This is a genomic window from Acinetobacter sp. CAU_H_78 (genome assembly GCF_058599365.1).
Genome location: NZ_CM178652.1, coordinates 1,437,120 through 1,494,790 on the forward strand (window position 1 = coordinate 1,437,120; position 57,671 = coordinate 1,494,790).

Consider the following 57,671-nt stretch of genomic DNA (forward strand, 5'->3'; position numbering starts at 1 on the left):
GGCAGACCGTTTCCATATCAAAAAAGTACTGACCATCATGTTTCTTTGCGGGGCAGCTTCTTTAATCCTGCTCGGTTATAACAGTCCGCAATTCGTGCTTTATAGCTTGATTGCAGTGGCCGGTGCAGCAACCATTGGTTCTCAAATTCTCCTGTATACCTTCGTGGCACAATATTATCCATCGACTGTGCGTTCCACCGGCATGGGTTGGGCTTCCGGGATTGGACGTATCGGTGCGATCGTTGGACCGGTATTGACAGGTGCTTTACTCACCATGAATTTACCGCATCAAATGAACTTCTTTGCAATTGCGATTCCCGGTTTGATTGCTGCGCTGGCAATTTTCCTGGTGAACTTAAAAATGTCTGTAGAAGGTCAAGCCCTTGCTGCACCTGAGATTCGCACTGATTCTCTCGCTGAAAAAGCAAGTTAATGGATTAAATATCAATTAATAAAGAAAACACTTCTAATGATAGAGATCGCCATCGTAAGCGGTGGTGATCTGTTGCTAGAATCGAGACGCATAATAAAAAAGTGAGTTTAGGATGAACACGAAACAATTATTTAATAATCAAACAATCACATTAAAACGCACGGTTCTGATGAGCATGATGGCAATAAGTTTAGGGGGCCTTAGCTTGTCTGCCCAGGCACAAACTCCAGCTCAGTCCAATCAACAGGAAATTGAGCAGTTGCGTCAGGAGGTTCAAGCTTTACGTGCCTTGATTGAACAGCAGCAGACTCAGACAGCTGCTGTAACTGCACCTGTAGCGACAACGCCGGCACCTGTGAATACAGCAGTAGCGCCTGCGAGCAAATCTGTGATGAAAATTGCCAGTGGGGCCGAGTTTAATCTATACGGTAATATCCGTGCTGATGCCTCTTATCAGGCTGAGGGCGGTGCAGCGACACGTATGTATAACCAGATTAATGCGGTACCTCTTGAAGGCACAGGTGAACGCAGTGATGAATTTAAGTCCACGCTTTCAGCCACCCGTTTAGGGATGGATTTTAAAGCGCCTGTGGGTGCTGGGGATAAAGCCTTAAGTGGTAAAGTTGAGGTCGATTTCCTGGGTGGGGCTAGTTTTGATAACCTGCGTATCCGCCATGCCTATATCAGCTATGCTGACTGGTTAATTGGTCAAACCTGGTCAAACTTTGCGACCCCAGACTATATACCTGAGACGGTAGATGCACTGGTTTATGCCGGTGGTTCAATTAAACGGACGCCTCAGATTCGTCATACCAGTACTTTGAGTCCAGCGACCAATCTGGTGCTTGCAGTAGAAGATCCGAAAGATGCGACCATTACGGGAATCAAACAGCGTTTACCGGCTTTAACTGCACGCTTAAACCACAAATTTGCGGATAATCTTTCTGTCAGCGCACGTGCGATGGGGAATGAAAAACGTGTGAATGAAGATGAAAAAACTGCATGGGGTGTGGGCTTAGGTGCCAAATACGAGTTTGTTCCAGGCACCAGCCTTAAGGCAGATTATTATCATGTCAAAGGAGATAGCAGTTTTGTCTCTTACGCTAACCCAGGTGTCGTTACAGCTGCTAATGGAGATCTTCTACAGAGTGAATTTGACTCAATTACAGTCGGTCTAACGCAGCAGTTTAATGATAAATTGCGTGGCACAGTAGGCTATGGTTATATGAATTTCGACCAAGATAATGGCTATCTTGCTGCTCCTGGTCTGACTCTAACAGCAGTGAACAAAGACCTTTGGCAGGCTTGGGCCAATGTGTTCTATAACCCTACAAAACCGCTGAGTTTTGGCCTGGAATATGTTTATGGTGAACGTGAAGCATTGGGTGCTGCACCAAATGGCAGTACAAAAGGTGAAGATAACCGAGTGAATGCCGTTGCAATTTACAGTTTCTAAGCTCCAGCGATTTAACATAAGAAACCTAAAGCGTGGATGAATTAATCCACGCTTTTTGCATGATTCAGGATCACCTCTGCCAGTACATTGACAGCGTTTTCTATCTCAGAAGTCCAGTCAAATGAACAGTTCAGGCGAATATAATTCTGGCTGGTATGTTCCGGTTTAAACAGCAAAGCAGGAGCAATGGCAATATTGTACTGAATCAGCTGTTCATATAAAACCTGACCATCCAGCTGTTCCGGCAATTTGATCCAGAGAAAATAGCCACTAGAATAATAATAAATTTCACAGACTGAATCTAAACGCGCTTTGAGTTCCTGATAAAACTTTTGCTTATACTTTTCCAGCTGCTGTTTTAAATGGCGCAAATGCTTTTCATAATGATGATGGGACAGAAAATCGACCAGTGCATTTTGTAATAGCGGACTAACAGTCAAAGTACTCATGAGCTGTAAATGCTGGATTGCATCGGAAAATGGGCCAGCGAAAACCCAGCCGACCCGCGCACCCATGCCCAGAGTTTTAGAAAATGAAGAGCAGTGCAATACCCGTTGATGCTGATCAAAATATTTTACGGAAACCGGTTTATGAGCGCCGTAATTGAGTTCCTGATAGACATCATCTTCAATCAGATACACCTGATATTCATTCAACAGTTCCGCAATTCTTTGCTTGATCTCTGAATTTACCGTAAAGCCAATCGGATTATGTGCATTCAGCATCAGCCAGCAGACTTTGATCGGGTACTGTTTTAGGGCCTGTTCAAATGATTCCAGGTCAAAACCAAACTGCGGATGTTCAGGGATTGTGATCACCTGCAAGCCTAAACGTTCAGCCGCCTGCCAGGCACCATAAAAAATGGTTTGCTGGAGCAGGATAAAGTCGCCAGGTTGAGTCAAAGCCTGTAAAGACAGATTGAGGGCTTCCAAGGCACCAGAAGTAATGACAATGTCATCCGAAGAGCAGTTTATGCCTTGTAACTGATAGCGGTTGGCAATGAGTTGGCGTAATTCCTGATTACCCGGTGGCATATGATTTTGATGGCTATAACTGCTTTTTCTTTTGCTATGCTGCGCCAGAATCTGCATAAATCGGCTGTTATATAACAGTTCAGCATTTGGAAAAGCTGAACCAAAAGGCGCAATATTTGGAGTTTGCAGTGACTTTAAATAATTAAATACCACAGAGTTAATTTTAACTTTGGAGTTTAAGCCAATCTGTACCGCCGGCTCTTTGCTGCTATAGGTTTGTGGTCGCTCCGCAATATAGTAGCCAGATTTATCTTTGGCATAGACCAATCCTTGCGATTCGAGCACCTGATAGGCATTAAGCACCGTCATCAGGCTATAGCCGGACAATTCAGTCTGTTCCCGCAATGAAGGTAATTTGTCATGCGCCTTCCATGCGCCATTTTCAATCATCTGGCGAATATTCTGGGCCAGCTTTTCAGACTTGAACATAAGAAAATAAAATCTAAACTGTACTAATATAATCGGAATTATATTATGAATAAGTTATTAAAATATAACAAATCAAAAAAATAAGTGGCTAACTGTTATATTTTTTTAAATGAATATTGTATCTATACAGCTGATTTAGGTCTGCTGATAATAAAACTCATAACGCCAGACCAACCTATGGGTGATCATATGAATTAAGAAGACAACAAAGCACCAAAATATGCGGATAGCAGTATTTCTGATGCAGCATTCAAGAAGATGATTCTCTGGTTTGCACTTTATGCCAGTTTATTCTGCCTAGGCGTTATCTTTGTAGTAAATGCAGACAAAATTATGATGAGCGGCTTTTAAAATTCTCTCCTTGAACACTATCATCGCCCCAATCTAAATTGGGGCTTTTTTTATGGCACACATTACCAGTTTTATTTTCTACTTTTTCTGCATCCACTCTGTAACTTTGTCACAATTTGACACTCACAAAATCAGATTTCCTTGCTAGATTCAGACTGTTTGATGATAAAAATGAATACAGGCTTTTCGCCAGCGCATCATACAGAAATAACAACGATATAACAGATGGACAAATAACAAGGATAAAGGAGTGAAGCATGCTCGGAAATATGATGTTCCAGCCCTTACTGATCAGCAGCATGATTGAACATGCCGGCCGTTATCATGCCGATACCGAGATCATTTCTAAAAATACCGATACCAGCATTAAAAAGACCAATTGGGGAGAAATCCGGGAAAATTCGAAACGTTTTGCCAATGTATTACAGCAATTCGGTCTGACACTCGGCGATCGGGTTGCGACTATTGCCTGGAATAATCATCGACATCTAGAATCTTGGTATGCCATTTCGGGGAGCGGGCTGGTTTGCCATACCATTAACCCGCGTTTATTTCCGGAACAGCTGGTATTTATTATCAATGATGCTGCCGATCGGGTACTGCTGTTTGATAAAACCTTTGCACCTTTAATTAAAGCCGTCAAACCGTTATTAAAAACTGTAGAACAGTATATCTGTCTGGATGCTGAAGATTGCGCGATTCGTGAAGCCATTCCGGAAGTTCAGTTTTATGACGATTTGCTTGCCCAGCAATCTGCAGAATTTGACTGGCCTGAACTGGATGAAAATACAGCGAGTTCACTGTGTTATACCTCCGGTACGACTGGAAATCCGAAAGGGGTTTTATATAGCCATCGCTCAACAGTATTGCATAGTTATGCCATTATCATGCCGGATTCCCTGAATGTAGCAGCGCGTGACATCATGCTGCCAGTGGTACCAATGTTCCATGTCAATGCCTGGGGAACCCCATATGCCGCTGCCATGGTCGGTTGTACTTTAGTGCTGCCAGGGCCGGGCCTGGATGGAGCCAGTCTGGTCAATCTGATTGATACATATAAAGTGTCTGTAGCTTTAGGCGTTCCAACGATCTGGCAAGGGCTGATTGCGGCTGCCCAGCAAAGTGGTTCAAAACTGGAAAGCCTGAAACGGAATGTGGTCGGTGGTTCTGCCTGTCCACCGGCGATGCTGAAAACCTTTAAAGAGCAGTTTAATTGCGAAACCATTCATGCTTGGGGGATGACTGAAACCAGTCCCCTCGGGAGTGCCAATCAGCTAAAAACCAAACACCTCGATCTGGCGGATGAAGAAAAAATGCAGATTCGTCTGTCTCAAGGTCGTCCACCGTTTGGCGTTGATTTACGTTTAACCGATGAAGAAAAAGGGACCCAGGAAATCGCCCGAGATGGTGAAACCATAGGTAATCTGCAAATTAAAGGACATTGGATCATTGATCATTATTTTGGCAAGGAAGAATCTGCGCTCACAGCAGATGGCTGGTTTGATACCGGAGATATTGCCACCTTAAATGAAGATGGCTTTATGAAGCTGTGTGACCGTTCCAAAGATCTGATCAAGTCAGGTGGTGAGTGGATCTCTTCAGTCGATCTTGAAAATATGGCCATGGGACATCCTGAAATTGCCATGGCTGCCGTGATTGCGGCACAGCATCCTAAATGGGATGAGCGTCCCGTTCTGATTGCGATTAAAAAGCCAGAGAGTCATGTGAGTGAAGCTGAAATGCTGGATTACTATGCGGACAAAGTTGCTAAATGGCAGATCCCGGATCGCGTGATCTTTGTAGATTCAATTCCATTGAGTGGCACTGGAAAAATGTTGAAAAAAGACCTGCGTGAACTTTATGGCTCTATCTTGCTGGAACAGGCCGTAGGTTAAGCTATTTTTTTAAAAGGTAAATTTTTGCCTTTTTAACTCACCCAATATTTAAAACAGAAACTGATCTCTTATAAAGAGGTCAGTTTTTTTATATGTTTTTGCTAAAAATATACAGACCAAAAAAGCAATTTATTCAGTTCATACAGTTTTAACAGCACTTTCTGGCTAAGATTGTCTTACAAAAAGTCCAACTATGGTTTCTAAGCACATAATTTGACCTACATTGACATGGTGTGAGCTTCAGAATTCTTTATTCTGGACTACATAATAAATAGACAGTTGTACATTAATACTGTCTGCGGAATAGAGGGGATAAAAATGACAAGTATGACAACCTACAAGCCGCATTGGATTCGTGAAGATTTCATTGATTTTGTTGGTGAAAAAATCCATCCAACTTGGGCACTCAAAAAAGTCAAAGCATCGATCGTGAATATTCAGGCGGTCAGCCCGGACTTTTTCAAAATCCAGTTACGTCCAAATTATAACTTTAATCGCGGGTCATTTCAGGCCGGTCAAAATATCGCGGTGACTCTGCGTCTGGATGGAGTACGTCATCAACGTCATTATTCTATCGTGACCATTTTAAAAAATGGTGATGTGATTATTGCAGTCAAGCAGCAAGGTAAAGTGTCGCGTGCCTTAACTTTATTGCAACTGGGTGCAGTGGTCGAGCTGTCTCAGCCACAGGGCGAATTTACCTTATTAAACTCTCCTAAACCGATTCTGTTTCTGGCATCAGGCAGTGGCATTACTGCGATTTATTCCTTATTGCAAAAAGCAGTCGTGCAGTTTCAGCATCCGATTGATCTGATCTATTTCACCCGTGATGATGCATTTCATGCCGAGATCAAAACCCTGGCGTTGATGCATCCTCATCTGAAATATCATCATTTTAATACAGTCGAGCATAAGCAGCATCTGAGCCAGCAATTGCTAAACAAGCTGGTACCAGATTTTGAACAGCGTGAAATCTATGCCTGTGGTTCAGCGGGAATGATGAAAACTGCACTCAAAATTGCCGATAAACTGGCGGTGAAATCTAGCTTCCATTCTGAATATTTCCAGATTGCAATGGATGAAAAAGTGAAAGCACAGCCTGTACAGTTTTTAAGATCGCAGCAGGAATTCCAGGCAGAATCTAATCTGCTGGAAAGTGCAGAGCAGGCGGGTCTTCGTCCAGCGCATGGTTGCCGTATGGGCATTTGTAATACTTGCTCATGTACTAAAGTCAGCGGTTCGGTGAAAAACATGCTGACGGGTGAGATCGACCACGGCAGCAATACTCCAATCAAACTTTGTATTTCACAGGCCGTCAGTCCTGTGGTGATTAATTTATAAGCTATTTCAACCATTACTAAACGAATAAGAAGGTGCTCCCATGAATATGCAAATTGATTTTAAAAAACACAGTAAATCTCAATTTCTAAGCCCGGAACAGGTTGAAGAGTTCGGTGCCAAGGTTGATGCTATCCGCCGTGAAGTAATGGAAGATTTGGGCGAGAAAGACGCAGAATATATTTATAAAATCCGTAATTTTGTACGTTATAGCGAGATTGCTTCCCGTGGCATGTTGATGGTCGCAGGCTGGTTGCCGCCGGTCTGGTTAGCGGGCACAGGCTTATTGGGTATCTCGAAAATCGTGGAAAATATGGAACTTGGCCATAACGTGATGCACGGCCAGTTCGACTGGATGAATGATCCGAGCCTGAATGGTTCGACTTATGATTGGGATACTATTTCCACTGGGGATGACTGGAAATACACCCATAACTATATCCACCACACGTATACCAATATTGTCGGTATGGATCACGATGTCGGCTATGGTCTGATCCGTGTCAGTGAATCTCAGCCGTGGGAACTACGTTTTATCTGGAATATTCCTTTAACCATTCAGTTGATGGTGTTCTTTGAATGGTATGTGGGTGTACAGCGTTTGCATCTGGAAGATGTAATTGCCTATAAAACCAAAACCTGGAAACAGGTCTGGGAAGAAGCAGCACCTTTACGCAAAAAAATGCACCGTCAGGTTCTGAAAGATTATGTATTTTTCCCGATTATTGCCGGTCCAAATGCGATTCCAGTATTTACGGGGAATGCGGTTGCCAATGTGATTCGTAGCCTATGGGCGTCTGCGGTGATCTTCAATGGACATTTCACTGAAGATGCAGAAACCTTTGAAATGGACAATACCGACAATGAAACCCGTGCGGAATGGTATCTGCGTCAGATCCGTGGTTCGAGCAACTTCAGTGGCGCGAACTGGTTGCATATTCTGAGTGGTAATTTAAGCCATCAGATTGAGCATCATCTGTTCCCAGATATGCCAGCAAACCGTTATGCCGAAGTAGCACCAAAAATCAAAGCCTTATGTGCTGAGTACGGGGTTCACTATAACGAAGCTAGCTTTATGAAGCAGTTCTCGACTGTATGGGTCAGACTGGCGAAATGCTCACTGCCAAATGAATGGAATCAGCAAATTGCAGAAAAAACTCATGCAGTTAAATCGGTGTTTCGTTACTTTAAATCTAAGCTTGTAAATTAATTTTTAAGGTTTCTCTATTATCCAGTTTGGTACTCCTCAATAGATTTGGATGGTCTATTGAGGATTTTTTTATCTGTTAAAAAGTGGCAAGTTCACACGAATTTATGAATGAAATATGAAGATGATTTTCAAAAAATGACGAAGCTGGGACAGATTTACTACGGCTGAAACGCTTCGCCTACAAGCTAAGCGTTTACCTCAAGAAGGTTCTTTTTATAATGGCCGCGTTCTATTATTCAAGGTCTCAGTTTTGAAATATCTTAAATATTAGATATCTTTCATAAATCAAAAAACGATCTTCTTTTTGGTTAATATTTGCACTCCGGATTTCTTAGCATTCGTGCATAATCTGCGGATGAAATACATCGATTCAAACAAGCTTTCTGATCCTCAGTTCAAGCGATACACAGGCATCTCATGGTCAACTTTCTATTTGATGGTTGAGCAATTGCAGAAGCATGTCTCTGCCAAAGGCAGACCGCCCAAGTTAAGCCTGGAGGATCAGGTCCTGCTCTGTCTGAGCTATTGGCGGGAATACCGAACCTTATTTCACGTTGCGACGAGTTACGGGGTTTCAGAGCCCACAGCCTCAAGAATTGTCCGTCATGTTGAAGACTGCCTGATTCGGTCCAATCTGTTTAATTTACCCAAAGATTTACCCGAGGGCGAAGGCATCGACTGGAATGTTGTAATCGTGGATGCCACGGAAATTCCAATCCAAAGGCCTAAAAAAACAGAAGAAAAGCTATAGCGGCAAGAAAAAGACCCATACCTTTAAAGTACAGGCCATGATTCACTACAAAACTCAGCAAATTCTGAGTTTATGTACCAGTCGCGGTGCAGTGCATGATTTCGAGTTGTTCAAACGCAATTTAAACCAGATTCCTTTTGGGGCTTTTATCCTTGCAGATAAAGGCTATCAGGGGATTTATGTGTTGTATCCGAATAGCCTGTTGCCATTAAAAGCCAAAAGACACTGTAAATTGGATCCTGAATTGAAAATCTATAATCAAGAAATCAATAAAAGAAGAATTGGAATTGAGCATGTATTTGGCAGCCTGAAAACCTTCAAAATCCTTGCTGAGCGTTATCGAAATAGAGGTAAAAGGCTTGGTTTGAGATTCAATTTAATCGCTGGAATCTACAACTTGGAACTGAGCAAAAAATGATTTATGAAAGAGGTCTATTTTTCAGGCATCTCACTGTTATTGCTGTTAACCGCGTGTAATACCCCGGAAACTCCTGCACCAGATTATCAGGGGAACTGGAAAAATACACTGGAAAACCCAAAATTGGAAAATATCCTGGTGATTTCCAAAAATGGTGAAAACTATTTCATTACCAATACCATTAAAGACAAAGAAAGCGGCAAAACCGACAAGAAAAATCCGATGCCAGCTTCAGTCGCTGATAATGGTCTGCTTCAGATTAATTCAGGTACAGGTGTCGTTGATTTCGCGATCGACGAAAAAACTGGCAATCTGGTCGGTTCAGGCTCCGTCTATAAAAAAGCCAAATAATGCTCTAATCTAATCAATTCAGAGATAACACGAAAAATGCCATGATCAGGGATGATTCATGGCATTTTTTTAGTTTACCAATTTTATGAGACCAGCAAAATCTTCTACAAAATAATCTGCCTTGGCTTTGATCAGATCCATTTCATGCGCAGAATACTGGTCGTAAATTGCCACGACATCAATTCCCGCATTGTTGGCAGCTTCCACCCCAATTAAAGAATCTTCAATAATCAGGCAATCTTTGGCTTCAATTTCAAAATGCTGGAGCGCATTTAAATACACTTCTGGATGCGGTTTGATATTCTCGACATTTTCACGAGTCAAAATAATCGCAAAATCATCATCAAAACTGATTTTCTGATTAATCTTCTGGTTATTGTCCTGATAACGCTGCACATTGAACAAGCTGGTGGTAGTCGTAAGTGCCAATTGTATCCCTCGCTGCTTCAGGGCTTGAATCAGCAGCTCAGCTTGAGGTTTGAGTTCAATCACATGATCCAGAAAATGCCGTGAAATACCGTAACGGCGATTTTTAACCTCTTCCTTGCTTGGCTTGAAACCATAGAGGTCTTTTAAATAGCCACAATATTCCAGATAGGGATCGGGCATATGTCTAAAGGCTTTCAGTTGCAGGTCACGTTGTTGCTGAATCTGATCTAGACCAATTTCAATTCCAGATAATTCCAGAATCAGGGCAGCATCGACCTGGTTCCAGATTCCCACTGAGTCAATCAAGGTTCCATCCAGGTCAAAACACACCAGCTTTTTATCTTTAAACATGTCACACCCATTTTTCTTTCTCCGCCATTATCCCGTTTTTAGAAAGAGATAAAAAGTCCAGTTTGGGTGCACATCCAGTCTGTATTTATCAATAAATACCTAAAATGAACTTATTTTGAGCATTTTAAGTATTACTAATAATAAAAATCGTAATACTAAATTGGCACAGCATTTGCATTTATCTAAGCATCATAAAGTGATCTAGGGTTCCGGCAGTTTTTTAAAAAACTGCGGCTGAGACCGAGAGTTCACGGCTCGATTTGAGCTACACGGAGGGATAAAAGCCCGGGAGGTTGGAACAAAAACCTTAGAGAGGTCATGCAAATGGGCGCAATAGACAATAAGTACCATAACAATCAAACACTTTGGACTGAAATCCTGCCGGGAGGGCATCATTGGTCCGGGCGCATTCAAAAAGGCGCAGTACTGCAATTCAAGGCACTGGGTGCCAATGCCAACGTATCGCTGTTCTGTGTCAATGCTGAAGACAAACTAGAACGTTACAACATGCCAGACAGTCTGAAAGGCCAACATACCGCATACCTGACAGCAGGGAATGTACTGTATTCCGATCTGGGTCGTGTGATGGCATCCATCGTCAAAGATGAAGCTGGCTGGAACGATACTTTCTGCGGGCCATCCCGTCCTGAACAGATTGAAAAACAGTTTGGCATCCGTACCTTCCAGGATGCCCGCAATGACATGTACCAAAGCGGTTTAGATGGTCTGTTAATTGAATTATCTAAATTCTCACTCGGTCAGACTGACCTGAGTGCAACCGTCAATCTGTTCTCTAAAGTTACGCCAAATGATGCCGGCGCATTGTCTTATGTGCCTTCAGACAATACTGATCAAATCATTGAACTGCGTTTTGAAATGGATTGTCTGGTGTTCCTGTCTGCTGCACCACATGGACTAGATAACAGTGCGGAATATCAACCGGCTGATATTCAATTATCTTTGTTTAAAGCCAATAGCTTAGGCGAAACCGATATCTGTCGCGACTCCTGTCCACAGAACCAGCGTGCATTCCAGAACAACGCACGTTACTACGCACTTTCAAACGTTTAAGGCAGGAGAATAACCATGACAGCTCTACAACAATTCGAAAAAACCGTACTTAGCGAAATCTGTCCTGCCGGTGAAGCATGGATGTGCGAAGTCAAAAAAGGCCAGTATTTCCGTATCATCGATTTGGAAGGGAATCAGGCAGTCGATACCTTATTTATCTCGGCTAAAAATCCGGAAGAGCGTTATAGCGCAACCGATACGCTGGCGATTAACCAGCAGATTTATCTGGAAAAAGGCACTACTTTATACAGCAACTTTGGCCGCGCTATTGCCGTGATTAATGACGATAACTGTGGCCGACACGACACTTTAGGCGGAGCATGTTCTTGCGAAAGTAACACGGTCCGTTATGCACATGACAAATACCCAATGCACAGCTGCCGTAACAACTTTATGTATGCGCTGGCAAAACATCCGGTGGCAAAAAAACATGGCTTAAACGTGCGTCACATCGGTCCAAACATCAACTTCTTTATGAATGTGCCAGTAACGGCTGATGGTCACCTGAAATTTGATGATGGTATTTCTGCACCAGGCAAGTATGTGGAAATCAAGGCGGAAATGGACCTGATCGTACTGATCTCGAACTGTCCTCAGCTGAACAACCCATGTAATGCCTATAACCCGACACACATCCAGCTGGTTGTATGTGAAGGCGAGGAGGCTTAAGTCATGTTTGATAAAGTTCTGATTGCCAACCGTGGCGCAATTGCCTGCCGCGTGATCCGTACCCTGAAAAAACTCGGGATTCAGTCTGTAGCCGTTTATTCTGAAGCAGACCGTGATTCATTACATATCACACTGGCAGATGAAGCAGTATATATCGGTGAAGCTCCAGCCAGCCAAAGTTATTTAAACGTTGAAAAAATTCTGGAAGTCGCGAAACAGACCGGTGCACAAGCGATTCATCCGGGTTATGGCTTCCTGTCGGAAAATGCTGAATTCTGCGACCTCTGTGAAGCACAAGGTATTGCCTTTATTGGGCCAAACTCTGCGCAGATGCGTGCCTTTGGTCTTAAACACACTGCACGTGAACTTGCGATTCAAGCCAATGTACCATTGCTTCCAGGTAGCCAGTTACTGGCAGATGAAACTGAAGCACTGACAGAAGCAGCGCGTATCGGTTACCCAGTCATGCTGAAAAGTACTGCGGGTGGTGGCGGGATCGGCATGCGTCTGATCTGGAATGAAGCTGAACTGAAAGATGCTTACGCAACCGTATCGTACCTGGCGCAAGCCAACTTTAAGGATGCAGGTCTGTACCTGGAAAAATTTGTACAAAATGCCCGTCATATCGAAGTGCAGATTTTTGGTGATGGTCAAGGCAAGGTGATTGCACTGGGTGAACGCGATTGTTCGGTGCAACGCCGTAACCAGAAAGTCATTGAGGAAACGCCAGCACCGCATATTAGCGATGAACAACGTGCCTATATCCAGAATGTCGCAATTCAACTGATGGAGTCCGTAAACTACCGTTCTGCCGGTACGGTTGAATTCGTGATGGATACCGACACCCAGGAATTCTACTTCCTTGAAGTCAACACGCGTCTGCAAGTCGAACATGGCGTGACGGAGCAAGTCTTTGGTGTGGACCTGGTGGAATGGATGGTGACATTGGCCAGCGGTGACTGGACTGCACCAACCAAACAACTGGAATCCAAAGGTCATTCAATTCAGGTTCGTCTGTATGCTGAAGACCCGATCAAGAACTTCCAGCCAAGCGCCGGTCTGCTGACCTATGTCGAGTTTGATGAGAATGCTCGTAACGAAACCTGGGTGGAAACTGGTTCGAATGTATCGTCTTTCTATGATCCGATGATTGCCAAAATCATTGTCACCGCAAATGATCGTGACGCAGCCATTCAGGCCATGACCGATACACTGGAAAAAACTCAAGTGGCGGGTATCGAAACCAACCTGGAATATCTGCAAAACATCATCGACTGTGAGGTGTTTAAAGCAGGGACACAAACCACACGTTTCCTAAATAGCTTTGAGTGGAAAACCCAAAAAATCGAAGTGCTGCAAGCGGGCATTCAGACTGCGGTGCAGGATGTCACTGGTCGTTTGGGCTACTGGGATGTCGGTGTTCCGCCATCAGGTGCGATTGATCCATTGTCTTTAAATGTCGCAAACCAGCTTTTAGGTAATGTGCCAAATACCGCCGGTCTGGAATGTACCCTGCAAGGTCCGACGCTGAAATTCCACTGCGACAGCCAGATCGTACTGGCGGGCGGTGACATGCCATCAACATTGGATGGTGTGGCAGTACCGATGTGGCAAACCGTGAATGTACGTAAAGGTCAGATTCTAAAATGTGGCAAGATCGCAACCGGTTGCCGTACCTATATCGGCATCAAAGATGGACTGAATGTACCTGAATACTTGGGTTCACAAGCGACGTTTACCCTCGGTCAGTTTGGTGGTCATGCCGGCCGTAACTTACTGATCGGCGATATGCTGCCAATTACGTCATTCACAAGCGATGAAGTCAAAGTACTGGCACCTGAACAAGTTCCAACATTCAGTCATGAATGGGAAATTGCGGTGATGTATGGTCCACATGGTGCGCCAGACTTCTTTACCAAAAATGACATCGATACCTTCTTTGCCAATACTTTTGAGATTCACTTTAACTCTAGCCGTACCGGTATCCGCCTGGTTGGTCCTAAACCGGAATGGGCACGTGAAGATGGCGGTGAAGCAGGTCTGCATCCATCCAATATTCACGACAACGCGTATGCGATTGGTGCGATTGATTTCACTGGTGATATGCCAATCATTCTCGGTCCAGATGGTCCAAGCCTCGGTGGTTTTGTCTGTCCAGCGGTGGTGATCAACTCTGAACTGTGGAAATTGGGTCAGCTCAAAGCCGGTGACAAAGTCAAATTTGTCCCTGTTAGCTATCACCAAGCCAAACTGCTGAATGAAAAATATCATGCGCAGCTAGAAGCGCTGGATACTCAAGACGTTTCATTTAATGAATCCTTCTATCCAGAACTGGCTATGCTGAAAAATGCTGTACTGGATACCTTAAAAGGTGAAAATGGTGCGCCGGATGTGGTGTATCGCCCAGCAGGTAACAACTATCTGCTAGTGGAATATGGTGAGCTGGTACTGGATCTGAACCTGCGTTTCCGTATCCATGCCTTGATGCAATGGGTTCAAAAACAGAATATTCCGGGCATTATCGACCTGACGCCAGGCATCCGTTCGCTGCAAATCCATTTCGATTCAATCAAGCTGGATCAGCTCGACCTGTTGCGTCTGTTGCAAGTCGCTGAAACTGAACTGCCTGATGTGACTGAAATGGAAGTGCCATCACGTACCGTGTATTTGCCATTGGCATGGGAAGATTCTCAAACCCAACTGGCGACCGAACGTTATATGCAAACCGTACGTCCAGATGCACCATGGTGTCCAGACAATATCGAGTTTATCCGCCGTATTAATGGCCTGAAAGATAAACAGGCAGTAAAAGATGTAGTGTATAACGCCAGCTATTTGGTGATGGGCTTAGGCGATGTATATTTAGGTGCACCTGTGGCAACACCGCTTGATCCGCGTCAGCGTCTGGTAACTACTAAATATAACCCGGCGCGTACTTGGACCCCTGAAAATGCCGTGGGTATCGGCGGTGCTTATATGTGCGTGTACGGTATGGAAGGCCCTGGTGGTTATCAGTTCGTGGGTCGAACCACACAAATGTGGTCGCGTTACCGTAAAAATGCCGACTTCGAGCAAGGCAAACCATGGTTACTGCGCTTCTTTGACCAGATCAAGTTCTATGAAGTGTCTGAAGAAGAACTGATGCAAATGCGTGAGGACTTTAAGGCAGGTCGTCTGAAACTGCGTATTGAAGAAGGTGTGTTGAACCTGAAAGAGTACAACCAGTTCCTGACTGATAATGCCGATACCATTAGCGAGTTTAAGGCAACGCAACAAGCCAACTTTGAAGCGGAACGCCGTCGCTGGCATGAAGCTGGACTAGCAGAATACGTTTCTGAAAGTCTGGATGCCGTAGATGATGGTGAAACGGTGGCTATTCCGGAAGGTGGCTGTGCGGTGGAATCGCATATGCCAGGTTCGATCTGGAAAATTGAATGTCAGTCGGGCGATATTGTAGAAGAAGGTGCAACCTTAGCCGTGATTGAAGCGATGAAGATTGAGATTCCGATTATTGCCCCTGAACGTATGCGTGTAGATACGATTACGATTGAGAAAGGGCAAACGGTAAAAACAGGGCAGGTATTGTTTACGTTGGTGCCAGTGGCTTAAAGAATCCTCCCTAACCCTCCTTTGAAAAAGGAGGGAATTTCCCCTCTTTATTAAAGAGGGGTTAGGGGAAATTAAAATTTATTTGTTACACTTTTCAACATGCTTAAAAATTCTTTCACATAATTCTTTAGCTTTTAGTGTAAGTTCCCAGTCAGGGTGCTCATCAAAATCCTTAATGATTTCTCGGCAAAAGTCTGTTTTGTATTTAATTGTTCCCACACCTTCACCGTCTGCAAAAACCGTTCTTGATTCTGATGTTCTAGTGTTTCGAATTTGATTATCTAATAATTTTCCGATTCCCCATTCTGAACTATCGAAATAATTTGGATCAGAAATAATATTTAAATTCTTGATAGTAAATCCTAATTTTGTCGATTTATGCTTTCTATCAAAACTAGATTTCGCAACACGAATAATGGAATCCTTTGGTAAGGTATTTTCAATTTCCTTACAACTGAATTTAAAAAAGTTTTCTTTAGTCAATTCCTCGATTAAATTCTTTACTCGGTCAGCTTTATCTTGTATATCGCCATCAGCAATTAAAAGCATATCACTAGCAACAGCTTTCGCACTTAAGCCTTTATCATCAAGCTGATTTGCGTATTCATCACTAAAAGACCAATGTGTTAGGTTGCTACCTGCATATTCCACAAATGTGTAGTGATAATTAGGCATAAAGCGACGATATTTTTTATAAAGTACTTCATTATTTTTTTCTAAGTATGCTAAATATTTTTCCATATATTTAGTGATATAAAGCCGATCTGTAATGCCCTCAACCCAAATCGTACAATTGGCAAGATATACAGAAGAAGGACGTACGCCTAAAGAAGCCAATAAGTCACGATCACGGTCACAACGGTAAATTTTAAAATCAAATTTTGTTGGATCTTTTTTACTTGGTTGTTTTATAAATTTTTGAATAATGACTTGATCAGATTCGTCAGCCATATCTAATAAGTGATTAGAATGAGTGGTAAAGAAATAGTAATGTTTAGTCTCATTCAAATAAAAATTCATAAGTTGACGAACCATGCCTGCATGCATATGGAGTTCAGGTTCTTCTACAAAAAAAGCATAAGTCTCACGTCTATGAATAAAAGCTTCATAAGTAAGAATAATAGCTTGTTGTAGACCATCACCCAGCTCTGAAACAGGAAATTGCTTATCATTGCCAATTTTAATATTTACAACATCTTGATCATGCTTAGGAATAAGTGAAATAGCTTGGTTATCGAAAAAATATTGACTCAATTTTTCTTCATAGCTCTTTATCAGTTCCCTTTGTTCTGGTTCACCCAATAGGTGAATTTTTAACTCATGATAAAGACATTCACCAGTAATTATATTTTTGGAATTAAATTTCGTAGTATCTTGAAAATAGTCCTTTTGAGCACGTTCAATGTATGGCTGTTTATTTTCTTGATTAGTTACAGGACGCATCCCTCTAAGGATAGGGATATAAAACTTTTTCCTAAAACCATATATTTCATCAAAACTATCAATTAGATTTTGAATTATTTTTATATGACTACTCAATAACTCAGGATCAGCTGTATAACAGTATTCTCGAATCTTCTTGAAATTTGCATAAAAAATACTTTTGTAGTTTTTTCTTGGAAATAAAGGTGTTTGTATAATTTGATTAATACTGCTTAATAGTTGTCCATGAAAATGGCTACCATGTGTGTTACCAATATTAATTCTTGAAGGGTGTAACAAATTAACGGTATCTCGAAGGCTCTTTAATTCTTTTGAACAAGTAATAAAGTTAAGATCCTCGAAAGGTAAATTGGTAGAAAAAAGGTTACGTAAAAATCTACTTTTGCCTGCATTATTTTTACCTATGAAGAAGTTTAGTCTTTTAATTTCAATTATGTGATTATCTAAAGATTCATTATCACAACTATAATTTTGTAGGTTTTCAGCCCAATAGTATAATTTTTCAGTCATGAATTTCTTCTTAGCGATCTAAACTATACTTATGATTTTATAGAAAAATTATTCTATTTAGAATATAAAAATTATTGCTTTAAAGGTAAAGAAACTGCCTTTCGGCAGCTTATTAGGAAAGTTGGTTTTTATCAGCATCAAAGCTTCACCAACTCCACTCGACGATTTTTCGCCTTACCATCTTCACTCGTATTATCTGCAACAGGCTGAGTATCCCCAAAACCTTTAGCGGTTAAACGGCTGCTTTCAATACCTGCTTGGGTCAGGGTTGCAACCACACTTTGCGCACGCTGATCAGACAGCTTTAAGTTATGAGCTGCATCACCGGTATTGTCGGTATGACCATAAATACCCAGTTTTAAATCCGGGTTATCTTTTAATAAAGCAACAATCTGTTCAATTTGCGCTTGAGAGTCCGGTAAAATCTCAGCTTTATTCGTTGCGAAGTTAATCTGTACGCTCACTTTATTGTCTTGATCCAGACTTTGTTTTAGTGCACTCGAAGTCAGTGCTTTGGCAGTGACATTTAAAGGCTTGGATTCAGCCACCATCAGCGAAATATAATTGCCAGATTGGGTTAGCTGGAACCATGCGGTCTTATCTTCCTGACGAACTACATAAGTCTTGGTCGGGTAGTTAAAAATATCACCCAGGCCAGCATAGTATTGCACCTGAAAATCTTTCGGAATTTTCTCGATGATATCTTTGGGAATCTGGCTATTGGTAACTTCTACGCCGCCCAAATCCTTGATCACACTCTCCAGATTACGCTGAATTTCTAAAAAATTGCCTTCTTTATATTCCGGTTTCGAGGTAATGCCTGAACTGAATAATTTGCCTTCAACCCATTCCAGTTGCTGTCCTGTCCAGAATGGAACGCGCTCAAAATTGCGCTGCTCAGTATTTTGATAGATATAACCGTCTGGCAGGGAAATATAAGGAAAGTCACCGAGTGTCGCTGTGCTGAGTGGAATTTTACTGATGTCAAAAGCTTGTGCCGGTGCCGTTTCGGCAGCTTGCGTGGTATCTTCCTGCTGGATTTCGGTTTTGGAGCTTTCTGCTTGCTCGGTTTTGCTACATGCCGCAAAAATAAAAGGCGTACAAAGAATGGCAGTACGAAGGAGAGTGGAAGTCTTCATTAAATTTCCTTATTGTTCGGGCATTTTTATGGAATTTATTGTATAGAAATTCACCTGTAGTGCAAATTTTAATCGAAACCTAAATCTGAGCGGCTTTAGTATTCATAATTAAAGCCAGAGAAGAGTAATTGGTGAAGATTCCATTATCAAAAACTGTACCATAAAACCCCATTTTGATATCGTTTTGGTGCAAGTTTGATCACTCTTGGCGCATAAATATTTTAGACACATTTTGTAGCATTTATTAAGTTTCCACTAACTGTTTTAAATCAATTTTTTAATAATAAAAAACTCTTTATATTTGGCATATTTTCTGCTTTTATTTATATACCGAATTAAAAGAGGAGAGCATATTACTTGAAGAACCAGACGCAATTCTCGATCAATCCATCATGTCTAAAAATAATTACAGTACATGATTAATTTAACGGCCTCTTGGTGAATTAATTCACTCATTTTGATTCCAAATAAGCCCCATAACCGTTGATGGGGCTTTTTTTGAGCTGCATTTCTGCCTTTTCTCCTCGTAATTAGCAAATTTCCCTACCTAAAACTGGCACGTTTTCTGCATTTCCCTAAGTAATACGAAATTTACATTCAGTAATACCGAGGAGATGCGCATGAATAATCAAAGCAAAAAAGCCAAGCTGCATCCATTTGCCCAATTTTTAATTGAACTTCTCAGCGTTCGCGCCGGGCTTTATGTCAAACAGGATTCACTCAAGGAAAGCAGACGTGTCTAAACCGAAATTGGCACGAATCAGTATCACCGTGCCGGAAACCACATTACAGGCCATGGATCAGAAAATTGTCGAGCAGCACTATGAAAGCCGCTCGCAGGCCATTGTCGACATGATTAACCGCCACCTGATTGATGAGCTGGTTTCTCGTGATGAAGTCATGGTCGGCACGTTGACCTTGGTCTATGACGTCAGCCTGAAACCGTTACGTTCCCAGCTGGTCGATTTGCAACAGCAATATCTGGAACAGGTAATCAGCTCGCTGCATATCCAGCTGGATGATCAGAAAGTCCTGCAAGTGATGCTGATGCAGGGTGTAAGCAGTGATTTAAAAGAAATTAGTGAGCAATTTATTGCATTAAAAGGTGTGCTGAAAGGGCACCTGGAACTGATGGATGCCGTGATGCCTCCCATTCCCCAAAATACCAATAAAGGAGTATTGTCATGAATACTTTATGGACAATTCAAGACTGGCAGAACGCCTACCAACAGCAGCAGATTCAGTTACAGGATCTGATCGATTATGTAGCATCATTTCAGAATGATGATCATGCCTGGATTTCAATTGCATCTGCAGAACAATTACAAGCACAAATTGATGCCTTAACAGGAAAATCACCAGCCGAATTGCCACTCTACGGCATTCCATTCGCAGTCAAAGACAATATTGATGTTGCCGGTTTTTATACCACTGCAGCCTGCAAAGAAGCTTCTTATCTGGCAACCAGTGATGCCATGGTGGTGGCTAAATTAAAAGCTGCCGGTGCTGTTGTCGTAGGTAAAACTAACCTAGACCAGTTTGCGACTGGCCTGGTCGGTGTACGTTCACCCTACGGCGCAGTGAAAAACAGCTTTAATCCGGAATATATCAGCGGCGGTTCAAGTTCGGGTTCATCAGTCGCGGTGGCGAATGGTCAAGTGCCATTTAGCTTGGGTACAGATACCGCCGGTTCAGGTCGTGTACCGGCAGGACATAACAATATTGTCGGATTGAAACCCACCAAAGGCTGGTTTTCCACTATGGGTTTGGTGCCAGCATGCCGCACCATTGATGTGATTTCAATTTTTGCCCTGACTGTCGATGATGCGTGGCAAGTTGCTCAAATCATGCAAGGCTATGATGCGACAGATGAATATTCACGCCAGCATCCAGCCAATGTGCCAACCCAATTTTCCAAAGGCAAAATCGCGATTCCGGCAACACTGGAATTTTATGGCGATGCCGAAACTGAAAAAGCCTTTGAATTGGCAATTGCTCGTGTAAAACAGCTTGGTTATGCAATTGAAGTGATTGATTTCAGCATCTTCAACCAGCTGGCTTCAGCACTGTATAACAAGGCATGGGTAGCAGAACGGACCAGCGCTGTTGAAAAACTGGTTTCCCGTGATGTAACGCATCCAGTGATTCACCAGATTATCAGTCAGGCAGACAACTTTAATGCTGTCGATATGATGCAGGCGGAATATGAACGAGCGCAATTGGCACGTCAGATCAATCTAGCCCTAGCTGACTTTGATGCCTTGATGGTGCCAACAGCACCAACCATCTACAAGATTGCTGATGTGGAAGCGGATCCATTAATCAAAAACAGCCACATGGGCGCTTATACCAACTTCGTGAATTTTGCGGATTTATCGGCTTTGGCACTGCCTAATGCAATTCGTGCTGATGGTTTGCCAAGCGGGGTAACTTTTATCGCTCCAGCTTGGATGGATCAGGCACTGGCGAACTTTGGTCAGAGCTGGCAGCAGGCAACAGCTTTAACTCTGGGCACTTCGCAAAAAACTTATGAACAAACAAGCCAGATTCAGTCACAGTATGCAGTAAAACTAGCAGTCGTCGGTGCGCATCTGACTGGTATGCCGTTGAACTTCCAGCTCACCACACGTGGCGGCACGCTAGTTCAAAAAACCAAAACCGCAGCCAGCTACAAACTGTTTGCACTGAAAAATACCACTCCACCAAAACCGGGCCTGCAGTACCACAGTAAAGGTCAAGAAATCGAAGTGGAAGTCTGGGATATTCCGTTTGCCAACTTTGGTCAGATCGTAGCAGAAGTTCCAGCACCGCTGGGCATTGGCAATGTACAGCTGGCAGATGGCAGTTGGGTCAAAGGTTTTATCTGCGAAGGCTATGCGCTTGAAGATGCAACTGACATCAGTCATTTTGGTGGCTGGCGAGACTTTATTAAATCAAAACAACTTTCAAATACACGTTTTAAATGTAATTGCATAGGGGAAATCGCACAATGATCAAGAAAGTAACTTTAGCAGCATCTGTTTGCTGCGCAATTTTTATGAGCGGTTGTGACAATACGGCGAAAGTTCCAGAATCATCTGGTCAGGCCAAAGGCAGTGTAAATACTCAGCCGATTCGTATCGGCTATAGCGACTGGCCAGGTTGGGTAGCTTGGCAAGTGGCGATTGAAAAAGGCTGGTTAAAAGAAGCAGGCGTGAATGTCGATTTAAAATGGTTTGACTATTCAGCTTCATTGTCTGCCTTTGCCGCAAATCAGCTGGATGCAGTCATGGTAACCAATGGTGATAATCTGGTGACTGGCTCTGGTGGTACTAAAGGCGTGATGATTCTGGCGACGGATTATTCAGCTGGAAATGACGTGATCATTGCCAAGAATGGAATTAACTCGATTCAGGATCTACGCGGTAAAACTGTTGCCACTGAAAAAGGTCTGGTCGATCACTTGCTGCTATCGACTGCTCTGGATGATGCAAAGGTTAAACTGAATGAAGTGAAACTGGTTAACACCATGACCAATGAACTGCCACAGGTCTTTGCAACAGCGGATATTGATGCGATTGCAGTATGGCAGCCAGTCGCGAATCAGGCCTTATCTGCGGTTGCCGGGTCAAAAATTATTTTCAGCTCTAAAGATAAAGCTGGTCTGATTTATGACACTTTAACTGTGAATCCTGCGCATTTGGAAGCCAATAAAGAGCAATGGAAAAAGGTCATTCAAGTTTGGGATAAAACAGTTAAATATATCAATGACCCGGCAACTCGTGCAGATGCTGTAGAAATCATGTCGAAACGTGTCGGTGTGGATGCCAAAGCCTATATGCAGTTTGTAGATGGCACACACTTGCTGGATCTGGAAGCCAACAAGAAAGTCTTTACCAAAGGTGATGGTTTCGATTCAATCTATGGTTCAAGCTATCACGTCAACAAGTTCAACGTCACCAACGGCATTTATAGCACTGAAATGAATGTGGATAGTGTGATTGTTCCAACGCTGGTACAAGAGCTGAAATAAGTCGTAATGCAGACAATAAAAATCCCCAGGTTCGGGGATTTTTTATTATTAGATGAGTAGATATCTTTTATAAATCGAAAAATGATCGTTAATATTCATATTCAATGGATATTGAAAGTTCCTTCTCCCTCTGGGATGAGAAGCATAGCTTCGCAAGAGGATGAGGGTATTTATTAGAAAGAACCTCTCCCTGAGGAGCATGCTCCGCAAGTCTCCTACAAGGAGAGGGAATCTACTTCTTAGTAATTAAAAATGACTGATGAAAAAACGCTAATATTAAAAAATCAAAGTTCAACACTTTTGGAAAAGATATTAATAAAAATAATCCCCACGATCATGAAAGACAGGCCAATCAGTGCCGGAATATCCAGATGCTGCTTGAACACCAGCAGTCCGACAGTAGAAATCAGGATAATGCCTGCACCAGACCAGATCGCATAAGCAATGCCCATTGGAATGGTTTTCATGGTCAGTGACAAGAAAAATAAGGCAACTGCATATCCTAAAATAGTGGCCAGCGAAGGCCAAAGTACACTAAAGCCATTGGATGCTTTCAATGCAGAAGTCGCGATCACTTCTGCAAGAATAGCAATCGACAGATATAAAAAAGCCATATTTCTCCTTATAACACTCGTTCTGCATGATGGAGCAGGTGATTCTGTTCTGCGCTCATCCACTGTGCTGCTTCTGCAGTCGTGGTAGTCGTGTGCTGAAACTCATATTCAGGTTGGTAGATATCAATCTCAAAAATCAGATCAATTGCGCGGCCCTCAACTTCTACATGCTGGACCAGATGGGTTACATCCAGAATTTCAAAATTGTCCAGGTCAAAGGCATTGCCTGTTTCACCGGTACGGGTGCTGTAGGTTTTACTGAAACCTTGAGTGCCAATAGAGACTTCAAAGCTTTGTAATAGATCAAATGAAGTAGTATCGGCTGACTGGATAGCGAGTTCTGCAACCTGAGTTTGTACTTCTGGCAAGCGGGTGAGAGCATAAGCAATATGATCATCACAGATAATCAAACCGCCATCCATTTGCAGCTTTGCGCCTGATTGGACATCTAATGCAGATTCTAGGCGTAGACCTAAGAACAGACCTTTCTTCACTTGCTGACGCCAGTCTTCGACATAGACATTGCTCGGTGAAAATTCCAGAATACAGTTGCCGATCGCGTGCAGTTTTGCAGGTTCAGGCCACTGCACATGGTTCTGGTAATTGGCGTAGTCTTCTACTTCCCAGGACAAGAGCTGCGTTGCATCATCCCATACTGTATTACCAATCCAGCCCTGACGTTCTGTCACTGGTGTGTCATTCTGACTTTTCAGGCGTAGATCTATAGTAAAGCTGCGTGACTGGAACCAGTACACAATGGTGTTTTGATCGGTCAGGCCATTAAAGAAACTGATGCTTTTCCTGCGAAATGCCCCATATAAAAAGCTCGGAACTACTTCAGGTTGAGTAGTTGTTGGCGTTAATTTTTTTATGGCTTCTAACAGGTTCATGATGCTGCCTCCGATTTTTCATTTAAACCAAAGGAAGACAGCGGAACGGCATTTTTTAGGACCAGCTCACCATTGGCAATTCGCTGTTTTAGATACTGGAACGTTTGTGCGGTCTGGTTAAACAGGTGTTCACCGCCAATTAAAGGTTTATATTTGGAATCATTGGTTTGTACTACCGGTTCAATCACCGTGTCATAGTTGCAGGCACAGAACAGCGGGAAGGAGTAACGTTCTTCGGATACTTTTTTTACGCGGTGTTTGGTTGCCAGGTATTTGCCATTGGACAGGATTTCCATCATGTCCCCAATGTTCATCACCAGCGTATTTTCGATGAGTGGAATATCAATCCATTCACCAGCTTTGTTCAGCACCTGCAAACCAGGCGCGGTAGGCAGCAGCAGGGTAAAGCATTCATAGTCGGTATGTGCGCCGATGCCTTCGGCATCTTTGATATCCGGATTGTACGGATAATGAATCAGGCGCAATTGACTTGGCGCATCATTAATTTTATCGGCAAAGAAATCTTCTTTGACACCGAGAGCCAGGGCAAAAGCAGAAAAAATCTGTTCGCTGATGGTGTGCAAGTGGCCGTAATATTGGCTGATAATGGTTTTAAAATCTGGATATGCAGGCCATAAGGTTGGGCCTAGCAATGGGTAGTCTGTTCTAGAACCCTGATAATCATAATTCACATCATAGGCTTCTTTGAGGTCATAACTGTTGCCCGCGAACTGTTCTTCACCAATTGGCACATAACCGCTATGGTTACTGGATTTGCCAATATAGTGCTGCATTTTTGTGTCCAGGTCCTGCTCGAAATAGGATTTGGCCAGTTCAACCAGTGACTTGGCATAATCAAAATTAAACTGATCCCCTTTAAGATAAAGGAATCCGACATCTTTACAGGCCTGGTCTAAAGCTGCCGCAACTTCAAGACGATCGGCCAGATGTGGACTTTGCATTTTAGAAATATCGACGAGTGGGAGTACGTATTGGTCTTGCATTGCAATCACCTTATTGTTGGTCGTCCAACACAGCGATTAAAACCTTTGGGTCGTCCCAAAGGCTCTTTTTTAAAATGGATTATTTGCTCGTGCTGACTTTGGTCAAGCGTGGAATCTCTGGAAGATCGGCCAGTGCAGGATCCAGTTCATCTTCTTGAGCGTGTACCAGATGATTGACGTGCTCGCGAAGCTGTTTAAATTTCGGAGTCAGCATCAGATCTGGATGGCGTGGACGTGGTAAATCCACTTCAATAATTTCCTTGATTTCACCTGGATTGGCTTTCAGCGCCACAATCCGGTCTGCCAGCAAGATGGCTTCATCCATATCGTGGGTCACGAAAATGATGGTGATGTCGATGTTTTGCCACAGATCCATCAGATGACGCTGCATTTTTTGGCGTGTATGCGGATCCAGTGCACCAAAAGGTTCATCCATCAGCAATACTTTAGGTTCATTGACCAAGGCGCGGGCAATCGCCACACGTTGTTTCATTCCGCCTGAAAGTTGATGCGGATACTGATCCTGATATTTTTCCAGACCAATGATATTGATCCATTCACGTGCCTGCGCTTCAGCAGAAGCATTACTTTGGCCTTTCATTTTCGGGCCAAACATAATGTTTTCTTTCACAGTCTTCCATGGGAACAGGGTATAGCCCTGAAACACCATGCCGCGTTCTGGGCTTGGGCCAGTAATCGGCTTGCCATCCACCAGAATTTCACCGCTGGTATAAGGATCAAGTCCAGCAACAACGCGGCTAAAGGTGGATTTACCGCAACCCGATGGACCAATCACACAGATAAACTCACGTTTATGAATTTTCAGGTCAATGCCATTTAAAATGGTGCGTTCAGTTTTGCCATGCTTGAAGGATTGAGTGAGCTGTTTGGCTTCCAGGATGACCGGACGGCTATAAATCTTGTCAAAGTATTCGCGGGTATTAAATTCAGAGTTTTGCATCAGTTGGCTCCCGGTTTCCATTTAAATAAGCGTTGTCCCAATTTCATTAAAATCACGTCACAGAGCAAGCCAATTACTCCAATGATCAGGATTGCTGCAAAGACATTGTCAAAATTCTGATAACGGGCCTGCTGGGTAATAAACCAGGTAATACCAGACGTACTACCGATCAGTTCAGCTACGATCAGATATGTCCACGCCCAGCCCAGTAATACGCGCAGATTACGATAAATTTCAGGAAGGGCCGCTGGAATGACCACATGAAACAGGCTTTTTAATTTATTAGTACCCAGGGTGAAACCGGCTTCAATCAGACTGCGATCCACCAGTCGTGTGGTATTGGCAATAATCAGGATTTGCTGGAACAAGGTACCAATCACAATGATGGCTACTTTTGGTGCATCATTGATGCCTAAAATAGCCACCGCAAGGGCACCAAAGGCTGGGGCTGGCAGATAACGGAAAAACTCAACAAATGGCTCCGTGAGTTGGGAAATTTTGTTAGAGAAGCCACATAAAATACCGAGTGGAATACCGATCAGGGAAGAAATAAAGAAGGCAGTAAACACTAGCTTGATACTGTGCCACAGGCTTTCATGAAACCACGGTGCATTGGCTTGAGCAGGTTCTGTGGTAAATGCAGTAACCAATGCGATCGCCACTTCATGCGGGGCAGGCAGATAGATCGGATTGACCAGAATACCTTGGGGCGGTGCCAAACCTTGATCTACTGCGGATTGCGCAGCAGAGAAAAAGATATCCTTATCAATACGACTACCGGCCTGTAAATAGCTAACGCTGCCTGAATCGGCAATCTGGACTTGTGGATGCCAGATAAATGGCAAATAACTGACTGCACACCAAATCAAAATCGGTATTAAAAAAGAGCCAAAGCCAAACAGTATTTTATTTCTTTGACTGAGTTCACGTGCAACGTAACTCATAGTGTTGCCCCTCAATATTACAATTTTTATAAAACGTAATACTGATCAAGCAAAATGGATGCCATGATAAGCAGAAATATTCAAAATGATAAAATAAGCTGATATTTCAAAAGAGAAATTTAAACTGATAGGCAGGATCAACAACTTACCCAAGTTAACAGTTTGATTACATCTAGAAACATAAATAATCTTATTTTAGTCTTTATTGATCAATTTATAGTCAGAACTATTTCATATCTTTACATTAGTTTATTTAATCTCTTATTTTCCTTAAGGTATTGTCCACTTCTTAACTCATTGAATTATAAAAGGGGAGCAATGCTAGAATTTAAAAATCAAATCGTACACGGCGCAATTTTCGATATGGATGGAACCATGTTTGATACTGAACGTTTGCGCTTTCAAACCTTGCAACAAGCTTCACGTGAGCTGATCGGCGTCGAATTTTCTGAAAACTATTTAATGCAGTGTTTGGGCTTAAGTGCCCGTAGTGCCGAACAGCTGGCCAAAGAACGTTATGGACAAGATGTTCCTTATGCCGAGATCCGCCAGCGTGCTGATGTACTGGAACTAGAACATGTACGCAATTATGGTGTTCCAATTAAAAAAGGTTTATTACAGGTGTTGGAACGCCTACGCAAGGCAGGCCTAAAAATGGCTGTGGCGACTTCGAGTCGACGCGCGATCGCAGAAGAATATCTGATCAATGCCAATGTCTATAAATTTTTTGATGTGCTGGTGTGTGGCGATGAGATTAAACAGGGGAAACCTCATCCAGAAATTTTTATCAGCGCAGCCGAAAAAATCAATTTAAGTCCGGCTCAATGCCTGATGTTTGAAGATTCTGAAAATGGCCTGCGATCTGCTTATGATGCAGGTGGTATGACGGTACTTTTCAAAGACATTAAAACGCCGAATGAATCGATGCTGGCACAAGCCCAGTATTATTATGAAACGATGGAAGATTTTCTGACAGACCTGAACCAGTTTGTTCCGGTGCTAGAGATGCCAGAACTTGAGACTGCATTTCCGCAAACGCTGAATCAGTTAACGGTCGGGATTCACGGTTTCGGTGCGATTGGCGGTGGTTATCTGGCTCAGGTGTTATCACACTGGGATGGCTATACGCGTCCACGCAAAATTATTGCCTCAACGCGTAACCCACTCTATCAGTCTGCCGTAAATGCATTTGGCACCTATTGCATTCGTTATGGTCAGAACTCTTTTGACCAGCGTATTGAGAATATGAGTGTGATTGATGCGCATGATCTGGAGCAAATGCAGAACATGTATATTGAATCCAGTCTGGTCGCAGTCTGTGTCCCTGAGGAAGCGCTGGTTTCTGAAGCAGAGGTGATTGCACAGGGTTTATATGCGCGATACCTGGCTTATGAGCAACAGGAGCAGCCGCTGACGCTGTTAATTATCCTGAATAAAATCGGAGCCAAACAGCTGGTGATGCAGCAGATTCTGAGCCGTCTGCAACAGATTACGGATGAACAGACAGCGCAGCACATTATAGATCAGCATTATTTCTGTGACACAGTGGTAAACCGTATGGTATCCAAACTGTCCGACCAGAAACTGTATCGTCAGCTGCGCATTAAATACAACATGTTCAAGCAGTATCAGCTGGATGAAGACCTGTCCGTAGTGGATCTGGATGATTCTACAGCCCTGAATGCAGAGCAGGAACATCAGGCGGGCTTATATATTGAAGACCTGCGCCGTAATTTCCAGCCAAGTCATATTCTGCAGTCGATGGACCTGATTCTATTTAATGCCGAAACGGATATGCCAATCTATGTAGAAAATAACAGTCCATTATTGGCTAAAATGCGCCAAATGATTCTGGTAGATGATATTGCCAATATCCAGCTGATTAAAAACCGCTTATGGAATGGTGTGCATGCGATGATGGCCTGGTATGCCAGCCTGCGCGGTCATCAGACCATTGGCGTGGCCATGTCAGATCATGCGGTCAGAAAATTCATGCAGCAGGCTTTAGCGCAGGTGAAGCATAGTCTCTGCTACCAGATTCCTAAGCATGCTTCAGATCTGGAACGTCTGGCGCAAAGTTTCACTGAATCCTGTGCCTATGCTTATCAGGATCCATGTGCACGTGTAGGGCGAGAACCTCTAAGAAAGCTGGAACACAATGAACGGGTTATGGGTTCATTATCGACCTTGCTTAAATATAGCTTGCCATTTGATGTGGTTTTAAAAGGCGCAGTGTTGGGTTATATCTATGCTCTGGAACAGGGTGAATGCGAGCAGCAGGAACTGTTGATGCATTTACAGATCCAGTTAAGACATATGGCATTAGAACCGCAGCTATATGAGACCTTGTATGATGAAATGTCACAATTCATCAATCAGATGATTGCTGGAAAATTATCCTTACAAAAATTCATGCAATTGGATTTACAGCAAGCGTTCAGCTAAATATCAACAGTAAATAAAAAACCCAGAAATTTCTGGGTCTTTTTATGGAAGTTTATAAATTTATAATTTATACAGTCGTGGATTCTTGCTGATAAATACAGGATTGGGCAATCTGTCGCTGATCATCTGCGGACAGATCAATATTTTCCCATTTTTCCATCTGCTCTAATAACCAGATAAAATCGGTGAATTGAGGCTCAACATTTTCATCTGCAAGGTTACGGATAATATTCTGAATCTTATGGAAGTCATATACGTGTCGGGAAGCTGAACATTCAAACTGGATAATCTGATAATCTATCAGCATGTCCCAAACTTCAGAAAGATTGGTAGCATGCTTTAAATCCATCTGGGCTTTTTTTACAGCAGCGACTAAGGCCTCAACAGTCAGTGGATGCAACTCGCCCCATTCCTGAGTTATTGCCAACACTTTGTCTGCCACTTTAGGAATGACATTCTGACTAGCTGCAACAATCAGGCTATAACCTTCAAGCTTGGCCTGAATATTCCATGGCTCACCCACACAAAAACCATCAAAAATCTGTGCTGCAATTCCTTTAACCATCAAAGGGGGTGGTGAGGTCTTGAGCAATATATTTTTGGCATATTGCGCATCAGTTAAAGCCAGCCATTCTCTTAAACAGTAATGATGAATGGAGTATTTATAAACATGTGCCAGGCCTACTTTGTGTTGCTGCTTTAAGGCACTGACCAGCTTTTGTGACGTGATCCGTTCATTATCTTCAGGCTGAATGCCGAGTTCATAGCAGAGATCCTGTCTTAAACTGATAAATGCCTGATTGATACTGAGTACTAATGGAGTCTGCAAAGCGACTTGTAACTGGTCTGCGCCCAAAGCAGCCGCGGGAAGCATGGCAGATAGGCAATGGGCAGCATCCAGAAAGCCATAGGCCAGACGGTCGCGTAAGCTGGACCAGGATGCTTCACGGATCAGATTTACCTTTAAACCCTGTTCAGTAAAATAACCTTGTCGCTCCGCCCAAAGAATGGCAACACAATCAAGCAGTGGAATATAGCCAATATTGAGTTCTGTTTTTTCTAATGTTGTCATTGAATGCTCCTTATTGGCCGGATAACAGTTTTTGTGCATCAAGTAAGCGCCTTGCCATATCGCCAATGGTAATCCGGTGACTCATGGCATTTTTGCGCAACAGGGCAAATGCTTCTTCTTCGCTCAGTCCATGCAGCTGGATCAGCAGGACTTTGGCTTTATCAATATCCCTGCGATCACTTAATTTTTCCTGAGTTTCCTTTAGGTCATGTAACAACTTTTTATGTTTCCGGAATTGTTCAATCGATATTTCCAGAATATTTTCCAGTTTGGTTGGATCGATCCCGTCCACAATATATGCCGTGACTCCGGCATCGATGGCATTTCTGATGGTGTCCTTGTTGGAATTTTGGGTAAACAGAACCGTTGGTAATTCATACTGACTCACGCAGCTTTCGATAATATCGCGATGAGGATGATCCATATTTAACAGAATGACATCGGCATGCAGGCTTTTGATATCAACAATGTTGAGGTCATTCAGAATGACACAGGCCACCACATGAAAATCATGTGCAAGCAAAGAAGCCTGAATAAATTCAGCGCGTTCTGGATCATCATCAATCAGGGCAATTCGTAATTTAGACATGCAAGATTTTTAGCTAGTACATCGGGGAATATTCCATAAGGACTTATGCAAAAAACATACCATGCAATTTGGTGCAAAAAATCAGGAGATCAGGTTAAAAGTGTCATAAAAATAGTGCAGAGGAACTTAAAAGGCCGAATTAACCTGACTAAAATGAGGCGTTCTTGAAATAAGCGCACTAAAAGAAGGAGTTTTAAGGCGAATAAGAATATAAAATTCATCGCTTAGATCAATTTTAATTTCATCAAGATGATCGGGAAAAATAAAAAATCAAATATAGATAAAAATATTGGAATAATAATTGCTTATTTTTAATCCACTATAAAATAAAAAGGTGGAATAGACATGAAATTACAACTTATACCATCCCTGCTAGTAATAAGCAGTCTTTTGATGGCGGGTAATGTGATGGCAGAAGATGGTGGTTTACGTTTTACCGAGAAAACTCTGGCCAAAGTGGCAGAAATGAAAACCAAGAAAAAATTAGCCGAAACCCAGCAAGCTGCACCATTACAAGCGCAAGTAATCGAAAATACCTCTAAATAACAATAGCCAAAATACATGAAGAAACTCTCCAGCAGGAGGGTTTCTTTTTTGGCTGAAATTTATAAGCCGTAGTTCGAAAAGTAAGAGTTTTATTTTCTGGCTATTACTTAGATCTTGGTTTGGAAACCTGTCTACTAAACTGATCTTTATGAATCAGAATATTGTTTATATCCTTAAAATTTTTAATTTAAATCACTTTTTGCCAACTCGAATGAGATGGTTACAAGAAAAAAATATATATCTATAAATTACAAATACTTAATAAATTAGATGTCAGAACTTGTTTGAATTTATCTGCGATATTGCAAAGTACTGACAGATTATTTGTATAGAATAAATTAAAAATATTGCCGCACCAGTCAGATATTTTGGCAGAAAATATCTGCTTAATTTTGCATGCTTCATTTATGCTACAGCTTAAATTTTTAAGCCAAGTCCTAAAGCAGATCAGGATCACTTATACAGGATTGTATAAATTCGCCATGAATATGATAAAAATTCCTCTCAAGAAAAATCCGCTTAGCCTAATGATACTATCGGCATTTTCAGGCCATCTTTATGCTGAAACTACGCTAGTGCAGGATAGTGTTCAGCAACTGGACACTATTGTGGTGACCACAGAGCAAAATACAAATTCCCAGCAAGGGACTGAGGCGGAACTTGCCAGCGTTTCGGGAGGAACCAATTTTATTTCAGATCAGCAGCTCGAACATCAGCGTTTGGGAACCACTGCTGACGTCTTCCGTCTCCAGCCCGGTATTTATGCCCAGTCACCGGGCAATGAAGGAGCCAAAATTTCTATCCGTGGTTCTGGCATTAACCGTACTTCTGGTGCACACGCATCCGGAACTTATGTCATGATCGATGATATTCCCTTTACCGGGCCAGGTGGTACAGCTTATGAACTGCTTGAACCGTGGTGGATTGATCATGTTGGGGTGTACCGTGGTGCCAATGGTTTAAAACAGGGCGGATTGTCCTTAGGTGGAACAGTTAACTATAAAAGTAAGACTGGTGCAGAGCAGAATGGCTCTGAATTAAAATACGAAGCGGGTAGCCATGGCTATCAGAAATACCAGTTTAGTACTGGCCGACAACTCGACAAGTTAGATTATTATCTGGCAGTGACGGGTTCGCAGTTTGATGGGATTCAGGATCATGCCGAAAGTGATGGTAAAGGTCTGGCTTTTAATCTGGGTTATCAGATCAGTCCAGATATTGAGACCCGCTTTTATGCCCGTTACCGTGAAAGCAAACATTTAACGCCGGGGCGCATTACCCAGGAACAGCTCAAGAATAATCCTGGAGCAGCCAATGATTTTAATCTGGCTGTAGATGCCAAGCGGATTCAGCCGGGCAGTACCTGGCTGGCAAATACTACCACCTGGAACTTGCAGGATGATTCCAAACTGACCGGTAGTCTGGCTTATCATCATTATCCATTGGATCTACGTGAAAGTAGTTATCGTACCAATGTCGATTATGAAGATATTAGTGCAAGAATCCAGTATGAGAAACCTTATCAGTTATTCGGTCTTGAACATCAAGGAAAAGTTGCTTTTCGAAGTACCACGCACCGTCCGAATAGTGGTGTAACCGAAACAATTCGACGCGATACTACAATTGATGGCACGCTTTATCCGGCAGATACCGTAACACGCCATTATACTTATCGTGGTTCAGACAATGTGCTGCAATTTGATCAGGAAACTCAGTTGAATGATCAGTTTAAGCTTGATCTAGGATTGGCAGCAGCCTATACCCACCGTGAGAGTGAAGTGACTTATCCTGTGGCTAGTCCTGAAGTTAGCCGCTATGAATGGAATTTCGCCCCGCGTATTGGCCTGACTTATCAGCCAAGTGAGATGCTGCAATGGTTTGCCAATTTAAGTCGTAGTATTGAACCGGCACATCCATGGGCAATGGCATGGTCTTCACCTTATTATTTTGATAGTGGTGTCGCTTCAGGGCGGGTACGTGAACCTATTTATCTGGACACGCAAACTGCAAATACTTTAGAACTGGGTGGCAGGGGCCAATCAGCTTGGGGTGATTGGGCACTGAGCTATTATTATTCCAAGGTTAAAAACGAGTTATTAACCTCAGAGTTGATCAAAACCTATGAGGATGGATCGGAACGACCTTCTGAACCAATTGCCGTTGAATCCAATGCAACTCCCACCCTTCATCAAGGTGTAGAACTCAGTCTGGATACATCATTGTATGCATCACAGGAGGGTGAACTTCGCCTACGACAGGCTTATACCTTGAGTGATTTCCAGCATAAGAATGATCCTTTATTTGGCAAAAACCAGTTGCCGGGAATTCCAAAACATCTTTATCAGGCACAGCTCAGTTATGCATTAAATAACGGTCTTTATGTGGGGCTAAATACTGAATATGCATCGAAGATGGCACATGACTATGCTAATAGCCGCTTCAGTGATGATTATCAGATTTGGGGTATTGATCTGGGATATGCGCCAGAAGATCAGTCATGGAGTGCCTGGGTTAACTTCAAGAACATCACCGATGAGAAATATGCAGCAGTGGTGATTCCAGGTCTTAATGATAATGGGAAAGATGAAGCACGATCTTCACCAGGTGAAGGTTTCTCGACCTATGCAGGTGTGTCGTTTAAATTTTAAAATCATCACTTCATAAAAAAGCGGGCATTTTTGCCCGCTTTTTTTATCCTGTCAGCTTGTATAAAACTAACCTTCCAGAATTCCACTGACACCTGTCACAATCATATCAATGGCAATAGTACCGATTAGTAACGCTGCGACACGACCAACGATATCGACATAAAGGTCAATGTAGTTGGAATATTTATGCTGTAAATGATCATGCAGGTATTTCATCAGAATTAGCAAGCTACAGGTCAGAAACAGGGTAAAGAAAATCACCAGAATGGTTTGCATTAAACTGAGCTGAATCCCGGTAATCACGGAAGCCGAAATGGTGCCGGGACCGATCATAAACGGCATGGCAATCGTACCCGCCAGATGACTGGGCGCTCCACGCATCACACCAATCGTATCAGCACCTTCAAAGACATAACGATAGCCAATCACCAGAAAAATAATACCGCCAAAAATCTGGAAGGACTCAAACCGTACATGCAAGACTTCATTAAAGAAGGCTTCACCGGTTTTTGCAAAAATGATGAACACAATAAAGCTGATCAGACTGCCCTGAATCAATGCCATGTTGAATACTTTTGCGTCGGAATTACGGATAATTCCGAGCATATAAATACTCATCAGAAAAGGGTTGAGCAGGGAGAAAAACAGGGCAAATGTATTCAAACTTTCTGACATCATTCAGTCCTTCCGTAGTTGAGATATCCTAGATTTCACGGTCCGGGAACAGCGGACGTTTACCTGGGCTGATCCGGTTAATATGCAGATACATCATATGGCGTTCATATTTATCCAGGATGTCATTGATCACCTGTTCCTTACTATAACCGACCAGATCGTTGCCCTGAGAGCCTTCAAACAGATAACTTTCCAGACGATAGTAATAACGTTTGGTTCGTTTACCCCGTGAACTGAAATTTGGCGTGTCATAGCGTACCGGCCATATTTCATAGACAAAGTTTTCTTCTTCATCCAGCTGAATGGTGAGATCCAGATGATACAGTTCAGGTTCTTCCTCAAGCGGTTTTTCCTGAATATTGACTTGAATGCCTTTGTCAATTAACTCGGTTGCAACGGCCTCAATGGCTGGTTTGCAAACATTATCCAGCATGGTTCGGGTCTGGGATAGGCTTGGATGCAGCATGACCCGGCTCAGACGCTTCTTCCAGTTCAGGATATCCACATTACCGACCACAGGCGCAGCATTCAGACTGGTACTGGCCTGCCGAAAATCCTCCAGACGCAAGGACTTATACAGTCCGGCCATCACAAAGAAAATCACGAAACTAAAAGGCAGACCCATAATAATCGTGGTGTTCTGTAATGCTGTCACGCCATTCGCCATGAGCATTGCCAAAGTTAGCAAACCGATAGCAATGGCCCAGAACACACTGAGCCAGCGCGGTGAATCATGCTCAATATTAGTGAATTTAGTGGTGAAGTTCCCCAATACCAATGCCCCTGAATCCGCTGAAGTCACATAGAACAGCAAACCTGTAATGGTGGCGACACCTGCGAGAAATGTGAAACCTGGATACTGTGCTAGCAGGTCATAAAAACCATGCGCTGGATTTTCTAAAACAGTTGTCGCAAGCTGAGTATTACCATCAAAAATCACGCTGTATAAAGCACTGTTACCGAAAATAGACAACCAGGTCAGGGTAAATAACAGAGGAATAACTAAAGTCCCGGTGACAAATTCACGAATAGTACGACCACGGGAAATACGTGCCAGGAACAGACCGACAAAAGGCGACCAGGCAATCCACCATGCCCAGAAGAACAGCGTCCAGCTATTCATCCATTCTTTAGGCTGCTCAAAAGGAAAACTGCTTAAAGAGAGTTTCGGGAACTGGCTGAGATAATCACCAAAATTCTGAATTAGAGCCGCTAATAAAAACTCTGTATTTCCCATAAAGAGAATAAAGAGCAGCAACCCGATTGATACATAGATATTAATTTCAGACAGAACCCGAATACCTTTATTGACACCCGCAGTCACGGAAATAATAGTAATAATGACTGCAACACCAATTAATGCAGTTTGAATCCAGATATTTTCCGGCAAGCCGAACAGGACATGCAGACCGTAGTTCAGCTGAACCACACCAATACCGCAGGTTGTGGCAATACCAAAAATCGTACCGAGTACTGCAGCGGTATCTACCGTATGGCCAATTGGGCCATTAATTCTTTTTCCAAAAATAGGATAAAGCGCAGAGCGAATTGTCAGTGGTAAATTATAGCGATAACTGAAATATCCCAACGCAACCCCAATCAGCGCGTACATGCTCCAGCCGGTCAGACCATAGTGAAACAGGGTCCAGACCATAGACTGACGCGCGGCTTCAAAGGTTTCAGCTTCACCGACTGGAGGACTCATATAATGAGACAAGGGTTCAGCGACCGAGAAGAACATCAAATCAATCCCGATCCCGGCTGAGAACAACATGGCCGACCAGCTCAGCAGGCTGAATTCGGGTTTAGAATGTTTGGGACCAAGCTTGATTTCGCCATAACGTGAGCAGGCGATAAAGACAATAAAAACCAGATACAGCGTTGCCGCCAGCAGGTAATACCAGCTAAAGGTACGACTAACCCAGTTTAAAATATTAATAATGACTAGATTGGCTTGTTCATTAAATAAAATCGTGATGATAGAAAACAGCAGAATAAGCGTCGCCGAACAATAAAAGACTACCTTATTCAGACTATCTTGCACCTCTTCGTTTTTCTTTTGCATAAATCTCTGACCATCGTTTTTGTTGCCGGATGATCTACAGTGCAGTGTGATTTAAAAGCAAAAGCTGGCCCTAAAGCTTCCTTGTTTTCGTGAATTACAAACTTTTGCAAATCCAAAACAAACTGCGCTGTACATCAAGGGTGAGCTGGCACTATAATTTTTATTAATTGAACGTTCAATTAAAAAAGCGTTTATGAATTGTTACATCATTCAGCTATTTGCTTTAGCAGAATGATTTTTTATTGCTACATCCGTTATTCAGGTTAGTCCTATGCCAAAAGTTGGTATGCAACCGATCCGTCGTCAGCAACTGATCGATGCCACCTTAGCTGCAGTGAATGAGCTAGGTTTTGCAGAAGCTTCAATTAGTCAGATTGCTCAGAGGGCAGGTGTCTCAACCGGCATCATAAGTCATTATTTTCAAGGTAAAAATGGGTTAATTGAAGCCACAATGCGTTACTTATTGCAGCAATTAGGTAAATCTGTTGCTGAAATCAAGTCACAGGTGAATGACGCCCCTGAACAACGCTTACTGGCGATTGTGCGTGGCAATTTTACTGCTCCACAAACGGATAAAGCGGCCATGAAGGTGTGGTTGGCTTTTTGGGCCAGCAGTTTGCATCAGCCTGATTTACATCGTTTACAGCAAATAAACCATTACCGCTTACATTCCAATCTTAAATATGAATTCATGAAAAAGCTGAGTAAGGATCAAGCTGAGAAGGCAGCACAAGGTCTGGCTGCACTCATTGATGGATTCTGGCTAAGAGGTGCTTTAGTAAGTGGCGAAATTGATCCAGAACTGCCGATTGAACTGTGTAGTGAATATATCCGGCAACAACTCAAATAACCAATCTGCGAGGGAATTCCATTGACAACATTCAAACTGCAACGTCCTTATATCCATGGACAATATGTCGATGCAACGTCCAATAGCACGTTTCAAACTATTAACCCTGCAACAGGCGAAGTCCTGGCTGAAGTGCAGGTCTGTTCAAAAAATGATATCGATCGTGCGGTTGAATCTGCACAGCAAGGGCAAAAAGTCTGGGCAGAAATGACCGCGATTCAACGTTCGCGCATCTTAAATAAGGCCGTGGCCATTTTAAGAGAACGTAATGATGAGCTGGCAAAATTAGAAAGCTTGGACAGCGGTAAAGCCTTTAGTGAAACATCGACTGTTGATATTACGACAGGTGCAGATGTACTCGAATATTATGCGGGGATTCTACCGGTTCTTGAAGGCCAGCAAATCCCGCTGAGAAGTAGCTCCTTTGTTTATACCCGTCGTGAACCTTTGGGTGTCGTCGCTGGAATTGGCGCATGGAATTATCCAATTCAGATCGCATTGTGGAAATCTGCACCGGCACTCGCTGCAGGCAATGCCATGATTTTCAAAGCCAGTGAAGTTACGCCTTTAACTGCGCTGAAACTGGCAGAAATTTATACTGAAGCTGGTGTACCGCATGGTGTCTTTAATGTGGTTACCGGCAGTGGTGAAATTGGTGGTTATCTGACTTCGCATCCTGATATTGCCAAAGTATCGTTCACTGGTGGCGTTTCAACCGGCAAAAAAGTTATGGCACAAGCTGCAAATTCTAGCCTGAAAGAAGTCACTATGGAGCTGGGCGGAAAATCTCCACTCATTATCTGTGAAGATGCCGATCTGGATCTGGCGGCTGATATTGCCATGATGGCCAACTTCTATAGTTCCGGTCAGGTGTGTACCAACGGTACTCGCGTATTTGTGCCTTTGGCATTGAAAGCAGAATTTGAAGAAAAAATTTTGCAGCGTGTTGAACATATCCGTATGGGTGATCCACTTGATCCTGAAACCAATTTCGGTCCGGTTTCCAGCTTTGAGCATATGGAAAAAGTGCTGGGCTATATCGAAAAAGGCAAGATAGAAGGGGCACGCCTATTATGTGGCGGCGGCCGTGCTAAGGATGAACAGTTTGTCCAAGGAGCTTATGTCCTGCCAACCGTATTTACCGACTGCCGTGATGACATGACCATTGTACGTGAAGAAATCTTCGGTCCAGTCATGAGCATCCTGAGTTATGACACCGAGCAAGAAGCCATTCGTCGTGCCAATGATACCGATTATGGTCTGGCCGCCGGTGTCGTCACACCAGACTTAGCCCGTGCACACCGAATTATTCATCAGGTAGAAGCGGGTATCTGCTGGATCAATACCTGGGGTGAATCACCTGCAGAAATGCCGGTCGGTGGTTATAAGCACTCCGGTGTCGGACGTGAAAATGGGCTTGTGACCTTGCAGCATTACACCCAGACCAAATCGGTTCAGGTCGAACTCAGTCCTTTCCAATCTGTATTTAGCGCATAAGGGGGATTTGATGAATTACGACTATATTATTATCGGTGCGGGCTCTGCGGGTAATGTTCTGGCAGCGCGTTTAACTGAAGATCCAGATACTAAGGTGCTATTACTTGAGGCAGGTGGCCCGGACTATCGTCTGGATTTTAGAACCCAGATGCCGGCTGCTTTAGCTTATCCTTTACAAGGACGCCGTTATAACTGGGCCTACCTGACTGATCCAGAACCCCACATGAACAATCGCCGTATGGAATGTGGTCGTGGTAAAGGTCTGGGCGGATCTTCACTGATTAATGGCATGTGCTATATCCGTGGTAATGCTATGGATCTGGAACAGTGGGCCAGCCTTAAAGGTCTGGAACACTGGAACTATGCGCAGTGTCTACCCTATTACAAAAAAGCTGAAACCCGCGATATTGGCGGCAATGACTATCATGGCGATTCAGGCCCGGTTTCAGTCGCAACGCCTAAGAATGGTAATAATGAGCTGTTTCATGCCATGGTGGAAGCTGGGGTTCAAGCCGGTTATCCACGTACCGATGACTTGAATGGCTACCAACAGGAAGGCTTCGGCCCGATGGATCGTACTGTGACACCACAAGGCCGTCGTTCCAGTACGGCACGTGGTTATCTGGATATGGCCAAAGGCCGGGATAATCTCACCATTATTACCCATGCCATGACCAACCGAATTCTGTTTAATCGCAATCAGGCGATTGGCGTAGAATATTTTGAAGGTCAAAATACCTTACAGCCGATTCAGGTCTTTGCGGATCGTGAAGTTCTACTATGTGCAGGTGCAATTGCATCTCCACAAATCCTGCAACGTTCTGGTGTGGGTTCGGCTGAACTGTTAAAAAGTCTGGATATTCCTGTAGTTCAGGATTTACCGGGAGTGGGTGAAAACCTGCAAGACCATCTGGAAATGTACTTGCAATATCAGTGCAAAAAACCGGTGAGCTTATATCCGGCTTTGAAATGGTATAACCAGCCGATGATTGGGGCAGAATGGTTATTTTTGGGTAAGGGCATTGGCGCGAGCAATCAGTTTGAAGCAGGTGGTTTTATCCGCTCTTCAGATGAATTTGAATGGCCGAATATTCAGTATCACTTTTTACCGATTGCGATTAACTACAATGGCACCAATGCCATTCATGAGCATGGTTTTCAAGCTCATGTTGGTTCAATGCGTTCGCCGTCGCGTGGCCGTGTCCGTCTGAAATCCAAAGACCCGTTTGAGCATCCAAGTATTCTGTTTAACTATATGAGTACGGAACAGGACTGGCGCGAGTTCCGCGATGCGATTCGGATCACTCGGGAAATTATGCAGCAGCCGGCACTTGATCCTTATCGCGGTGAAGAAATCAGTCCGGGCAAAAATCTGCAAACTGATGCAGAAATTGATGAATTTGTTCGTAATCATGCAGAAACAGCGTATCATCCGTCCTGTAGCTGTAAAATGGGTGAGGATGATATGGCAGTTGTCGATGGTTATGGGCGTGTGCATGAGATGCAAGGCCTGCGTGTTATCGATGCTTCAATTATGCCGCTTATTATTACAGGCAACCTCAATGCAACCACGATCATGATGGCTGAAAAGCTTGCAGATCATATCCGTGGCAAGCAGGCATTACCTGCTTCTACAGCGCCTTTCTACCGGGCCCCACGCGCTTAAGTCATGGCTATATTCCTGTTGCTTGTTGCATCAAGGAATATAGCGAAATTTATTTTTACCCAAAGCTGGATAAGGCTGTAATTGATTTCGGTGTTATCCATTCTTTGCTTAATATAATTTATATTTTATGAGAATTTTCAAACAAACAGTCCTTTTCGGCTGTGCTGCTGTTTCTAGTGTTTATTGTTTTGCAGACGATGCAGAAGCAAAAAAAATTGAAACCAGTGGAAACATCAGTGTAGTTTCTAAATACATCTCCCGTGGTCTGACCAATGCGCCAGAAAATGATGACGTTGCCTTACAGGCAGCGCTGAATCTGGCTTATGGTAATTTTTATGTCGGTTACTGGGGCTCAACCTTAGGTTATTCCTATCCGGAACTGGAAGGCAAGAAGTCACATCGTCGCGATAAAGTCGAACATGATTTTATCGTGGGCTATACCTATAACAGTGAAAACTACGACTGGAATTTCTGGGATGCAACCTATTATTATCCGGGTGGCAGCCATACGACTTCAAATGAATTAGGTTTGAATGTAAGTTGTGCACTGAATGACAAGACCAGTGTTACAGCAGGTGTATCGACCTATTTATATGATGTCGCCTATGCCAATCAAGGTGATACTTTTTATACCCTGGATTTAACCCATCAGATTAATAACAAGCTTGGTGCGCATGTCGGTGCAGCAGGTGGTTATTTTAATGATGAAGGTAAATATGAAGGTAATGAGCTAGGTAATACCACAAAACAGCATGCTTTCCGTTATGCAACTGCTGGATTAAGTTATGAAGTTGCGCCGAAATTGACCTTGTCTGGTGATTATATCTTCGGTGGTTACGACCGTTTTGGTGATAAACAGCGCGATCTCGCTGTGTTTGGTATTGGCTATGACTTTTAAGTTGGATCTTGATCTGATTTAAAAGACGCATTTCGCAGTCCATAAAATCCAGTCGGGAACAGCAAGTATCAATAAAAACAGCCTGTTCCCGGCTTAAAGCCAGATTTCCTGAATATTTAATTAACAGATATTTTGATAAATCTGCAGGAAATTCGAGCAAACATTATCAATTTCATAAAATGATTCTATAATAGCGCCCATTCTTACTCGAGCTAATCCTCAAACTAACTAGTTGAAGGTTTAACCCGGGTTATTTTTATTTTTGAGTCAAATTCTCCTCCGTGATTCGGCTTGTATATTCAGATTTAGCATCTTATCTGTCCGTGACGGCACATAAGAATATTTAGGTATCCACATGGAAATTAAGGTCAATTATCTCGATAATCTTCGTCAAGAAGCCAAGTTCGATGACTTCACGGTAATCGCCGATCAGCCAATTCGCTATAAAGGCGACGGTTCTGCGCCAGGTCCATTTGATTATTTTCTGGCTTCGTCTGCGTTGTGTGCAGCTTATTTTGTTAAAGTCTACTGTGCAGCGCGTGACATTCCGACCGACAATATCCGTCTATCTCAAAACAATATCGTCGATCCTGAAAACCGTTACAAACAGATTTTTAAAATTCAGGTTGAGTTACCAGCTGATATCTCTGAAAAAGACCGTCAGGGGATTTTGCGTTCGATTGACCGCTGTACTGTTAAAAAAGTGATTCAGACCGGTCCCGAATTTGTCATAGAAGAAGTTGAAAGTATTGATGCCGATGCGCAGGCATTATTAATGCCTAATCTGGCTTCAGACAGCCTGACCTGTATTCCGGGTAAAGACCTGCCACTTGAAGAAACCATTGCCAATATGTCTGCGATTCTGGCAGGCCTCGGCATGAAGATTGAAATTGCGTCTTGGCGTAATATCGTACCGAATGTCTGGTCACTGCATATTCGTGATGCTCAGTCACCAATGTGCTTTACCAATGGTAAAGGTTCAACCAAAGAAAGTGCGCTGGCGTCTGCACTGGGTGAATTCATTGAACGTCTGAACTGTAACTTCTTCTATAATGACCAGTTCTGGGGTGAAGATATTGCCAATGCAGAATTTGTGCATTATCCGGATGAAAAATGGTTCCAGCCAGGTCCAAATGGTGAATTGCCAGAAGAAGTTTTAGACGAACATACCCGTGAAATTTATGATCCTGAAGATGAATTACTAGGCACTCATCTTTATGATACTAACTCAGGTAATAAAGCACGCGGTATCTGTTCATTGCCATTTGTACGTCAGTCTGATGGTGAAACTGTATATTTCCCATCGAATCTGATTGAAAACCTGTATCTCAGTAATGGTATGAGCGCGGGCAATACCTTGGCTGAAGCTCAAGTACAATGTCTGTCTGAAATTTTCGAACGTGCGGTTAAGCGTGAAATTCTGGAAGGTGAACTGGCACTGCCGGATGTACCTGAACACGTACTGGCAAAATATCCGAAAATTGTTGAAGGCATTAAAGGCTTAGAAGAGCAAGGCTTTCCAGTACTGGTCAAAGATGCTTCTTTAGGTGGCCAATTCCCGGTGATGTGCGTGACCTTGATGAACCCGCGTACAGGTGGTGTCTTTGCCTCATTCGGTGCACATCCTAACTTTGAAGTCGCTTTAGAGCGTAGTCTGACTGAATTGTTGCAAGGTCGTAGTTTTGAAGGTCTGAATGATCTGCCCAAACCAACCTTCAGTTCAAATGCAGTCACTGAACCGAATAACTTCGTTGAGCACTTTATTGACTCAAGTGGTGTCGTGTCTTGGCGTTTCTTTAGTGCAAAATCTGATTATGATTTTGTCGAGTGGGATTTCACCAATAATGGTCAAAACTCAAATGCCGATGAAGCGCAGGAATTGTTTACCATTCTGGAAGAGATGGGCCACGAAGTTTATATGGCGGTCTATCAGCATTTAGGTGCAACCGCTTGTCGTATTCTGGTGCCGGGTTATTCTGAAATTTATCTGGTTGAAGATCTGGTTTGGGACAATACTAACAAGGCGCTGTTATATCGTGAAGATATTCTGAACCTGCATCGTCTGGATGATGAACAGCTGGAAGCACTGGTTGAACGTCTGGAAGAAGCAGATGAGGATGATTATACCGAGATCCGTACCCTGATCGGGATTGAGTTTGATGAAAATACCGAATGGGGTCAGTTAACTATTCTGGAACTAAAACTGCTGATCTATCTGGCTTTACAGCAATTTGAAGAAGCTAAGGATTTGGTCGAACAGTTCCTGCAATATAATACTAATACCGTTGAACGAGGCCTGTTCTATCAGTGCATGAATGTAGTGCTTGAAGTCATTCTGGATGATGAAATGGAACTGGAAGACTATGAACACAACTTCCGCCGTATGTTTGGCGATGCCCGTATGGATGCAGTCCTCGGTTCAGTAGAAGGTACAGTACGTTTCTACGGTTTAACTGAAACTAATATGCAGCTTGAAGGTCTGGATCGTCATCTACGTTTAATTGATAGCTATAAGAAACTGCATGCAGCGCGTGCCAAGTTTGTAGCACAATAAGCTGAGAAGATCATCAGCCAAATTTGTTGATCTTTAAATCTTATAAAAAATAGCTCATCTTAGAATGGGCTATTTTTTATATTGCTCTAACATCTTACGAGTAGTCTCAAAAAGAAAAAAATAAAGGGCGATCATTGCCGCCCATTTAAATCTTAAATAACAGCTTAAATATTATTTAAAGTCAGGGAAATATTATTGACCATATGAATCAGGCGAGGACCGATTTCATTTTCCAGTTTTTCCTGATTGAGTAAATAAGTTGGGGCACCACAGTTAAAGGTCAAAATACCATGTTTAGGATGAATCAATGGCACTGCAACAGAGTTCACATCTTTGGCCCAGTCACCCAGAGATAGGCAATAGCCATAATCCTGATAATCACGGATAGCACGTTCTAAATTACGCTTAATGGTTGGCCATTGATCTTCATTTCTTTTCTTGATCGCATCAAACAGATACTCACGTTCTTTAACTTCCATCGCAGCCAGACAGGCACGGCCCATCGCACTACTATGAATAGGCAAGGTAGAGCCAACTGGACGACGCATGGTTAAAGTAGACTCTGTGTGAACGACTTCCAGATAAATCATGCTCAGACGATCACGTGTTGCCATGGCGACAGGGGCTTGGGCATAACGTGACATTTCTTCCATAAATGGATATGCCTGGGTACGGGCAGAAATATTGCTGAGCGCCGCATAACCCAAAGCCAATACGCCAACATCCAATAGGTATTTTGTCGTATTAGGTAGCTGTTTTAGATAACCTAAAGAAACCAGCGTGCTGGTGATCCGGGCAACAGTCGGTTTTGGCAGATTAGTCAGCTGTGCAATTTCCTGGTTACCCAGTAATTGATTCGTTGCAGAAAAACATCTCAGGATTTCTAAACCACGTGCAATAGACGCGATAAATTGTGGGTTATTTTCTCTATGAATATGTGAAATCGGATCTAAACGGATCTCATCAAAATTAGGTATTTCGCCAGTTTTATTTTTTGTCATGGTCAGAGCAATTAAAGGTAAATTAATAAATATGATAGCAATTAAATTTCACGATACAAAATAAAACACTTCTATTAATGATAAAAATAAATAAAAAAGTGCTCACTTTATCTGTATTTAGGTCAATTAACGCTATTTAGCTAAAAACAATGCAGAATTTATAGGTTTTTGAGACCTGTAATGATTTTTAAGTATCTTTAGAAAATTTAAAGTTCGCCAGATAAAATTTTAGGAAAATGGACCCAATCAAAACGAGAATCATCAGCACGATTTAATTGAAACATTCTTATTTCGATGCGCTTTTATAGAAGGAATTATGATCTGATTCAAATCATCTAACTCTTTTCTAAATCTATTAACAATCTAAAAATTTCGCATTGTGAAATAAAATTCTAACTATAATTTTTAAGTAAAGCCAGAAAAATTTGCTTTTTTGCTTAAAAAATAAAATTTTTAATAATTTTTCTTGCTCAAAATGAATTTTTATGATTATTTATTTCGTATTACGAAACTAAAATTAAAGGGTAAAGGAATTTACCCAGATGAACTAAATAACATGGAGATTCCTATGATTCGCGATCCGGAAATGCTTGAGCAACTTCTTTCGACTATTCGTAACTTTGTCAAAAATGAACTAGTCCCTTTAGAACATGAAGTTGAAGAAAGTAACGCGATTCCTGAGCGTATTGTCGAGCAGATGAAAGAATTGGGTCTGTTTGGCTTAACCATTCCAGAGGAGTACGGCGGTTTAGGTATCACCATGGAAGAGGAAATTCTGGTCGCAATGGAATTAGGCCGTACATCGGCTGCATTCCGTTCTTTGATCGGGACCAATAACGGGATCGGTTCAAGCGGGATCGTGATTGATGGTACAGAAGAGCAAAAACAGAAATACCTGCCACGTTATGCGACTGGTGAAATCATTGGTTCATTCTGTTTAACTGAGCCGGATTCAGGTTCAGATGCTGCATCTTTAAAAACCAGCGCGGTCAAGGATGGCGATTACTATATTCTAAACGGTACCAAACGTTTTATTACTAATGCGCCGCGTGCAACGACATTTACGGTGATGGCGCGTACCAATCCTGATATCAAAGGTGCAAGCGGCATTTCTGCATTCCTGGTAGAGGCGAATACTCCGGGTCTAAGTCTGGGCAAAATTGACAAAAAAATGGGCCAACACGGTTCATACACTTGTGATGTGATTTTTGATAACTGTAAAGTTCATAAAGATCAGCTGATCGGTGGTGTTGAAGGCATTGGCTTCAAAACTGCAATGCGTGTCCTAGATAAAGGCCGTCTGCACATTGCTGGCTATAGTGTAGGTATGGCAGAGCGTATGCTGGAAGACGCTTTAAATTATGCAGTGGAACGTAAGCAGTTCGGTCAACCGATTGCCAATTTCCAGCTCATCCAAGGCATGCTGGCGGACTCTAAAGCTGAGATTTATGCAGCGAAATGTATGGTTCTAGATGCTGCTCGTCTGCGTGACGAAGGTAAGAATGTGACCACAGAATCTTCATGCGCGAAAATGTTTGCGACTGAAATGTGTGGCCGTGTAGCGGATCGCTGTCTGCAAATCCATGGTGGCGCAGGCTATATCAGTGAATATTCAATTGAACGTTTCTACCGTGATGTGCGTTTGTTCCGTCTGTATGAAGGTACGACCCAAATCCAGCAAATCATCATCGCACGTGAAATGATTAAACAAGCGACCGCGTAAGCAGCAGATTTTAGAATATTGGACATATTAAAATGAGCACAAAAATTAGATTTGACTGGCAAGATCCATTTTTACTGGAGCATCAGCTGACTGAAGAAGAACGCATGATTATGGAGTCAGCACGTGCCTACTGTCAGGGACAGCTACAGCCACGTGTACTGGAACAGTTCCGTCATGAAAAAACCGACCCAACGATTTTCCGTGAAATGGGTGAACTCGGTCTGTTGGGTCCAACCATCCCAGAACAGTACGGTGGCGCAGGTTTAAATTATGTCAGCTATGGCCTGATTGCCCGTGAAGTGGAACGTGTGGATTCGGGTTACCGCTCAATGGCCAGCGTACAAAGTTCACTGGTCATGGTGCCAATCAATGAGTTTGGTTCTGAAGAACAGAAACAGAAATATTTGCCAAAGCTGGCGACTGGTGAATACATTGGCTGTTTCGGCCTGACAGAGCCGGACCATGGTTCTGATCCGGGCAGCATGATCACGCGTGCCAAGAAAGTCGATGGTGGTTACCGTCTGACTGGTGCCAAAATGTGGATTACCAACAGTCCGATTGCAGATGTCTTTGTGGTTTGGGCGAAAGAAGTGTCTCCTGAAGGCAATGTCGGTGATATTCGTGGCTTTATTCTGGAAAAAGGCTGGGAAGGTCTGTCTGCACCAGCAATTCACGGTAAGGTGGGCTTACGTGCTTCGATCACCGGTGAAATCGTGATGGATAACGTATTTGTTCCGGAAGAAAATGCATTTCCGGAAATTCGCGGCTTACGTGGTCCATTTACCTGTTTGAACAGTGCCCGTTACGGTATTGCCTGGGGCGCGATGGGCGCAGCTGAATTCTGCTGGCATACAGCACATCAATACACCATGGACCGTAAACAGTTTGGTCGTCCATTGGCTGCGAATCAGCTGATCCAGAAAAAACTGGCAGACATGCAAACTGAAATTGCGTTGGGTCTGCAAGTGGCATTACGTTTTGGTCGCATGAAAGACGAAGGCATTGCTTCAGTGGAAGGTACTTCGCTGATCAAGCGTAATAACTGTGGTAAAGCATTGGATATTGCCCGTGTTGCGCGTGACATGATGGGTGGTAACGGAATCTCTGATGAATTCGGTGTGGCTCGTCATCTGGTGAACCTGGAAGTGGTCAACACTTATGAAGGTACCCATGATGTACATGCCCTAATTCTAGGCCGGGCTCAAACAGGCATTGCCGCATTCTGCAATTAAATATGGATGAACTTCTAGCCAGCATTGCTGGCTAGTTTGTTTTGGCTGACTTTAACTCAAGCCATCCAATCTGGCTCTAGGAGAGTTTTTTAAAAAATCTAGCCAAGAGTAGCGTTAAAGACGAATCAAATATTCTATGTTTCATTTAAACCATTAGGTGAAACATAAACATTTTTAAAGGCACAGGAGTGCTAAAAAAAGCATAAAGGACATTATGAATACGATCAGTTCGCAACAACACCTTCTACCAGAAGAAAATGCACCTCAGAAAAAGATCTGGATTCTGGCCTTTATCTTTTCATTTCTGGCATTACTGGTAGATGGTGCAGATATCGCATTACTGGCTTATAGCCTGACCAGCCTTAAACAGGAATTTTCACTCAGCAGCATTCAGGCCGGTGCATTAGGTAGCTGGACCTTGGCGGGTATGGCCATTGGTGGTTTCTTTGGTGGTTGGGCCTGTGACCGTTTCGGACGGGTACGCGTCATTGTCGTTGCGATCGTCCTGTTTTCTTCACTGACATTCTGGTTAGGCTTTACCCAAAGCTATGATGAATTTAAATGGTTAAGATTTTGTTCATCAATCGGTTTGGGGGCTTTATATATTGCCTGTAACACCTTGATGGCTGAATATGTTCCAACAAAATATCGTTCTACTATCCTTGCGGCTCTAATGACAGGCTGGACACTAGGCTCAGTTGTTGCCACGGTATTGGCAGGGTGGTTGTTGCCTGAATTTGGCTGGCGTTATCTTTACTACATCGCCATTATTCCAATCGTTTTGGCATTTGCGATGTTTTTTCTGGTCCCTGAACCTCAGGCATGGATAAAAGCACGTCAAGAACGACTGGCAGCTAAAGCCAGTGGCTTGGTACAGGAAAAACCAAAAAACACCTTCAAAATGATCTTTGCTGATGCTTTAAGTCGTCGCATGTTCATCCTCTGGTCTTTCAGTACCGCATTCTTACAGTTTGGTTATTACGGCGTAAGTAACTGGTTACCGGCTTATCTGGAATCTGACCTGGGCATCAAGTTCAAAGAGATGACCATGTATATGATTGGAACTTTCCTGATCATGATCTGTACCAAGATTATTGCTGGCTATATTGCCGATAAGATTGGTCGTCGTGCTGTATTCGCCTTTGGCACCATGGGAACCGCCATCTTTATTCCCGTGATTGTCTTTGGTAATACACCGGACAATATCTTGTGGCTGATGCTGTTTTTCGGATTCCTGTACGGTATTCCATATGGTATTAACGCCACTTATATGACCGAAAGTTTCTCCACCAAAGTTCGCGGTACTGCGGTAGGTGGTGCTTATAACGTTGGACGTCTGGGTGCAGTCCTGGCACCGTTGACCATTGGCTATTTTGCACAGGGTGGCTCAATTGGTACCGGATTGCTGATTATGGGCGTGGCTTATTTCATCTGTGGTCTGATCCCGGCAATCTTTATTAAAGACCGTTTATACGACCCGCAAAAAGCAGATTAATTAAATAGATCCAATATTTTAAAAGACAGGAAGATGCTAGGAAGCAATTGAATGAATAAAATCACACAGGATATCGAAACCATACTCAAGCAGATTCCAGATGGTGCGCATATTATGACCAGCGGCTTTGGTCTGGCAGGTCAGCCAGTCGAACTGATTGAAGCTCTGATTGATATCGGTCCTAAAGATCTGACCATCATCAATAATAATGCTGCGTCAGGTGATCGTGGTTTAACCAACCTATTATTGTCTGGACTGGTAAAGAAAATGATCTGTTCATTTCCTCGTGCCAACAATTCCAAGGTGTTTGAAGAGCTGTATAAAGCTGGAAAGGTTGAGTTAGAGCTGGTTCCACAAGGCAACTTGGCTTGCCGTATTCAGGCGGCAGGTGCAGGCTTAGGTGCTATTTTTACCCCAACAGGTTTCGGTACCAAGATTGCTGAAGGTAAAGAGACCCGCCATATCAATGGCAAGGACTATGTACTGGAATATCCGATTCATGCTGACTATGCCTTGATTTATGGCAATCAGGCCGATCAATGGGGTAATTTAACCTACCGTAAAGCAGCGCGAAATTTTGGTCCTCTAATGGCAAAAGCAGCCAAAACCACCATTGCTCAAGTACATGAAATTGTAGAGTTAGGCGAGCTTGATCCAGAGATTATCGTGACGCCGGGTATTTTTGTGCAGCATGTGGTGAAGGTAGGAGATATCAAATAATGACAATTCAAAAACGTACACGTGAACAGATTGTAGAAAAAGTTGCACAGGATATTCCGACCGGCTCTTATGTGAACTTAGGTATTGGTTTGCCGACACGCGTGGCCGGTTATTTAAAGTCTGAACAGGATATTATCCTGCATTCTGAAAATGGTGTTTTGGGTTTTACCGCTTTAACTGATCCTGAACAGGCTGATGATGATCTGATTAATGCCGGCAAAGAACTGGTCAGCATGCTCGATGGCGGCAGTTTTATGAACTCTGCGGATTCCTTTGACATTATGCGCGGCGGGCATTTGGATTTCTGTATTATGGGGGCTTTTCAGGTTGCGGTGAATGGTGATCTGGCCAACTGGCATACCGGTGCACTAGATGCCGTCCCAGCGGTGGGTGGGGCGATGGATCTGGCGGTTGGTGCACGCTGTGTTTATGTCTGTATGGAACACGTCACTAAAAATGGCGAACCACGAATTGTGGAAGAGCTGACTTATCCAATTACTGGTAAAAACTGCGTTGACCGCATTTACACCGATTTGTGCATTATTGAATTAAAAGACAATCAGGCCTTGGTGCTAGAGATAGTCGAAGGCTTAAGTTTTGAAGAGCTACAGCAAAAAACCGGTTGTACCTTAATTGATGCACAAATAAAACTATAATATTCATTTAAAATAATATAAGTAAAATGAGAAGCAACGGGAAGTTGCTTCTATTACTATAGGAAAGAATATGTATCAAAACACACAATTGTATATTGCTGGTCAATGGCGTGACAGTATTCAACAACAAACGCTTGCAGTTATTAATCCGGCCAATGAAAAAGTAATTGGCCAAGTAGCCAAAGCGTCCCTTGATGATATTGAAGATGCAGTTCAGGCTGCTCAGTCCGGTTTTGAAATCTGGAAAAACACCCCAGCACAACAACGCGCTAAAATCATGCAAAAGGCTGCCTTTTTATTAAGAGATCGGGCAGCCCACATTGCAGAGTCGATGAGCTTGGAGCAGGGCAAGCCGCTAAAACAGGCCAAAATGGAAGTTTTGTCTGCTGCAGACATCATCGAATGGTTTTCAGGTGAAGCCATTCGTAGTTATGGGCAAGTTATTCCGTCAAGACAAACCAATGTACATAGCTATACGATTAAAACACCGGTTGGTATTGTGGCTGCCTTCACGCCTTGGAACTTTCCTATTAATCAGGTCGTGCGTAAATTATCTGCTGCAGTAGCAGCCGGCTGTGCCATTATTGTGAAAGGACCTGAAGAGACACCGGCTTCACCAGCTCAGCTTGTCCAGACCTTTCATGATGCAGGTATACCTGCTGGTGTGATTAATTTAATTTATGGTGAACCTGCTGAAATTTCCGAATATCTGATCCCTCATCCTGCGATTCAAAAAATCTCATTTACTGGCTCCACGGTCGTTGGTAAACAATTGGCTGCTCTTGCAGGTCAGCATATGAAAAAAACCACCATGGAGTTGGGCGGTCATGCACCTGTATTGATCTTTAAAGATGCTAATCTAGATCTTGCGGCAAAGGAAATGGCTGCAGCAAAATTCCGAAATGCAGGTCAAGTCTGTATTGCACCGACACGGTTTCTAATTGAGAAAGCGGTGTATGAAGATTTCGTTGAAAAATTGAAAAATGAAGTTAGCCAGCTAAAAGTCGGTCATGGTCTAGATGACAATGTAGACGTTGGTCCGATGATTCATGAAAGGGCTTACCAGAATATCCAGAAAACTATTCAGAATGCGCTTCAGGCAGGTGCGGAATTAGTATGGGGTGGTCAAACACTTGAAGGTCCAGGTTACTTTATTGAACCGACTATTTTAAAGGATGTACCACTGACAGCAGCTTGCATGGAACAAGAGCCTTTTGGTCCACTGGCCTTATGTATTCCTTTTGAATCATATGAGGAAGCGGTAACAGAAGCGAATCGCTTGAATTATGGACTGGCTGCATATGCCTACACAGAGAGTAACAGCACGTGTCTCAACTTAGCACGCGATATCGCAAGTGGTATGTTGACCATCAACCATGTGGGACTGGGATTCCCTGAATTACCTTTTGGCGGTATTAAAGATTCCGGCTATGGAACAGAAGGTGGTAGTGACGCCATTGAATCGTATCTGGATACGCGTCTGGTAACAGTCGCTTCTCGTCGTTAAATAATAGAAATAAGTTCGTACAAGAAGTGTGTAGCTCATCTAAGAGAAGTAAAAAATAGGGAATAATAATGCAATGTTATTGCGTCAATGAACATGGTACACCTTTAGAACGGGTCGAAAGAGAAATTCCGCAACCTAAAGGTACTGAAGTTTTGATTAAAGTCCAAGCTGCCGGTTTATGTCATACTGATTTACATTTATGGGATGGCTATTATGATTTGGGTGGTGGTAAACGCTTAGCTCTAGCAGATCGAGGGGTCAAACCGCCGATTATTTTAAGTCATGAAATTGCAGGGGAAGTCGTTGCAGTTGGCGATCAGGTTAATGATCTTCAGTTAGGTATGCAAGCGGTTGTTCATCCCTGGATTGGCTGTGGTGAATGTCGGTATTGCGAAATAGACGAAGAAAATTTGTGTATAAAACCCCAGCAACTTGGCATTGTAAAGCCGGGAGGTTTTGCAGAATATATCATTGTGCCGCATCCTCGTTACCTGGTCGACATTCAAGGAATTGATCCAGCTGAAGCTGCGCCTCTGGCTTGTGCAGGCTTAAGTACATTCACTGCCTTGCAGAAATTTGGTCAACATGTTGCTACAGAATCAGTCGTCATCATTGGCGCCGGTGGACTGGGGCTAATGGCTTTGGAATTGCTTGAAATACAAAATGCAAAAGCACCCATCATGGTCGATATTGATGCACAAAAACTAAATGCTGCAGCAGAATTAGGTGCACTGCATTGTATTAATAGCACTGCGCCAGATGCAGTGAAGCAACTACAGGAATTTACCCAAGGTGGGGCACGCTTGATCCTTGATCTTGTCGGGAACTCATCAAGTTTAAATTTTGCTTTAAATAGTGCAGCACGTGGTGCACATATTGTGGTCTGTGGATTGATGGGTGGAGAAGTGAATCTTGCTATCCCCACGATTCCTATGCGTCCATTGACGATCCAGGGCAGTTATGTGGGTACTGTTCAAGAACTACGGGCTTTGGTGGAATTGATTGCACAGACCAGAATGCCCCGTATTCCTATACAAAAACGCGCAATCAACGAGGTCAACCAAGCCTTTCTAGATTTACAGCAAGGCAAAGTGATTGGGCGTTTAGTCTTAACCCACTGATTGAAAGTCATCAGACTGCCAATGAATGCCCCATTTACTGGGGCATTTTTAATGAAAAGCTATATATTGAAATAATATTAAGGTGGTGATGGATTGTCTGCTAAATTATGTTCCCGACTTAGGTCATAGCGGTTAATACTAAAGATGAGCAGGGCAAAGACAAAGCCCAATGCAACGCAGGCTGACCAGCCATACATTTTCCATAGGTTTAGCGATAAAAATGCACCTATCCCGGCACCTGAAAAATAACAGGTCATATAGATCGCATTAATACGGGAACGGGCCTGCACCGAGATCCGGTATACCAAATTCTGATTTAACACATGCAGTGAAGAAATCCCAAAATAAGCGGGAATTAAACCAATGATATATACCCATAAATAGCTCTGCGCAAAAAATAGGGGAATCCAGGCCAGAATTAATCCTGTGGTAGCAAGTTGTGCGACCCATTTTTCTCGGTGCCGTCCAATCATTTTACCGGTCCATTGTGATGACCAGATGCCGACTATACCAACGATGCCCATCAAGCCAATCTGGAAATCATTAAAATGATAGGGTGCTTCCGCCAGCACAAAAGTCATGGTGGTAAAAATAATACTCAGCATACCAAAGCCCAAACCACCAATGATGCTGCGTCGAATCAGCATCGGTTCGGTTTTAGCAAAGGTAAATAGTGAGCGATAAATCTGCAAGATGCTCATCTGTAGCTGACTTTTCGCCTTAGGTAACTGATACCACATGGCGATACTCAATATGAGAATAGAACAGCCACTCAATAGGTAAACGGCATGCCAAGACCATAAGGTAGAAATCAGTCCTGATACAGTCCGGGCAAACAGAATACCGACCAAAACACCACTCATCAGCAGACCAACCACTTCAGCACTTTTTTCTCTTTGAGACAGGTTGGCAGCAAAAGGAATCAGAATCTGAGTGGTGATCGAACAAAAAGAGGCGAGCAGGGTAAAGCCGTATAACATATGCAGATTGGTGCTGGCAGAAAGCCCAATAAGCGCCAGTCCGGTACAGAACATCAAACTGCAGATATACAGCCGTTTTTCGAATAAATCTCCCAAGGGGACAAACAAAAATAACCCGGTGGCATAGCCAATCTGGGTTAAAACCACAGTCCAGCCAGACTGAGCTACACTGATCTGCAGATCCTCTGCAATTGAATAAATTAATGGTTGGTTAAAATAGTTACAACCCGCGCAGAGTGCGCAGGTCATAGCCATCATAAACATAAATTTTCGTGAAATTTGCCCTTGGGTAGACATCCTTGTCTCCTGAGGCTTTAGAAACTATAAGTCGCTGATAGGTTCACACGCGAAACATCCGCTTCTCGATTATCAAAAGTCTCACGTTTGCCGTGGTGATATTCTGCGCCGAGATTAACCTTTGGAACTGGAGAGTAAATCACATTGGCCACATAGTCAGTTAAACGTTTGTTGGTTTCAGGATTCGCGCGTGCATAGTCGCTGGAATCATCAAAATCAACAATGCTGGCATTAATGCTGCTACGTAGTTTTGGGGTGAATTTATGTGTGAATCCAATATTTAAACTATTAAACTCATTGAGTAAAAGTTCGTTATTAACTGGATCGACTGAATAATCACCCCCCCATTCAGCGCCATCACTTGTTGATCCTTGAGTCAAGAAAGCTGCAATGCGCTGGTCACCGACTATATGGAAATAGTTGCCCTGAATCGAGTTTTGATCATCGAGATGATAACGTCCACCAAGACCTACACCCCAACCGACTTTTTCAATATCGCCTGTATCTGTTTGCGCCTGCTTTTGATTGACAAAGCCTTGAGCTAATACATGCAGCGGGCCTGATTGATGGACATATTTAGTGGTTAAAGCAGGCAAGGCAGAAGAACGATCACCACCGGCCATATATTCCACACCCACATTCCAAGTATTTTCCGGATCAAGTTTAAAAGCATAGCTGACTTGAGGGGTACGTAGGACTGATCCACCCAGAAACAGGCTGTAATCGACAGCTTCAGTACTAATTTCCGGTGTAGACATCAATGACCAAGCCTGACCAAAGGTCCAGTTATAGTATTTTAAATGTGCATGACGAATACGTAATCCACCATCGCCTTTACCATTATTGGTCCAGAAATCAGCTTCTAAACGTGCAGAAACATTTGGATTTCCACCAAGGTCTTTCGCCAAGAAACCAATTCGGCTGGCAGCTGCAGTAAAATCTGAACGGGTAGAGTCAGGTTCAGTAAAAGGGACTTTATTGATCTGGTTAATGGTACGGCCACGAGCTTCAGTGGTACTTTTGAAATCGACTGCGCCATCAAAGCGAATCAATCCATAAACATCGACATTATCCACCATCGAACTTAAAGTTTTAGAATCTTGTGCTTTGGCTTCTTCCTGCTGATTCTTTAACGCAAGTTGCGCGGCTTTTTGCTGTTCCAGTTCGGCCTGGATTTGCTTTAACTGTGATTCTAAGAACTGCATCCGGTCTTCAGATGCTTCTGCTGAAAATGTCTGTGCTGAAGCAATGCCACATAGTGTCGCTAAAACTAATTTTTTCATTTCTTAATCCCTAAAGAAATTTTCTGATATCTAAAAAGGAAAATCTTTCCTTAATGTTGCTCTTATTGCGCAATGCAGAGTTTTTGACTTTTGAATGATGAATACGAGTCTCGTTCAACCCAGAAACATCCTGTTCAGATCAAAGCATATGGATTCGATATTAAAGTCATGAAATTTGGATTCAGGAGAGCCGTAAATACACAGCTCTCCTGATTTAAAACTTATTCTGCTTTTTGCGGATCGTATAAACGGTCTTTAATAAACAGGGCTGGAATCAAGCCGCACAGGAAGTATGCTGCACCCATCACCATCAAGCCTGTACCAATCGAACCTTGCATCGCCAGATAGCCAATGGTAATTGGCGCGAAGATCGCACCGATACGGCCAATGTTGAACGCACCGCCTACGGCAGTACCACGAACGCCAGTCGGGAAGCTTTCAGTGAGATAGGTTGCGTTAATCGCATATGGAATACCATACAGGAAGCCGAAGATCAGCATGAGAACGCCAATGTTATCGGCGGTATGCATATACACTACGACAGGAATAAATAGCGCTGTTCCCATGGTGCCGAAAGCAAATACGATACGGCGACCAATTTTGTCAGCCACATAGCCTGCAATGATTTTGGCGAACATCATGGTGATAAAGGTACCTACCATGTATAACGCCATTTCTTTAAACTTGATGCCTAGTTCAGCTTCAAGATAACTTGGCAACCAGTTACTTACACCGAAGTAACCGAATAGCAGGAAACCAGAGCTGAAAGACCAAAGGATGAACATCTTGCCATGGGTTTTATCTTTAAGAATGGTGATATATGGATTGCCTTTTTTGGC

At 43.0% G+C, this 57,671-nt stretch carries 48 protein-coding genes and 1 riboswitch (2 of these 49 cut by a window edge); of the genes, 31 read left to right on the plus strand and 17 right to left on the minus strand.

The genetic code is table 11. The features are described 5' to 3' along the window. Together AC4MCD_RS07040 and AC4MCD_RS07045 are read left to right on the plus strand one after the other, a co-directional pair. On the plus strand, positions 1 to 433 hold the end of the coding sequence (locus tag AC4MCD_RS07040; protein ID WP_491876775.1) for an MFS transporter. It extends 938 nt beyond the left edge of the window; only the last 433 of its 1,371 coding nucleotides appear in the window; the start codon falls outside the window, past its left edge; the stop codon is at positions 431 to 433. A 112-nt stretch (positions 434 to 545) separates the two neighbouring features. Beyond that, a complete protein-coding gene (locus tag AC4MCD_RS07045; RefSeq protein WP_491876776.1) occupies positions 546 to 1,889 on the plus strand; it encodes a DcaP family trimeric outer membrane transporter in 1,344 nt (447 codons plus the stop codon). Positions 1,890 to 1,930: 41 nt separating this feature from the next. Here AC4MCD_RS07045 and AC4MCD_RS07050 read toward each other — a convergent pair whose 3' ends face one another. Then, positions 1,931 to 3,352, minus strand: a complete 1,422-nt coding sequence (locus tag AC4MCD_RS07050) for an aminotransferase-like domain-containing protein (RefSeq protein WP_491876777.1) — start codon at positions 3,350 to 3,352, stop codon at positions 1,931 to 1,933. Positions 3,353 to 3,960: 608 nt separating this feature from the next. Here AC4MCD_RS07050 and AC4MCD_RS07055 point away from each other — a divergent pair. From AC4MCD_RS07055 to AC4MCD_RS07080, 6 genes are all read left to right on the plus strand, one after another. Further along, entirely contained in the window at positions 3,961 to 5,598 is a 1,638-nt protein-coding gene (locus AC4MCD_RS07055; protein ID WP_491876778.1) for a long-chain-fatty-acid--CoA ligase, read from the plus strand. Positions 5,599 to 5,916: 318 nt separating this feature from the next. Further along, the gene (locus tag AC4MCD_RS07060) at positions 5,917 to 6,939 is read left to right on the plus strand and encodes a flavin reductase family protein (protein ID WP_419374728.1); all 1,023 of its coding nucleotides are present in this window, start codon (positions 5,917 to 5,919) and stop codon (positions 6,937 to 6,939) included. 40 nt (positions 6,940 to 6,979) lie between these two features. Continuing rightward, positions 6,980 to 8,146: a fatty acid desaturase family protein gene (locus tag AC4MCD_RS07065; protein WP_491876779.1), complete on the plus strand. Its 1,167-nt coding sequence runs from the start codon at positions 6,980 to 6,982 to the stop codon at positions 8,144 to 8,146. A gap of 355 nt (positions 8,147 to 8,501) precedes the next feature. Next, on the plus strand, positions 8,502 to 8,897 hold the full coding sequence (locus AC4MCD_RS07070; RefSeq protein WP_008306679.1) for a transposase family protein: 396 nt from the start codon (positions 8,502 to 8,504) through the stop codon (positions 8,895 to 8,897). After that, on the plus strand, positions 8,845 to 9,315 hold the full coding sequence (locus AC4MCD_RS07075; protein WP_004809604.1) for an IS5/IS1182 family transposase: 471 nt from the start codon (positions 8,845 to 8,847) through the stop codon (positions 9,313 to 9,315). The genes AC4MCD_RS07070 and AC4MCD_RS07075 overlap by 53 nt, the downstream gene beginning before the upstream one ends. A gap of 3 nt (positions 9,316 to 9,318) precedes the next feature. Continuing rightward, on the plus strand, positions 9,319 to 9,666 hold the full coding sequence (locus AC4MCD_RS07080) for a hypothetical protein (RefSeq protein WP_491876780.1): 348 nt from the start codon (positions 9,319 to 9,321) through the stop codon (positions 9,664 to 9,666). 69 nt (positions 9,667 to 9,735) lie between these two features. Here the strand turns inward: AC4MCD_RS07080 and AC4MCD_RS07085 are convergent, their stop codons facing one another. After that, complete coding sequence (locus AC4MCD_RS07085) at positions 9,736 to 10,446, minus strand: HAD family hydrolase (RefSeq protein WP_491876781.1); 711 nt, start codon at positions 10,444 to 10,446, stop codon at positions 9,736 to 9,738. A 190-nt stretch (positions 10,447 to 10,636) separates the two neighbouring features. Beyond that, a riboswitch (guanidine-I (ykkC/yxkD leader) is annotated at positions 10,637 to 10,740 on the plus strand. A 30-nt stretch (positions 10,741 to 10,770) separates the two neighbouring features. Between AC4MCD_RS07085 and AC4MCD_RS07090 the strand changes: the two genes are divergently transcribed. The 3 genes from AC4MCD_RS07090 to uca are packed head-to-tail and all read left to right on the plus strand — an operon-like array spanning position 10,771 to position 15,795. Further along, a complete protein-coding gene (locus AC4MCD_RS07090) occupies positions 10,771 to 11,517 on the plus strand; it encodes an urea amidolyase associated protein UAAP1 (RefSeq protein ID WP_491876782.1) in 747 nt (248 codons plus the stop codon). A gap of 15 nt (positions 11,518 to 11,532) precedes the next feature. Beyond that, positions 11,533 to 12,186, plus strand: coding sequence for an urea amidolyase associated protein UAAP2 (locus AC4MCD_RS07095; RefSeq protein WP_491876783.1), 654 nt, complete (start codon positions 11,533 to 11,535; stop codon positions 12,184 to 12,186). Positions 12,187 to 12,189: 3 nt separating this feature from the next. Further along, complete coding sequence (uca, locus tag AC4MCD_RS07100; RefSeq protein WP_491876784.1) at positions 12,190 to 15,795, plus strand: urea carboxylase; 3,606 nt, start codon at positions 12,190 to 12,192, stop codon at positions 15,793 to 15,795. Between the two features lie 78 nt (positions 15,796 to 15,873). Here the strand turns inward: uca and AC4MCD_RS07105 are convergent, their stop codons facing one another. Further along, positions 15,874 to 17,748, minus strand: coding sequence for an AAA family ATPase (locus tag AC4MCD_RS07105; RefSeq protein ID WP_491876785.1), 1,875 nt, complete (start codon positions 17,746 to 17,748; stop codon positions 15,874 to 15,876). Positions 17,749 to 17,885: 137 nt separating this feature from the next. Further along, on the minus strand, positions 17,886 to 18,887 hold the full coding sequence (locus AC4MCD_RS07110) for an OmpA family protein (protein WP_491876786.1): 1,002 nt from the start codon (positions 18,885 to 18,887) through the stop codon (positions 17,886 to 17,888). Positions 18,888 to 19,507: 620 nt separating this feature from the next. Here AC4MCD_RS07110 and AC4MCD_RS07115 point away from each other — a divergent pair. From AC4MCD_RS07115 to AC4MCD_RS07130, 4 genes are read left to right on the plus strand one after another with little or no spacing between them, the layout of a single operon-like run. Continuing rightward, entirely contained in the window at positions 19,508 to 19,630 is a 123-nt protein-coding gene (locus tag AC4MCD_RS07115; RefSeq protein ID WP_257225439.1) for a hypothetical protein, read from the plus strand. After that, positions 19,623 to 20,075, plus strand: coding sequence for a CopG family ribbon-helix-helix protein (locus AC4MCD_RS07120; protein ID WP_099339103.1), 453 nt, complete (start codon positions 19,623 to 19,625; stop codon positions 20,073 to 20,075). Before AC4MCD_RS07115 ends, AC4MCD_RS07120 begins: the two co-directional genes overlap by 8 nt. After that, positions 20,072 to 21,880 carry an allophanate hydrolase gene (atzF, locus tag AC4MCD_RS07125; protein WP_491876787.1) on the plus strand — a complete coding sequence of 603 codons (1,809 nt, stop codon included), beginning with the start codon at positions 20,072 to 20,074 and terminating at the stop codon, positions 21,878 to 21,880. Before AC4MCD_RS07120 ends, atzF begins: the two co-directional genes overlap by 4 nt. Beyond that, the gene (locus AC4MCD_RS07130) at positions 21,877 to 22,899 is read left to right on the plus strand and encodes an ABC transporter substrate-binding protein (protein ID WP_491876788.1); all 1,023 of its coding nucleotides are present in this window, start codon (positions 21,877 to 21,879) and stop codon (positions 22,897 to 22,899) included. The genes atzF and AC4MCD_RS07130 overlap by 4 nt, the downstream gene beginning before the upstream one ends. A 284-nt stretch (positions 22,900 to 23,183) precedes the next feature. On the opposite strand, the gene AC4MCD_RS07135 is transcribed toward AC4MCD_RS07130, so the two are convergent. From AC4MCD_RS07135 to AC4MCD_RS07155, 5 genes are all read right to left on the minus strand, one after another. Beyond that, positions 23,184 to 23,513, minus strand: a complete 330-nt coding sequence (locus tag AC4MCD_RS07135; protein WP_491876789.1) for a DMT family transporter — start codon at positions 23,511 to 23,513, stop codon at positions 23,184 to 23,186. Positions 23,514 to 23,521: 8 nt separating this feature from the next. Beyond that, positions 23,522 to 24,403, minus strand: coding sequence for a hypothetical protein (locus AC4MCD_RS07140; RefSeq protein ID WP_491876790.1), 882 nt, complete (start codon positions 24,401 to 24,403; stop codon positions 23,522 to 23,524). Continuing rightward, the gene (locus AC4MCD_RS07145; RefSeq protein WP_491876791.1) at positions 24,400 to 25,407 is read right to left on the minus strand and encodes an isopenicillin N synthase family dioxygenase; all 1,008 of its coding nucleotides are present in this window, start codon (positions 25,405 to 25,407) and stop codon (positions 24,400 to 24,402) included. Before AC4MCD_RS07145 ends, AC4MCD_RS07140 begins: the two co-directional genes overlap by 4 nt. Positions 25,408 to 25,486: 79 nt before the next feature. Continuing rightward, positions 25,487 to 26,368 (minus strand): ABC transporter ATP-binding protein, encoded by an 882-nt coding sequence (locus AC4MCD_RS07150; protein WP_419364358.1) that lies wholly within the window; start codon positions 26,366 to 26,368, stop codon positions 25,487 to 25,489. Continuing rightward, positions 26,368 to 27,312 carry an ABC transporter permease gene (locus AC4MCD_RS07155; protein ID WP_034587150.1) on the minus strand — a complete coding sequence of 315 codons (945 nt, stop codon included), beginning with the start codon at positions 27,310 to 27,312 and terminating at the stop codon, positions 26,368 to 26,370. Before AC4MCD_RS07155 ends, AC4MCD_RS07150 begins: the two co-directional genes overlap by 1 nt. Positions 27,313 to 27,630: 318 nt before the next feature. On the opposite strand from AC4MCD_RS07155, the gene mtlD reads away from it, so the two are divergent. Then, a complete protein-coding gene (mtlD, locus tag AC4MCD_RS07160) occupies positions 27,631 to 29,757 on the plus strand; it encodes a bifunctional mannitol-1-phosphate dehydrogenase/phosphatase (protein ID WP_491876792.1) in 2,127 nt (708 codons plus the stop codon). Positions 29,758 to 29,824: 67 nt separating this feature from the next. Here mtlD and AC4MCD_RS07165 read toward each other — a convergent pair whose 3' ends face one another. Together AC4MCD_RS07165 and AC4MCD_RS07170 are read right to left on the minus strand one after the other, a co-directional pair. Next, on the minus strand, positions 29,825 to 30,829 hold the full coding sequence (locus AC4MCD_RS07165) for an ABC transporter substrate-binding protein (RefSeq protein ID WP_491876793.1): 1,005 nt from the start codon (positions 30,827 to 30,829) through the stop codon (positions 29,825 to 29,827). Between the two features lie 10 nt (positions 30,830 to 30,839). Further along, positions 30,840 to 31,418 carry an ANTAR domain-containing response regulator gene (locus tag AC4MCD_RS07170; RefSeq protein ID WP_312307576.1) on the minus strand — a complete coding sequence of 193 codons (579 nt, stop codon included), beginning with the start codon at positions 31,416 to 31,418 and terminating at the stop codon, positions 30,840 to 30,842. Between the two features lie 393 nt (positions 31,419 to 31,811). On the opposite strand from AC4MCD_RS07170, the gene AC4MCD_RS07175 reads away from it, so the two are divergent. Further along, positions 31,812 to 31,964, plus strand: coding sequence for a hypothetical protein (locus AC4MCD_RS07175; protein WP_491876794.1), 153 nt, complete (start codon positions 31,812 to 31,814; stop codon positions 31,962 to 31,964). A gap of 482 nt (positions 31,965 to 32,446) precedes the next feature. Then, positions 32,447 to 34,612 (plus strand): TonB-dependent receptor family protein, encoded by a 2,166-nt coding sequence (locus AC4MCD_RS07180; protein WP_491876795.1) that lies wholly within the window; start codon positions 32,447 to 32,449, stop codon positions 34,610 to 34,612. Between the two features lie 66 nt (positions 34,613 to 34,678). On the opposite strand, the gene AC4MCD_RS07185 is transcribed toward AC4MCD_RS07180, so the two are convergent. Further along, complete coding sequence (locus AC4MCD_RS07185) at positions 34,679 to 35,287, minus strand: MarC family protein (protein ID WP_491876851.1); 609 nt, start codon at positions 35,285 to 35,287, stop codon at positions 34,679 to 34,681. A 28-nt stretch (positions 35,288 to 35,315) separates the two neighbouring features. Beyond that, positions 35,316 to 37,352 (minus strand): choline transporter, encoded by a 2,037-nt coding sequence (locus AC4MCD_RS07190; protein WP_419364346.1) that lies wholly within the window; start codon positions 37,350 to 37,352, stop codon positions 35,316 to 35,318. A gap of 271 nt (positions 37,353 to 37,623) precedes the next feature. On the opposite strand from AC4MCD_RS07190, the gene betI reads away from it, so the two are divergent. From betI to AC4MCD_RS07220, 6 genes are all read left to right on the plus strand, one after another. After that, the gene (gene betI, locus AC4MCD_RS07195; RefSeq protein WP_005235723.1) at positions 37,624 to 38,202 is read left to right on the plus strand and encodes a transcriptional regulator BetI; all 579 of its coding nucleotides are present in this window, start codon (positions 37,624 to 37,626) and stop codon (positions 38,200 to 38,202) included. A gap of 21 nt (positions 38,203 to 38,223) precedes the next feature. Then, the gene (gene betB, locus AC4MCD_RS07200; protein ID WP_491876796.1) at positions 38,224 to 39,699 is read left to right on the plus strand and encodes a betaine-aldehyde dehydrogenase; all 1,476 of its coding nucleotides are present in this window, start codon (positions 38,224 to 38,226) and stop codon (positions 39,697 to 39,699) included. Between the two features lie 10 nt (positions 39,700 to 39,709). Then, positions 39,710 to 41,365, plus strand: coding sequence for a choline dehydrogenase (gene betA, locus AC4MCD_RS07205; protein WP_491876797.1), 1,656 nt, complete (start codon positions 39,710 to 39,712; stop codon positions 41,363 to 41,365). A gap of 127 nt (positions 41,366 to 41,492) precedes the next feature. Continuing rightward, positions 41,493 to 42,263: a TorF family putative porin gene (locus tag AC4MCD_RS07210; RefSeq protein WP_491876798.1), complete on the plus strand. Its 771-nt coding sequence runs from the start codon at positions 41,493 to 41,495 to the stop codon at positions 42,261 to 42,263. 71 nt (positions 42,264 to 42,334) lie between these two features. After that, positions 42,335 to 42,454, plus strand: coding sequence for a hypothetical protein (locus AC4MCD_RS07215; RefSeq protein WP_491876852.1), 120 nt, complete (start codon positions 42,335 to 42,337; stop codon positions 42,452 to 42,454). 164 nt (positions 42,455 to 42,618) lie between these two features. Further along, positions 42,619 to 44,817, plus strand: coding sequence for an OsmC domain/YcaO domain-containing protein (locus tag AC4MCD_RS07220; RefSeq protein ID WP_491876799.1), 2,199 nt, complete (start codon positions 42,619 to 42,621; stop codon positions 44,815 to 44,817). A 164-nt stretch (positions 44,818 to 44,981) separates the two neighbouring features. Here AC4MCD_RS07220 and AC4MCD_RS07225 read toward each other — a convergent pair whose 3' ends face one another. Beyond that, the gene (locus tag AC4MCD_RS07225) at positions 44,982 to 45,818 is read right to left on the minus strand and encodes an IclR family transcriptional regulator (protein ID WP_004785687.1); all 837 of its coding nucleotides are present in this window, start codon (positions 45,816 to 45,818) and stop codon (positions 44,982 to 44,984) included. A 568-nt stretch (positions 45,819 to 46,386) separates the two neighbouring features. Here AC4MCD_RS07225 and AC4MCD_RS07230 point away from each other — a divergent pair. The 7 genes from AC4MCD_RS07230 (at position 46,387) to AC4MCD_RS07260 (ending at position 54,272) form a co-directional block, all read left to right on the plus strand. Next, on the plus strand, positions 46,387 to 47,541 hold the full coding sequence (locus tag AC4MCD_RS07230; protein ID WP_034171043.1) for an acyl-CoA dehydrogenase family protein: 1,155 nt from the start codon (positions 46,387 to 46,389) through the stop codon (positions 47,539 to 47,541). A 32-nt stretch (positions 47,542 to 47,573) separates the two neighbouring features. Next, positions 47,574 to 48,773, plus strand: a complete 1,200-nt coding sequence (locus AC4MCD_RS07235) for an acyl-CoA dehydrogenase (RefSeq protein WP_491876800.1) — start codon at positions 47,574 to 47,576, stop codon at positions 48,771 to 48,773. A gap of 214 nt (positions 48,774 to 48,987) precedes the next feature. After that, on the plus strand, positions 48,988 to 50,268 hold the full coding sequence (locus AC4MCD_RS07240; RefSeq protein ID WP_491876801.1) for an MFS transporter: 1,281 nt from the start codon (positions 48,988 to 48,990) through the stop codon (positions 50,266 to 50,268). 51 nt (positions 50,269 to 50,319) lie between these two features. Further along, entirely contained in the window at positions 50,320 to 50,988 is a 669-nt protein-coding gene (locus tag AC4MCD_RS07245; protein WP_491876802.1) for a 3-oxoacid CoA-transferase subunit A, read from the plus strand. Continuing rightward, entirely contained in the window at positions 50,988 to 51,644 is a 657-nt protein-coding gene (locus AC4MCD_RS07250; protein ID WP_491876803.1) for a 3-oxoacid CoA-transferase subunit B, read from the plus strand. The genes AC4MCD_RS07245 and AC4MCD_RS07250 overlap by 1 nt, the downstream gene beginning before the upstream one ends. Before the next feature lie 70 nt (positions 51,645 to 51,714). After that, positions 51,715 to 53,151 carry an NAD-dependent succinate-semialdehyde dehydrogenase gene (locus tag AC4MCD_RS07255; RefSeq protein WP_491876804.1) on the plus strand — a complete coding sequence of 479 codons (1,437 nt, stop codon included), beginning with the start codon at positions 51,715 to 51,717 and terminating at the stop codon, positions 53,149 to 53,151. Between the two features lie 68 nt (positions 53,152 to 53,219). Continuing rightward, positions 53,220 to 54,272, plus strand: coding sequence for an alcohol dehydrogenase (locus tag AC4MCD_RS07260; RefSeq protein WP_491876805.1), 1,053 nt, complete (start codon positions 53,220 to 53,222; stop codon positions 54,270 to 54,272). 77 nt (positions 54,273 to 54,349) lie between these two features. Here the strand turns inward: AC4MCD_RS07260 and AC4MCD_RS07265 are convergent, their stop codons facing one another. The 3 genes from AC4MCD_RS07265 to AC4MCD_RS07275 form a co-directional block, all read right to left on the minus strand. Next, entirely contained in the window at positions 54,350 to 55,549 is a 1,200-nt protein-coding gene (locus AC4MCD_RS07265) for an MFS transporter (RefSeq protein ID WP_491876806.1), read from the minus strand. 17 nt (positions 55,550 to 55,566) lie between these two features. After that, positions 55,567 to 56,832, minus strand: coding sequence for a DcaP family trimeric outer membrane transporter (locus AC4MCD_RS07270; RefSeq protein ID WP_491876807.1), 1,266 nt, complete (start codon positions 56,830 to 56,832; stop codon positions 55,567 to 55,569). 221 nt (positions 56,833 to 57,053) lie between these two features. Continuing rightward, positions 57,054 to 57,671: the 3' portion of an MFS transporter gene (locus AC4MCD_RS07275; RefSeq protein WP_419364326.1), read on the minus strand. The gene runs 681 nt beyond the window's last position; 618 of the gene's 1,299 nt are visible here — the last part of the coding sequence; its start codon lies off the right edge, out of view; the stop codon is at positions 57,054 to 57,056.

Excerpts from the sequence above, each read along its gene's own strand:
- AC4MCD_RS07225 (WP_004785687.1), bottom strand. The coding sequence starts at position 45,818 with ATGACAAAAAATAAAACTGGCGAAATACCTAATTTTGATGAGATCCGT.
- AC4MCD_RS07250 (WP_491876803.1), top strand. The coding sequence starts at position 50,988 with ATGACAATTCAAAAACGTACACGTGAACAGATTGTAGAAAAAGTTGCA.
- AC4MCD_RS07130 (WP_491876788.1), top strand. The coding sequence starts at position 21,877 with ATGATCAAGAAAGTAACTTTAGCAGCATCTGTTTGCTGCGCAATTTTT.
- AC4MCD_RS07070 (WP_008306679.1), top strand. The coding sequence starts at position 8,502 with ATGAAATACATCGATTCAAACAAGCTTTCTGATCCTCAGTTCAAGCGA.
- AC4MCD_RS07190 (WP_419364346.1), bottom strand. The coding sequence starts at position 37,352 with ATGCAAAAGAAAAACGAAGAGGTGCAAGATAGTCTGAATAAGGTAGTC.
- AC4MCD_RS07095 (WP_491876783.1), top strand. The coding sequence starts at position 11,533 with ATGACAGCTCTACAACAATTCGAAAAAACCGTACTTAGCGAAATCTGT.
- uca (WP_491876784.1), top strand. The coding sequence starts at position 12,190 with ATGTTTGATAAAGTTCTGATTGCCAACCGTGGCGCAATTGCCTGCCGC.
- AC4MCD_RS07090 (WP_491876782.1), top strand. The coding sequence starts at position 10,771 with ATGGGCGCAATAGACAATAAGTACCATAACAATCAAACACTTTGGACT.
- AC4MCD_RS07255 (WP_491876804.1), top strand. The coding sequence starts at position 51,715 with ATGTATCAAAACACACAATTGTATATTGCTGGTCAATGGCGTGACAGT.
- AC4MCD_RS07265 (WP_491876806.1), bottom strand. The coding sequence starts at position 55,549 with ATGTCTACCCAAGGGCAAATTTCACGAAAATTTATGTTTATGATGGCT.
- AC4MCD_RS07270 (WP_491876807.1), bottom strand. The coding sequence starts at position 56,832 with ATGAAAAAATTAGTTTTAGCGACACTATGTGGCATTGCTTCAGCACAG.
- AC4MCD_RS07150 (WP_419364358.1), bottom strand. The coding sequence starts at position 26,368 with ATGCAAAACTCTGAATTTAATACCCGCGAATACTTTGACAAGATTTAT.
- betI (WP_005235723.1), top strand. The coding sequence starts at position 37,624 with ATGCCAAAAGTTGGTATGCAACCGATCCGTCGTCAGCAACTGATCGAT.
- AC4MCD_RS07220 (WP_491876799.1), top strand. The coding sequence starts at position 42,619 with ATGGAAATTAAGGTCAATTATCTCGATAATCTTCGTCAAGAAGCCAAG.
- AC4MCD_RS07155 (WP_034587150.1), bottom strand. The coding sequence starts at position 27,312 with ATGAGTTACGTTGCACGTGAACTCAGTCAAAGAAATAAAATACTGTTT.
- AC4MCD_RS07110 (WP_491876786.1), bottom strand. The coding sequence starts at position 18,887 with ATGAAGACTTCCACTCTCCTTCGTACTGCCATTCTTTGTACGCCTTTT.
- AC4MCD_RS07050 (WP_491876777.1), bottom strand. The coding sequence starts at position 3,352 with ATGTTCAAGTCTGAAAAGCTGGCCCAGAATATTCGCCAGATGATTGAA.
- AC4MCD_RS07180 (WP_491876795.1), top strand. The coding sequence starts at position 32,447 with ATGAATATGATAAAAATTCCTCTCAAGAAAAATCCGCTTAGCCTAATG.
- AC4MCD_RS07240 (WP_491876801.1), top strand. The coding sequence starts at position 48,988 with ATGAATACGATCAGTTCGCAACAACACCTTCTACCAGAAGAAAATGCA.
- AC4MCD_RS07175 (WP_491876794.1), top strand. The coding sequence starts at position 31,812 with ATGGCGGGTAATGTGATGGCAGAAGATGGTGGTTTACGTTTTACCGAG.
- AC4MCD_RS07055 (WP_491876778.1), top strand. The coding sequence starts at position 3,961 with ATGCTCGGAAATATGATGTTCCAGCCCTTACTGATCAGCAGCATGATT.
- AC4MCD_RS07145 (WP_491876791.1), bottom strand. The coding sequence starts at position 25,407 with ATGCAAGACCAATACGTACTCCCACTCGTCGATATTTCTAAAATGCAA.
- mtlD (WP_491876792.1), top strand. The coding sequence starts at position 27,631 with ATGCTAGAATTTAAAAATCAAATCGTACACGGCGCAATTTTCGATATG.
- AC4MCD_RS07260 (WP_491876805.1), top strand. The coding sequence starts at position 53,220 with ATGCAATGTTATTGCGTCAATGAACATGGTACACCTTTAGAACGGGTC.
- atzF (WP_491876787.1), top strand. The coding sequence starts at position 20,072 with ATGAATACTTTATGGACAATTCAAGACTGGCAGAACGCCTACCAACAG.
- AC4MCD_RS07075 (WP_004809604.1), top strand. The coding sequence starts at position 8,845 with ATGCCACGGAAATTCCAATCCAAAGGCCTAAAAAAACAGAAGAAAAGC.
- AC4MCD_RS07185 (WP_491876851.1), bottom strand. The coding sequence starts at position 35,287 with ATGTCAGAAAGTTTGAATACATTTGCCCTGTTTTTCTCCCTGCTCAAC.
- AC4MCD_RS07080 (WP_491876780.1), top strand. The coding sequence starts at position 9,319 with ATGAAAGAGGTCTATTTTTCAGGCATCTCACTGTTATTGCTGTTAACC.
- AC4MCD_RS07065 (WP_491876779.1), top strand. The coding sequence starts at position 6,980 with ATGAATATGCAAATTGATTTTAAAAAACACAGTAAATCTCAATTTCTA.
- AC4MCD_RS07230 (WP_034171043.1), top strand. The coding sequence starts at position 46,387 with ATGATTCGCGATCCGGAAATGCTTGAGCAACTTCTTTCGACTATTCGT.
- AC4MCD_RS07235 (WP_491876800.1), top strand. The coding sequence starts at position 47,574 with ATGAGCACAAAAATTAGATTTGACTGGCAAGATCCATTTTTACTGGAG.
- AC4MCD_RS07115 (WP_257225439.1), top strand. The coding sequence starts at position 19,508 with ATGAATAATCAAAGCAAAAAAGCCAAGCTGCATCCATTTGCCCAATTT.
- AC4MCD_RS07060 (WP_419374728.1), top strand. The coding sequence starts at position 5,917 with ATGACAAGTATGACAACCTACAAGCCGCATTGGATTCGTGAAGATTTC.
- AC4MCD_RS07245 (WP_491876802.1), top strand. The coding sequence starts at position 50,320 with ATGAATAAAATCACACAGGATATCGAAACCATACTCAAGCAGATTCCA.
- betA (WP_491876797.1), top strand. The coding sequence starts at position 39,710 with ATGAATTACGACTATATTATTATCGGTGCGGGCTCTGCGGGTAATGTT.
- AC4MCD_RS07170 (WP_312307576.1), bottom strand. The coding sequence starts at position 31,418 with ATGTCTAAATTACGAATTGCCCTGATTGATGATGATCCAGAACGCGCT.
- AC4MCD_RS07210 (WP_491876798.1), top strand. The coding sequence starts at position 41,493 with ATGAGAATTTTCAAACAAACAGTCCTTTTCGGCTGTGCTGCTGTTTCT.
- AC4MCD_RS07135 (WP_491876789.1), bottom strand. The coding sequence starts at position 23,513 with ATGGCTTTTTTATATCTGTCGATTGCTATTCTTGCAGAAGTGATCGCG.
- AC4MCD_RS07085 (WP_491876781.1), bottom strand. The coding sequence starts at position 10,446 with ATGTTTAAAGATAAAAAGCTGGTGTGTTTTGACCTGGATGGAACCTTG.
- AC4MCD_RS07140 (WP_491876790.1), bottom strand. The coding sequence starts at position 24,403 with ATGAACCTGTTAGAAGCCATAAAAAAATTAACGCCAACAACTACTCAA.
- AC4MCD_RS07105 (WP_491876785.1), bottom strand. The coding sequence starts at position 17,748 with ATGACTGAAAAATTATACTATTGGGCTGAAAACCTACAAAATTATAGT.
- AC4MCD_RS07045 (WP_491876776.1), top strand. The coding sequence starts at position 546 with ATGAACACGAAACAATTATTTAATAATCAAACAATCACATTAAAACGC.
- AC4MCD_RS07165 (WP_491876793.1), bottom strand. The coding sequence starts at position 30,829 with ATGACAACATTAGAAAAAACAGAACTCAATATTGGCTATATTCCACTG.